The sequence below is a fragment of the Pseudomonas sp. 2835 genome, from assembly GCF_050435905.1.
Lineage (GTDB): Bacteria > Pseudomonadota > Gammaproteobacteria > Pseudomonadales > Pseudomonadaceae > Aquipseudomonas.
In genome coordinates, this window is record NZ_JBNDLE010000020.1 from 1 (window position 1) to 57,671 (window position 57,671).

The window sequence follows — 57,671 nt, forward strand, 5'->3', positions numbered from 1 at the left end:
CTGGTGTGCTGACTGGACTGGCCCTATCGCTGGCAAGGCCAGCTCCCACAATAAATCTGTGTACACCTGTCCTGCCGGCGATCGAGCCCGCAGGGCTCGTGTGCTACTTGGCCCAGCGGCGCAATTCCGAAGGGGTGTAATCGTCAGTCCTGGCAGTAAACCCCACCCGCATCGGCGCCTTCTCTTCGTTGCTCAAGCCACCGGCGTAATAACGCCCGGAGATCAGGTCGTACGAAGTCTCCAGCACGTTGTAGGTGAAGTCATGATCATAGTGCTGGATCGCATGCAGCTCGGAACTGCGCCACAACTCGCCGCGGCTGTCGTACTGATCCACCTGGGCGATCTGCCAGCTGTCTTCGTCCAGATAAAACCTGCGCTTGCTGTAGATATGCCGGGCACCGGGCTTGAGCGTGGCTTCGACCACCCATACCCGATGCTTCTCGTAACGGGTATAGGCCGGGTTGATGTGGTTGGGCTTGACCAGTTCATCGAGCTTCACGGCGCGGCTGCCCAGGCGATAGCTGTTGTAGGGAATGTACAACTCCTGCTTGCCGATCAGCTTCCAGTCAAAGCGGTCCGGCGCGCCGTTGAAGCCATCGATGTTGTCGGCGGTGATCAGGCCGTTGCTGTAGCGCGCGCTGTTGTCGTAGGCCAGCATCGGCGCCCGCCGCACCCGCCGTTGCGCCGGCAGGTATTGCCAGGCCGCACGCGGCTCGACGACCTGGTCGACCGGTTCGTGCACCAGCACGGTCTCGCCGGCCAGGCGCGCCGGTTCCAGCACCCGGCTCTTGAACATGAACAGCACGTTGGCGTTGGGCTCAAGGCCGGTCACCGCTTCGGCAAAACTTACCAGCGACTGCGCACGGATATAGCTGACCGCGCCGTTCTCACGCACCAGGGCAATGCTGCTGAAGCGCTCAAAGCTGCCGCCGCGCCAGCGGGTCATGTGGTTCCACATCACCTCCATGCCTTCAGTCGGCAGCAAGAATGGAATACCCCGCGTGTAGTCGTGCAGGCCATTGCCGCCGTCGGCGAGGGTGGTCTTGCTGGCGTTGCTGCGGCTGTCAGCAAGAATCGCGGCGGGCAAACGCGCACTGCGATGGGTCGGGTACACCGGCATCTGGTAGCTGTCCGGGTAGCGCTTGAACATCGCCAGCTGGCCGGGGCTGAGCGCACGTTGGTACTGCCGGAGGTTCTGCGCAGTGATGGTGAACAGCGGCTTTTCACCGGCGAAAGGATCGCTGTAGCCGCCGTTGCCATCAATGCTACCAGCGGCCTTGTCAAGGCCACCGGTCCAGGCCGGGATGCTGCCGTCGGCATTGCCGGCGCGCTCCGAGCCCATGGGCGTAAGGGTCTTGTCCAGGGGGCCGAGGTCTGTGCTCTTGGCCTGGGCCAGGGCGCTGACGCAGGTCAGGGCCAACAACAGGGGATGGATGCGCATTTTTATTGTTCTCCTTAGAAATCGGCCTTGAAGCTGACCGAGGCAAAATCGCGGTCATCAAGGGTGCTGTAGTCGTTGGAGCCGAAGAAGCTGTTGTAGGCCAGCTCCACGCTGTAGTCGTTGAGGTAGTTGGCGGTAAGACTCAGGCCCAGGGCCTGCTGGCCTTCCTGGAACGGCCCGAGCGGGTCGTAGGAATAGCCTTCGACGTCATGGCGCCAGTTGACTGCCGGAATCAGGTTCACGCCGGGCAACACATCGCTGTACTCAAGGCTGGCGCGCAGGCGATAGCCCCAGGACCAGTCGGTGGCAAAGCCCTTGTCGGTGCAGTAGCGGTTGGTCACCCCAGAGGCGACGCTGTTGCAGGCGCTGCCATTGCGCGGTGCGCTGCGGCCAAAGGCGGCATTGCGGCCCAGGCGCTCGTCACCGAGGCTATCGATATGCACCACGCCGACTTCACCGAACAGGCTCAGGCGGGTGGCGCCGAGCACGTTGTCGATGGCCTGGGTCGCCGAGCTGGTCAGTTGCCACACGCCTTTTCGCTCCCAGCCATCCAGGCGATCCCCTGTGCGGTTGTTGAAGCCCTCGGGCAACTGCACCCACGAGTTGCCGGGTGCCCCGGAGACCACCGCCGTGGTGACATCCGGGGCGTTGAAACTCAGCGGCATGTTCGGCCGATAGCTGAGTTCGGCCGCCAGCGACACGCCGCTGTTGGGCTCGACGCCGTTGATGCTCAGCCCGTACAGGCGGATGTTCTCGGGGAAGGCCGCGGCATACGAAGGCCCCTGCCCGCCGCCGGGAAAATTCCCTGGCAGCGAGGTGTTGCGCGCATCGAGGGTCAGGTACGGCAGGCGCGAGTGGTAGTTGATGAAGTACAGCGCCGCCTCGGCATCGTTGAGCGCCGGCAGCATCTGGCGCAGGGCGAAGCCGAACTGGCCGTTGTCGGACGGCGACTCGTTGCCCCGCGCGCTGGCGTACAGACCGCTGGCCTGCATCTGTTGGTCAGTGAGCACCTGGCCCAGGTACAGCGGCCCGCAGCCCGGCTGGATCACATCGCTGCCGGCAAAGAAGGTGCCACAGCCATCGAGCACGCTGGGGCGCCAGTTGTACTGGTAGAAGCCCTCAAGGTTGAGGGTGTCGGATATGCCGAAGCTGAACGAGAGCATTTCCACCGGCAGTTGGCCTTCCTTGATCTCGACCCCGGGGCGGTTGAAGGCGGTGATGTCCAGCGGGTTGATGACGTTGATGCCGTTCTGGATCAACAACGCCTCACCCCACGACAGCACCTGCTTGCCAAGCTTGAAACTCAGCGGATGGCCGGCCAGCTCGAAGTCTTTCCACAGGTAGGCGTCGAGCACTTGCAGACCCTGGAACCTGGCCAGGTCATCCCAGCCGCTGTCGTCGAAATCCTTGAAGCGGCCATCACGGGTTTCATAGGCATGGTCGTACCAGTACTTCAGGCGCACAAAGGCGCCCTGGCCCTGGCCGTCGAGGCTGAAATCGGTCAGGCCCTTGAAGGTTTGCGAGATCGGATCGCCCTTCTTGAAATTCAAGCGATTGTCATCGGCACTCACCCCCGTGCCATCGGCATTCACGCCCTGGGCCTGCAGGGCGTTGGCGCGGGTCATCAAGTGGCGGTCGGGGCTCTGGGTCGACCAGCTGCTGCCCAGGCTCAAGGTGCTGCGGGTGGTGAAACTCCAGTCTTCGTTGATGTCGAAACTGGCGGCCTGGGCCGGTACTGCGCAGGCCGCCAACAGGGTCAGCAGCAAAGGTGATGGGGTTGAGCTTGTTGTTGTCATTATCGAGCTCCAATAGGGATCAAGCTCGATCAAGATGCCCAAGCGCCTGCCGCCACACGCAAGCGGCGCACGACAAAAAACGATCATCAAGGCGTTGCGAAAAATGCCCCTAGGCCGGCTGCAACCCGCTCAGGCGAAACTGCTTGGGCGTGACCCCGAACTGCTTGCGAAAGGCCCGAATGAAATTGCTCGGCTGGCGGTAGCCGAGGCGTTCGGCAATTCGCTCGATCGGCTGGTCGCCCGCCGCCAGCCAATGGCGGGCCAGGTGCAGGCTGTCTTCGCGCTCCTCGGCCAGGCCCGCGCCTTGCCATTGGCGCAGCATGCCCTGATGCAGAAAAGCGTTGGCGCCGGGCAAGGCCAGTTCGAGTGCGCCGGGCGCAAGCTGCAGACTCAACCATGGGCCACTGACCACCGCCACGCCCCAGCCCTGCAACCAGCTTCCTGCCGCCTGCTGCGCCAACACGCTGACCTGAGTGAAAACCTGCGCCGGTGTACGCCCGGCGCGCCGGGCGATGTTGCGCACCAGGCTCAGCACCGCGGCGTCGAGCATGTAGTGATGAGGTTGATGCTGATAGCAACGCAGGTGCAGGTTCGACGCCTCCAGGCTGACCAGCAGGCAGTTGGTTACCAGCGGCAGGTAGCGGATAAAACACTCAAGGCTGTCGCCCACAGTGGCGGCCGAGTCGAGCAGAATGTTCAGCCCCTGCAGCGAATGGGTGGCCATGCCCCGGACCAGCTCGCAACCGAACGCATGACCGGCGCCAGCGGCCTCACACTCGCGCAGCAACTGCTCGACCTGCTCCGCCGCAATCTGGCCTTGCCCATGCAGCTGCGCAGGCTCGATGCCGGCCCGTTGCAGCAGCAGGTTCACAGGCAGCCCGCAGCCCTGGGCGTGAGCGACCAGGGTGCGGGTCAAGGCGGCGCAGACGAAGGGCGAAGCAGGCATGGCAGGTCACGCAAAATGATCAGGCCCTGAGTTATGCCAGCCGCTAAACTATCGATCAAATGCATAAAAAGCATCCACTGCATGCAAGAGGCGCATGATGGACCTTCGACAACTTCGCCACTTCGTTGCCCTGGCCGATTACCGCGGGTTCGTCCGCGCCGCCGATGCCGTCAACCTCAGCCAGCCGGCCTTCAGCCGCAGCATCCAGACCCTGGAACGCGATCTGGATTGCGCCCTGGTCGAGCGTGGCAGCCGTGAATTTCGCCTGACCGGCCAGGGCCAACTGGTGCTGCAACACGCCAGGCGCCTGCTGGCCAGCAGCCAGAGCCTGCACAACGAGCTGCTGCAGTACAACGGCCTGGAAGGCGGCGAGCTGAGTTTCGGCAGCGGCCCCTACCCGGCCCAATTGCTGGTGCCCGAGGCACTGGCGCAGTTCATTCACGACCACCCGCTGGTGCGCGCGCGCTTTCATCAGGGCGACTGGGAGCAACTGGGCGGCTGGCTCAAGGAGCAGCAGATCGAGTTCCTGGTGGCCGACTCGCGCTACTTCAAGGACGACCCGCGCTACCAGGTGCAGGCGCTGCGGCCACGGCGCGGGCGGTTTTTCTGCCGGGCCGGACACCCGCTGGCCGCGCGCGGCGAACTCACCCTCAGCGCCCTGCTCGACTACCCGATCGCCGGCACGCGCATCCCGCCGATGATCCGCAAGATTCTCGCCCGCGCCCAGGGCACCCAGGATTTTGTCACCAGCGTCGAATGCGCGCAGTTCGATGCCATTCGCCGGGTGGTGATGCGCTCGGACGCCATCGGCCTGGCCACCGCCGAAGCCCTGCACGAACGGGTCGAGGCCGGTGAGATCCAGCTGCTGAGCTTCGTCGATGTCAACGCCAACGACCCGGACCTGCAGTTGCAGTACGGCATCGTCAGCCGCGCCGGCGACAGCCTGACGCCAGCGGCGCAGGCGATGATCGAGGCTATCCTCAGTGTCGATCAACAGTTGCTGGTGAGCCGCTCATGAAGCCCGTGCCACCCAATGCCTTTTACGCCCCGACCCTGCTGCCGGCCATTGAGGAACTGCAGCAGCGCGGGGTGAGCCTGGCGCTGATCGAGGCGGTGTTCCGCCGCAGCCTGTTCGAGTTGCGCACGCCGTTCCTGCGCGTGCCGCTGCTGCTGTCGCGGCGCTTCTGGACCCTGGCCCTGAGCGAAAGCCACGACCCGTTTATCGGCCTGGCCGCCGGCCGGCGCTTTGTTTCCACCGCCACCAACGGCCTGACCTACCTGTTCGATGTCGCCGCCTCGCTGGACAGCGCCTGTGCCTACTTCGTCGAGTACTTTCCGTTTTTCAACGGCCATTTCCGCGCCCGCATCGAGCGCGGCAATGGCCAGGTCTGCCTGCGCCTGCAGGACTGCGGCAGCCTCACAGCCACAGCGCCGATCACCGACTACATGCTCACCAGCCTGTGCAGCCTGCTGCGCCGCAAACTGCTGGCCAGCGGCCTGGAGCAGGACCCGATCATCGCCATCGAACTGGCGCACCCGGCGCCGGCCGACACCAGCGTGCATCCGCACGCCTGGCGCACGGCGGTAAGCTGGGGCCATGCCGAACATGGCATCCGCCTTGACCCAGGGGTGTTCGAACAGGCGCTGACACCGGGCAACCAGGCACTGGAACAGCTGCTGGTGGCGCTGCTGCAGCAGACCCAGCGCAACAGCCAGCCGACCCTGCTGGAGCTGGCCAGCGACCACCTGGCCGTGAGCCTTGCCGACAGCAACCGCTGGCCGGCCTTCTGCAGCCGCCAGCACCTGCTCGAACGTACCGCAGCCCGGCGCCTGAAAACGCTGGGCTGGAGTTATACCGAGCTACTGGACGAATACCGCCGCTACCGCGCCGAAGACCTGCTGCAGGGCAGTGAGCTTGAGCTGGTGCAGATTGCCGACCAGCTCGGCTACAGCGACGTGCAGAGTTTTCACCGCGCCTGCCTGCGCTGGTTCGCCTGCGCGCCCGGGGCCTATCGCGGGCGCTGAGGGTTTCAGAGCACTTCGAACAAACCGGCGGCGCCCATGCCGCCGCCCACGCACATGCTTACCACCACATACTTGACGCCACGGCGCCGGCCTTCGAGCAAGGCATGGCCGACCATGCGTGCGCCACTCATGCCGTAGGGGTGGCCGATGGCGATAGCGCCACCATTGACGTTGAGCCGCGCCGGGTCGATGCCCAGGGTCTGCGCGCAATACAGCACCTGGCAGGCGAAGGCTTCGTTAATTTCCCACAGGCCGATATCGTCCACGCGCAAACCGTGCTGACGCAGCAACTTGGGAATCGCCAGCACCGGGCCGATGCCCATTTCCTCGGGGGCAAGGCCAGCCACGGCGATGCCGCGATACAGGCCCAGCGGCCTGACGCCGCTACGCGCCGCCAGCGTCCCGCTCATCAGCACACTGGCACTGGCGCCGTCAGACAACTGGCTGGCGTTGCCGGCGGTGATGCAGCCGCCTTCGCGCACCGGCGCCAGGTTTTGCAGGTCAGCCAACGTCGTGTGCGGACGATTGCCTTCATCCTGGGTCAACTGCACGTCCTGGTAGCTGACCGCCCCGCTGAGCTTGTCGATGACTTTCTTGCGTGCGCTGACCGGCACGACCTCATCGGCAAACAGCCCCGCTGCCTGGGCCGCGGCAGTGCGCTGCTGGGATTGCAGGCTGTAGGCGTCCTGGGCTTCGCGGCTGATGCCGTAGCGCTTGGCGACGATTTCGGCGGTGAGCAGCATGGGCATGTAGGCATGTTCGGCCATGCGCACCACGTTGGCATCCTGCTCGGCCGCTGCGGCCTGCATATGGGCGTTCTGCACCAGGCTGATCTGCTCCTGGCCGGCACCGATAGCCACTTGCATGCCGTCGATCATGATCTGTTTGGCGGCAATCGAAATCGCCATCAGCCCCGAGGCGCACTGGCGGTCGATGGTCTGCCCGCTGACCGACAGCGGCAAGCCCGCCGCCAGCGCCGACAGGCGCGCCAGGTTGGTCGAGGCAGTACCGCTCTGCATGGCGGTGCCCAGCACCAGGTCGTCGATTTCGCCGGGTTCGATGGCGGCGCGCTCGACCGCCGCGCGAATGGCCACGGCGCTCATCGACGGCGCCTTGAAGTCATTGAAGGCGCCGCGAAAGGCCTTGGCAATCGGCGTGCGGGCGGTTGAGACAATTACGGCGTCTTGCATGGCGATGTACTCCAGTCAGTCACAACGCAAACGGCTCAATGCCGCCCGCAGGGGTTCGGGGATAGTTACCGGGCGGTTGCGGGCGCGCTCGACGAACACGTGAACAAAACGCCCCGCCGCGCAGGCCTGTTGCTGGCCAGCCTTGAAGATGCCGAGGCGGTAGTGCACCGAGCTGTTGCCCAGCTTGCTCACCGCCAGGCCCACCTCGATGCGCTCGGGAAAGGCGATCGAGGCGAAATAGTCGCAGCTGGAATTGACCACAAAGGCGATCACTTCACCCTGGTGAATATCCAGCCCGCCCTGCTCGATCAGGTAGCTGTTCACCGCGCTGTCGAAAAAGCTGTAGTAGACGACGTTGTTGACGTGGCCATAGATGTCGTTGTCGTGCCAGCGCGTGGTGACCGGCTGGAAGTGAGGAAAGGCCTCGCGCCCGGGCTGCTCCATCAGAACGCCTCCCGGTAGATCGCCAGGGCATCGGCTTCGCTGAGCTCGCGCGGGTTGTTGACCAGCAGGCGTTGCTGTTGCATGGCATCGCGGGCCAGCTGTTCGAGGCTGTTTTCGGGCACGCCGGCATCGCGCAAACGCGTCGGCAGGCCGCAGCGCGGGCTCAGTTCAGCCAGCTCCTCGATCAACTGCGCCGTGAGGCTGTGCACATCGCCGGCGCGCAAGCGCTCACCCAGCAGCAGCGGCGCCAGTTCGGCATACAAGGGCGCCGCCGCTTCAGCGTTGAAGCGCAGCACGTGGGGCAGCACCAGGGCATTGGACAGCCCGTGAGGGATATGAAAATGCCCGCCCAGCGGATAGGCCAGCGCATGCACCGCCGCCACCGGCGCGTTGGCAAACGCCTGGCCGGCCAGGCACGCGCCGAGCAGCATGGCCTGGCGCGCCTCGCGGTTGCTTGCGTTGTGCACCGCCTGGTCAAGATTGCCCGCCAGCAACTTCAACGCTTCGCGGGCCAGCAGGTTGGACAGCGGATTGCGCTTGAGCTTGCTGGTGTAGGCCTCGATGGCGTGGACCATGGCATCGATGCCGGTCGCAGCGGTAACGGCTGGCGGCAGGCCGAGGGTCAGGTCGGCGTCGAGCAGCGCAAGGTCGGGCAGCAACAGGTTGGAGACCACGCCCATCTTGCTGTGCTCGCCGGTGGTGACGATGGCAATCGGAGTGACTTCCGAGCCAGTGCCGGCGGTGGTCGGCACCTGGATCAACGGCAAGCGCCGGCCACGGGCCTGGTCGACGCCATAGATATCGCTGAGCAGTTGCTGACAGTCCGGGTGCGCCAGCAGCGCCACCAGTTTGGCGACGTCCATGGAACTGCCACCGCCAAAGCCGACGATCAAGTCGGCGTGCATCGCCCGCGCCTGCAGCACCACCTCCAGCACACAGGCTTGCGGCGGATCGGCCAGCACCTGGTCGAACACTTCCACCGCCAGGCCTTGCTGGGCAAAAGCGGGCAGCAGCGGCTCAAGCAAACCCAGGCGGGCAATGCCCGGGTCGGTGACGATCAACACCGCCCGCGCCCCGCGTTCGCGGCACAGGCTGGCCAGGCGCAAGGCAGCGCCGGCTTCGCAGAGGATCTGCGCGGTGGTAGCAAAACTGAATGACTGCATGCGGCGTTCCTCGTTGTTGTTGTGATGTCCGCAGGTAAATCAGAAGGCGAAATCGGTCTCGGGCAGGCTCATCAGGCAGCCTGCGCCAGCCAGCAAGGCCTCGCGATGGGCGCCGGCACGGGGCAAAACTCTGCGCAGGTAAAAGTCCGCCGCCTGCAGCTTGGCCTGGTAGAACGCCGCCTCGCTGCTGCCGGCCGCCAGGGCCGCGCTGGCGCGCTCTGCAGCTTGCAGCCACAAGGCCGCCAACAACACATAGGCCGAGTAGGCGAGAAAATCCACTGACACTGCGCCAATCTCTTCCGGGTCGTGGCGGCAGGCTTGCAGCACCGACTCGCCCAGCGCCCGCCACTGCTGCAGGCACTGCCCTACCCGCTCGGCCATCTGCGGCTGCTGCGAAGCCTGGGCCACCTGCGTTGCCAACTCATCGATCAGCGCATTGAGCTCGCTGCCGCCATCGCCGAGCAGCTTGCGGCGAATCAGGTCCAGGGCCTGGATGCCATTGGTGCCCTCGTACAGCTGAGTGATGCGGCTGTCGCGCATCAGCTGCTCCATGCCCCACTCGCGGATAAAGCCATGGCCGCCGTAGAGCTGCACGCCAAGGCTGGCGACTTCCTGGCCGCAGTCGGTGAAGAAGGCTTTGACGATCGGGATCAGCAAGGCGGCGCGGCGTTTTGCAGCGCTGCAATGGTGTTCAAGATCGAGCTGGCGCGCGGTGTAGGCGGCGAGCATGCGGCAGCCTTCACTCAAGGTCTTCTGGGTCAGCAGCATGCGCCGCACATCGGGGTGGACGATGATCGGGTCGGCGGCTTTGTTCGGCGCCTTGGCGCCGCTGATGGCCCGCGACTGCAAGCGCTCGCGGGCATACACCAGCCCCCCCTGGAACGCCGCCTCGGCAATGCCCAGGCCCTGCAGGCCGACCTGAAAACGCGCGTCGTTCATCATGGTGAACATGCAGGCCAGGCCCTGGTTGGCCTCGCCCACCAGCCAGCCGCTGGCGCCGTCGAAGTTCATCACACAGGTGGAAGCGCCCTTGATGCCCATCTTGTGTTCCAGCGCGCCGCAACTCAAAGCGTTGCGCGCGCCGAGGGTGCCGTCGGCGTTCACCAGCACCTTGGGCACCAGGAACAGGCTGATGCCCTTGACCCCGGGCGGTGCGTCGGGCAAACGCGCCAGCACCAGGTGGATGATGTTGGCGCTCAGGTCCTGCTCGCCGCCGCTGATGAAAATCTTGCTGCCACTGAGCTGGTAGCTGCCGTCGGCCTGGGCCATGGCGCGGGTGCGCAGCAAGGCCAGGTCGGTGCCGGCCTGGGGTTCGGTGAGGCACATGGTGCCGGTCCATTGGCCACTGACCAGGTGCGCCAGGCAGCGCTGCTTGAGCTCGGCGCTGCCATGGCGATCCAGCGCCAGTACCGTGCCCTCGGTGAGCCCGGAGTAAATGCGAAACGACAGCGACGCGGCCATCAGCATCTCGTGAAAACTGGCCGAAACCATCTGCGGGAAACCCTGGCCGCCGAAATCCAGCGGCCCGGTCATGCTGGCCCAGCCCTGATCGACGTAGCGTTTATAGGCCAGGCGAAAGCCATCCGGCGTGGTCACCTGGCCGTCCTGTAATCGGCAGCCCTGCTCGTCGCTGTTGCGGTTCAGCGGTGCGATCACTTCGGCGGCAAAACGCGCCGCCTCTTCGAGTACGCCATCGATGGTTTCACGGTCCAGGCCGTTACCCAGTTGCTGGCAATGGCCACTGACATCGAACAGTTCGTGCAGCACAAAACGCATATCGCGCAGCGGTGCCTGGTAGCTCATGCTCGGCCCTCCTGTACAACGGCAAAATCTTTGCCGGCGGCTGCCAGTCGGGCAATCAGCGGCGCTGGCCGCCAATGCTCACCGAGCATGCGCTGCAAGCGTTCCAGGCGTTCCTGGATCGAGGCCAGGCCCTGGCTGTCGGCCCAGTGCATCGGCCCGCCAACCGCGGCCGGGAAGCCGTAGCCATTGAGGTAGACCCGATCGATGTCGTGGCTGTTGGCGGCGATGTTCTCTTCAAGGATCTTCGCCCCTTCGTTGACCAGCGCCAGCAGGCTGCGCTCGACGATTTCCGGGTCGCTGATCAGCCGGCGGCGAAAGCCCAGGCCGGTAGCGATACGCTCGATCAGGGCATCGACCTCAGGGTCGTGCTCGGCCTCGCGGCTGCCCTCGGCGTACTGGTAGTAACCACGGCCGGCCTTCTGGCCGAAGCGGCCGAGCTCGCACAGGGCGTTGTCGACCTGCACCAGCGGGCTGTCCATGCCCTGCCCGGCCAATTGGCGGGCGCGCCATTCAAGGTCGACGCCGACCACGTCGTACATGCGAAACGGGCCCATGGCAAAACCGAACGCCTGCAACGCGCCATCGACCTGGTGGGGTAGCGCGCCTTCGAGGAGCATCTTGCGCGCCTCGTCGGCGTAGGTTTTAAGCATGCGGTTGCCGATGAAGCCGCGGCAGTTGCCGGCCACCACGGCGATCTTGCCCAGACGCTGGCCCAGGGCTTTGGCCTGTTCGAGCACGGCCGCCGAGGTGTGCTGGCCGCGAACGATTTCCAGCAGCTTCATGATGTGCGCGGGGCTGAAGAAGTGCAGGCCCAGTACCTGCTGCGGGCGCTGGGTGACGGCAGCAATGGCGTCGATATCCAGCGCCGAAGTGTTGCTGGCGAGGATCGCACCGGGCTTGAGGGTGCGGTCCAGGGTGCGGAAGATTTCCTGCTTGAGCTCGAGGTTTTCGTACACCGCCTCGATCACCAGGTCGACATCGGCCAGCGCCGCGTAGTCGTCCACCGCCCGAATGCGCGCCAGGTTCTGTTCGGCCTGCGCCTCGCTGATACGGCCCTTGACCACCTGATGGGCCCAGGTGTCGGCGGCCATCTTCAGGCCGGCAGTGACCATCTGCGGGCTGGCATCGAGCCACAACACCGGTATGCCGGCACTGGCCAGGCTGATGACAATCCCCCGGCCCATGGTACCCGCCCCAACCACCGCAGCTTGCTGCACATCGAACGCGTTGCTCACACCGGCACCCCTGAGTCGAAAAGAAGGATTGCCGACACCCTAAGCAGCTGCCTACTATTTGAGAAATTTCATTTTCATATGTGTGATATTTGCAATATGAATATAAGTACCTTCGACCTCAACCTGCTGCGCATCCTCGACGTGCTGCTGCGCGAGCAGAACGTCTCGCGCGCCGCCGAGCGCCTGGCTCTCAGCCAGCCGACAGTAAGCAACGCCCTGGTGCGCCTGCGCGAACTGCTCGACGACCCGCTGCTGGTGCGCATCGGCCGGCGCATGCAACCGACGCCCAAGGCCCTGGCCCTGGAAGGCCCGATCCGCTCGGCGCTGCAACAGATCGAGCAGACGCTCAATGTCGGTGAAAGCTTCGACCCGCATCTGAGCCGACAGACTTTTCGCATTGCCATGACCGACTTCGTCGAGCAGTTGTGCATGCCCGGCCTGCTGCGCCGCCTGCAGGAGCGCGCGCCGAACCTGCGCCTGGACATCGCCCCGCTGGCGCCGAGCCTGCCGGTGGATGCCCTCGACCGTGGCCAGCTGGACCTGGTGCTGGGGCGCTTCGATGAGATTCCGGCGCGCTTTGCCCGCCATCACTGGCGCAACGAGACCTTGCAGATTGCCCTGCGCAAGGAGCATCCGCTGGTGAACGGCGCACTGGACCTCGACACGTTTTTGCGCCTGCGTCACCTCTGGGTGCATGGCGGGCAGACCCGTGGCATGGTCGATCAATGGCTGGGGGAACAAGGCCTGGCGCGGCAGATTGTCTACACCACGCCCAACTACCTGCAGGCGGCGCACCTGGTGGCGGCGTCGGACTTGTGCGTGGTGCTGCCGACGCAACTGGCACGCCACTTCGCCACGCTGCTGCCGTTGCAGCTGCATGACTTACCGCTTGCGTTGGAGGCGTTCGAGCTTGAGCTGGTGCACCTGGCCCAGCGCGGTCAGGACCGGGCGCTGGGCTGGCTGGTGGGGGAGATTTTGCGGGTGGTTTGAGGGCCTCATCGCTGGCAAGCCAGCTCCCACAGGTCCTGCGTACAACATAAATCCTGTGGGAGGCATTGCCGGCGATCAGATGTTTCAGGACAGCGCTTTTTTCGCCGCCCGCACGTGCAATACCGCGCCCATCAGGGCCACGACAATCGCCGCCGCACCGGTGGAGAACACCAGCACCTGGTAGTCCGGCACAAACGCCATGGTCACCAGGCAGCCGATGATGAACACGATCACCAGGTAGGTCAGCCACGGGAACAGCCACATTTTCAGGCGGATCGGCTTGCCTTCGGCTTCCAGCTTGCGGCGCATCTTCAGTTGCGAGAAGGCGATCACCAGGTACACCAGCAAGGCAATCATGCCGGTGGTGTTCATCAGCACGTCGAGCACGTCTTTCGGGCGCAGGGTTTCGCTGAAGTTGATCAGGGCCACGAACACCGCCACCGAGCACGAGCCGATGATCGAGAACACCGGCACGCCGGTACCGGCACGGGTGATCTTGAAGAACGACGGCGCATCACCACGGGTCGACAGCGAGAACAGCATGCGCGAGGCGGTGTAGTGCGCCGAGATCAGGCAGCTGCTCACCGAGGTCAGCACCACGAAGTTCATCACAAACTCCGCACCGGGGATGCCCAGCAGCTCCAGGGTACGACGGTACGAGCCGTAACCCGAAGTGCCCATCAGCGGGTCGTTCCACGGCACCAGGGCGACGATCAGGAAGATCGAACCGACGTAGAACAGGCACACCCGCCAGACCACCGAGTTGGTCGCCTTGACGATCTGCTCCGACGGGTTCTTCGACTCGGCGGCGGCGATGGTAACGATTTCGGCGCCGAGGAAGGCGAACATCACCCCGAGCATGGCCACCACCACCGCCTCCATGCCATTGGGCATGAAGCCTTGCGCGGTGAGGTTGCTCAGGCCGTGGACTTCACCGGTGGGCCACAGGTTGACCACCGCCAACCCGCAGACCACCAGGAAACAGATGATCGCCACCACCTTTATCAAGGCGAACCAGAACTCGAACTCGCCGTAATGCTTGACGTTGAAGAAGTTGACGCTGATCAGCACCAGGGTGGTGGCCAGAACGAACACGTTGACGCTGATCGACGGGAACCAGCCGTGCAGAATCTTGCCGGCGACGTAGGCTTCCCAGGCCATCAAAATCACCCAGAACCACCAGTACAACCAGCCGATGGTAAAGCCCGCCCAGCGGCCGATGGCGCGCTCGGCATAGGTGGAGAACGAGCCGGTGTCGGGCGAAGAAGTCGCCATTTCACCGAGCATGCGCATGATCAGCACCACCAGGATGCCGCCGGCCAGGTAGGCCAGGATGGCCGCGGGGCCTGCGCTGTGAATCACACTGCCAGAGCCGACGAACAATGCGCCGCCGATAACCCCGGCGATCGACATCATGGTCAGGTGGCGAGACTTGAGCGAAGCGCTGAGCTTGCTCTCGTGCTCCACCTTCGCTGTGGAAGTGGATGTGGATGTTGCGTCCATCAGTAGCTACCTCGTGTTCTTTTTATGCAAGGAAACTCGAGAGACCGCCTGCTACAGCGGTCTCACCCATTCGAATCGGTAAAGGTGCGGGCAGCCGTAATCGCCCGGCCCAGGTCATGGGTCGGCGACGCTGCTCACAGGGCCAGCGGATTACCTCTGGTCGGATTGAACGGTGCAATGGCGCGATGGCGGGTCAGTGCCATCTGTGCGCAAGGAGCGGTTGGGCGGTGCCCAAGGGTGAAAGCATCAGTGTCATTGTGATTATTCATACTGCTTCAACGTGCTTTAGCTAGCGATAACAGACCCCTAATGTAAAAATGTCCGACACATAGAGCCATGCACAGCGCGATGAAAAATCCACTGCACTGTACAGGCCGCCGATGCAGTACACCGCGATTTCCTGCAGGCGCCCGGCGTTACGCACACCTGAAGGCACAGCTTCCCCATGCTTGAATTACGACCCGACGCATCGCCCCCGCTGGTCAACCAGATCATCAACGGGCTGCGGGAGTTGATCGAGAACCAGACCCTCAAACCCGGTGCCAAGGTGCCCTCGATCCGGGCCTTCGCCGCCACCTACTCGGTCAGCACCTTTACCGTGGTCGAAGCCTACGACCGCCTGGTCGCCCAGGGTTTGCTGGTCAGCCGCGGCAATGCCGGGTTCTTCGTCAACCGCTCGGCCGTCGAGCTGATCGAAAGCCAGGCCAGCGAGCCGGCGCCGGGCAAGCCGGAATTCAACTCCGAGTGGTACCTGCAGCAAATCTTCGAAAGCCGCCAGCTTGCGTTCAAGCCCGGCTGCGGCTGGCTGCCCAACGACTGGATGTTCGAAGACGGCCTGCGCCGGGGCATGCGCCAGGTTGCCAGCAGCGTGCTGGAACTGAGCGGCTACGGCGACCCCATGGGCCTGCTGGAACTGCGCACCCTCACCGCGCAGAACCTGCAACAGGACCTGCGCATCGTCGCCAACCCCAACCAGCTGATGCTCACCCACGGCGCCAGCCAGGCCCTGGACCTGGCCGTGCGCACCCTGGTACGCCCCGGCGACGTGGTGCTGGTCGACGACCCCGGCTACCCCAACCTGATGAGCATTTTGCGCTTTCAGGGCGCGACCTTGCTCGGTGTGCCGCGCACGCCCAACGGCTACGACCTCGACCACCTCGAACGGCTGCTCGAACACCACCGGCCGACGGTGTTCTTCACCCAGCCGCACCTGCACAGCCCGACCGCCTCACGCACGCCGCTGGCGCAACTGCACCGCCTGCTGCAACTGGCCACGCGCCACGGCTTTCGCCTGGTGGAAAACAACCTCTACGCCGACATGATCAACGAGCCGCTGCCGTGCCTGACCAGCCTCGATCACCTGCAGCAGGTGGTGTACGTCGGCAGCTACTCGAAAAGCATCTCGCCGAATGTGCGGGTCGGTTTCATGCTGGCCAACCCCGAACTGATGCAGCAACTGCTGCAACTGAAAATGCGCTCGGGCCTGACCACCTCGCAGGTGATGGAACGGGTGGTGTACGCGGCCATCACCGACGGCCGCTGGCGCAAGCACCTCAAACGCCTGCGCCAGCGCCTGGCCGAGGCGCAGCAGCAGGTCAGTGAACAGCTCACGCGGCTGGGTTTCGAGCGTTTTATCGAAGGCGACGAAGGCATGTACCTGTGGACCCGCCACCCGGCCATCGCCGACAGCGCGGCGCTGGTCGACGACGCCCTGGAGCAAGGCATCATGCTCGGCCCCGGGCAGTTGTTCATGGTCGATTCACAAGCGACCGGCTGGATGCGCTTCAACGTGGCGTTCAGTACCGAGCCTGCGTTGTGGGAGAAGCTTGAGAGGTTGCTGGTCAAGCATGGGCGGCGCGGACAGTAATGCCTGGCGCTGCAGCATGTGTGGGAGTTGGCTTTGCCGACGATGGGCTGCGTAGCGGCCCCAAAGACGCCCGGTACAACAGAAGATCACCGATAAAAATCGGCAACCTGCAACGTCCGCTAAAGGACCGTCTGTTTTTATAAACAGCCAAAATTCACCGAAATAAGCAGAATAGAGCCTTGTAAGCAAAAATATAGGCACAAACTCGACCCACCCCTGAAACACCTTGTGAAAATTTAATTGACACACATCTGTCACTCTTCTTATTTTCCCTCCCTGCCTCACCTTCATAAAAATAATTTCAAACCCTACGGGCAAGCGCCATCCATGCCAGTCTCTTCGCGTGCAGCACACCAGCAGAACACAGGAACGGTTCTCGACTCCGCAGCGGACGCACACTTCAAAAAGACCCTGAAACTCTGGCAGGTGGTCATCATCGGCCTGGCCTACATCGCACCCATGACCGTGTTCGATACCTTCGGCATCGTCTCCGGCATCACCAATGGGCATGTGCCTAGCGCCTATGTGCTGGCGCTGCTGGGCATCCTCTTCACAGCGGTCAGTTATGGCGTGCTGGTTCGGCGCTTTCCCGAGTCAGGTTCGGCCTATACCTACACGCGCCGGGCAATCAACCCGCACGTGGGCTTTCTGGTCGGCTGGTCGTCGCTGCTCGATTACCTGCTGCTGCCGATGGTCAACGCCCTGCTGGCCAAGCTCTACCTGTCGGTGATGTTCCCCGAGGTGCCGGCCTGGGTCTGGGTGGTCGGCTTCGTCACGGTGATGAGCCTGATCAACATGCGCAGCATCAACCTGGTGGCCAACTTCAACACCCTGTTCGTCGCCATCCAGGCGCTGATCATCGGCGTGTTCATCTACCTCACCGTGCGCGGCCTGCACAGCGGCGAAGGCCTCGGCACTTCGTGGAGCCTGCTGCCGTTTGCCGATCAAGCCACCCACTTCAACGCCCTGGTCGCCGGCGCCACCATCCTCTGCTTCTCCTTCCTGGGTTTCGATGCGGTGACCACCCTGTCGGAAGAAACCGAGAACGCGCAGAAAGTCATCCCACGGGCGATCTTCCTGATTGCCTTGATCGGCGGCCTGGTGTTCATCGTCGTGTCCTACTACATCCAGGCGTTTTTCCCGACCATGGACCGGTTCCAGGACCACGAAGCGGCCCTGCCGGAAATCGCCCTGTATGTCGGCGGCAAGCTGTTCCAGTCGATCTTCATCTGCTGCACCTTCATCAACACCCTGGCCTCGGGCCTGGCTTCGCAAGCCAGCGTGTCGCGCCTCTTGTACGTCATGGGCCGCGACAACGTCATCCCGCGGCGCTACTTCGGCCGCCTGCACGGTAAATGGAAAACCCCGGTGATCAACATCGCCATCGTCGGGCTGATCTCGCTGTCGGCGATTTTCTTCGACCTGGTGACCGCCACCTCGGTGATCAACTTCGGCGCGCTGGTGGCCTTCAGCTTCGTCAACCTCTCGGTGATCGTGCACTGCTACCTGCGCGAAGGCTGCAACAAGACCTGGCTGGACAAGTTCAATTACCTGGTGGTGCCGACCATTGGCTTTTGTATCATCGCCATCCTCTGGCTCGACCTGGACAGCCATTCGCTGGTGTTTGGCGGGGTGTGGGCGACGCTTGGGGTGCTGTACCTGGCGTACCTGACCAAAGCCTTCAGGGTCGCACCGCCCAGCTTCATTGCCGAGTAACTGCCCGTAGGAAACAGCCCGTCGATACTGACGGGCTTTGTGCATTCAATAACCCGATAGAACAAGGACGCCACCATGCTGCTGCGCCGCCTGCTGATTCAATGGAAGATCACTTTGCTCGCCGGCCTGTGCCTGCTGGCCATCGTGGTGGTGCTGATGGCGGCCACGCTGATGCAGTCGAGCCGCAGCGCCGCCCTGGTCAACACTGCCAACACGCAGATGCTCGACCACAACGCACGGCTGCGCCTGCACACCGCGGCACAGCTGCAGGCGGCGAACATCCAGCGCTACTTTCGCGACGCGTATCTGTATGGCGATGGCGTCGCGCAACTGGTGATGTTCTTGAAAGCCCAAGGCACCGACAATCTGCGCCACGACCTGACCGAACAGACCCGCAAGGCCCTGGGCAAAAACCCCGACCTGCTCGGCCTGTACCTGGTGTTCCTGCCCAACGCCCTGGACGGCAAGGACGCAGTCTTTACTGATCAGGCCGCCGTCGGCAGCAACGAAAACGGGCGCTTCTCGCTGTACTGGTCACAGCCCAAGCCCGGCGAGCTGGAGTCCGAAGCCATGCCCGAGTCGATGCTCGCCGACACCAGCCTGTCGGCCAACGGCTCGGCCTACAACCGCTGGCTTACTTGCCCGCTGGAAACCGGCGAGGCCTGCGTAGTCGATCCGTACTTCGACAGCGTCGGCGACCGTACGCCATTGATGACCAGCATCGCCTTCCCGCTCAAGCACGACGGCAAGATCGTCGGCGTCATGGGCCTGGACATCAGCCTCGACAACCTGCAGCAACTGAGCCTGGACGGGCGCAAGGAACTGTTCGACGGCAACGGCCAGGTCAGCATCGTCAGCCCCGCCGGTTTGCTCGCCGGGCATAGCCGCGACGCCGCGCAACTGAGCAAGCAGTTCGAGCAGGTGTTCGGCCAGCAGGCCAGCGCCGTAGCCGCGCAGATGCGTGCCGGCAAGGCCTCGGAGTTCACTGACAACGGCGTGTTGCAGGTCAGCCAGTCGTTCGCCCCGGTGCCCGGCGCGCAGCCGTGGAGCGTGTTGCTGGAAGTGCCTGAACAGGTACTGCAAGCGCCGGCGATTGAACTCAACGCGCGCCTGGACGCGCACAACAGCAGTGCCAACCTCAGCAGCCTGCTGATGGCCCTGGCCGCGGCCGTGCTGGGCCTGGCGGTGATCTGGCTGACCGCCCGTGGCGTGACCCGGCCGATTTTGGGGGTGGCGGCGATGCTCAAGGACATCGCCAGCGGCGAAGGCGACCTGACCCGGCGCCTGGACTACGCCAACAAGGACGAACTCGGCGAATTGACCCACTGGTTCAACCGCTTTCTCGACAAGCTGCAACCGGTGATTGCCGACGTCAAAGCCTCGGTGCAGGACGCGCGCAGCACCGCCGACCAATCGGCGGCGATTGCCAGCCAGACCAGCGCCGGCATGCAGCAGCAATACCGCGAAGTCGACCAGGTGGCCACCGCCTCCCAGGAAATGAGCGCCACCGCCCAGGACGTCGCCCGCAACGCCGCGCAAGCCGCCGAAGCTGCGCGCGGCGCCGACCTGGCCAGCCGCGAAGGCTTGAGCATGATCCGCAACACCACCAAGGCGATCGAACGCCTGGCCAATGAAATGACCGCCGGCATGCAAGAAGTCCAGCAACTGGCCAGCCGCAGCGAGCAGATTGGCTCGGTACTGGAAGTGATCCGTGCCATCGCCGAGCAGACCAACCTGCTGGCCCTCAACGCCGCCATCGAAGCCGCCCGCGCTGGCGAGGCCGGGCGCGGCTTTGCGGTAGTGGCCGACGAAGTACGCAACCTGGCCAAACGCACCCAGGACTCGGTGGACGAAATTCGCCAGGTGATCGAAGGCCTGCAACAAGGCACCCGCGAAGTGGTCGACACCATGCACAGCAGCCACCGCCAGGCGCAGGACAGCGTCGCCCAGGCCGAACAGGCGCTACCGGCGTTGCAGCGTATCGGCGAAGCGGTGACGGTGATCACCGACATGAACCTGCAGATCGCCTCGGCGGCCGAGGAGCAAAGCGCGGTGGCCGAAGAAGTGAACCGCAACGTGGCGGGGATTCGCGATGTGACCGAGTCGCTGTCGGGGCAAGCGCAAGAGTCGGCGCAGATCAGCCAGGCGCTGAACCGGCTGGCCAATCATCAGCAGGGGTTGATGCAGATGTTCAGGGTGTAGCGCTCTCCTGTGGAAGCCGGCGTTGCCTGGATTGCGACCGCTGCGCGCTCGATCGCTGGCAAGTCCAGCTCCCACAGGGCCGGCATACACAGATTCACTGTGGGAGCGGGCTTGACCCGCGATGAGACCAGCAGCCAATGCACCCTCTCACCGCCGCCGATAACTCTTCTTGCCACTGGGCGTCAGGCAGTACACCCCACCCCGCGGCCCAGTGCAGAAGCTCCCGGTCCCACAACCACAGCCCTCACTCGCCCCACGCAACGGCTGCACAGCAGGCCGCGCAGCACTGCCGCCCCTATACGCCGTGCAACTGCGTTTCGAGGCACTGATCGACCCGTCATTACACAAAAACAGATCGCCATCACAGCCGGCAACCCCACCCTTGCGCCCGGAGCAAGGCGTGTTGCCCGCCAACGCCGTAGACGCGGCCAACACCAGTACCAGGGCCAACCCTAGCCGCCCGTAAAAAAAACGCGCCACAGCATTCCCTCCGTAGAATATGGCCGAATGCTATCAGCCTTGCCTTAGCACAGCAAAACCCGTCCATCCGTGCTCCCAGGGCAAAACTGATTGTCCCCGGACCGGCTTTTTCCCGCGCCCCGCGTTGCACAGAATCGGCCCCCTTATTTGCACAGGACCGACTCATGAAACACTTCAAACCCCTGCTCCTCGCCACCGCCCTGGCCATCACCAGCCAAACCACCCTGGCCGCCGACTGGCCCCCCTCGCCCTACGGCGCCAGCGACGAAATCGGCGCCGCCAACCTGCTCACCCCTGAAGTGGTAAAGCACGCCATCGGCCTGGTCACCACCGGCAAGACCTACGCCCTCGGCGTGCCGGTGAGCAAAGACCTTCCGGCCTTCCGCCACCGAAGCTTCCACCTCTACAACATCCAGCCGGGCGAACAGGCCGGGCAAACCCTGGGCAAAAACAAATTCACCTTCAACGACGAGCTGGTCAACGGCTGGACCGGCGTCGGCACCCAGCTCAACGGCATCGGCCATATCGGCATCGACAACGTCTACTACAACGGCAACAAGGCCGCCGACTTCGTCACCGTCGAAGGCGTAACCAAACTTGGCATCGAAAAAGTCCCGCCCATGGTCGCCCGCGGCGTGGTGCTGGACATGACCGCCCACTTCGGCAAAGCCATCGTCCCCGGCGGTACGGTGTTTAGCGTCGAAGACGTCAAAGCGGTGCTGAAAAAACAGGGCATCACTCTGCGCAAGGGCGATGTGGTGCTGTTCAATACCGGCTGGTTGGAGCTGATCGGCAAGGACCACGCGCAATTTCTCGCTACCGAACCCGGCATCGACATGCCGGCGGCGCAGTGGCTGGCCGACCAGGGCATCGTCGCCTTTGGCGGAGATACCTGGGCCTCGGAGGTGTACCCGAACCCGTCGGGCGAAGAGTTCCCGGTCAACCAGTTCATGCTGGCCAAGCGCGGCATCTACAACCTCGAGCTGATCGACACCCGCGCGCTGGTGCGCGACAAGGCCTTCGAGTTTCTGTTTGTGCTGGGCCAGCCACTGTACAAAGGCTCGACCCAGGTAAATATCAACCCGGTGGCGATCCGTTAAAGGCGTAATGAGTAACGTTCACAGCAAAGTCCAGCAAAAGATATCACTTTATTCGCTAACTGATTGATCCATATCAATATTTAACTAGTTAACCAATAAACAGATGCCCGCAACTGCCCGCTTAATGCCGAGAATGTCTGCACCATTCACGGTGGAGAGTAGAGTTGAAGCGCATCAAGATAGTGTTGTGGACGTTGTTCATCGGCTTGACCCTGCTATGGGCACTGGCAGATACCTTTGTGCCCACCCCACTGACTTATTTCTCGCTACGTTCAGTGCTTGTGCAATACACCGGCGTCATCGCCATTGCCGCCATGAGCGTGGCGATGATGCTGGCCGTGCGCCCGCGCCGCCCGGAACCGCTTTTGGGCGGGCTCGACAAAATGTATCGGCTGCACAAATGGCTCGGCATCAGCGCCCTGGTGTTCGGCAGCGTGCATTGGATCTGGGCCAAGGGCACCAAGTGGGCGGTCGGTTGGGGCTGGCTGGTCAAGCCGGCCAAGGGCGGTGGCGCGGCGCCGGAACTCGGCGCAATCGAGCAGGCGCTGCGCAGCCAGCGCGGCCTGGCTGAAACCCTGGGGGAATGGGCGTTCTACGCCATCGGCGTGCTGATCATCCTGGCCCTGGTCAAGCGCTTCCCGTACCACTGGTTTGCCAAGACCCACACAGTACTGGCGGCGCTCTATCTGGTGCTGGTGTTCCACACCGTGGTGCTGCTCAAGTTCGACTACTGGCTGCAACCCATCGGCATCGTCACCGCCCTGCTGCTGGTCGGCGGCACGCTGGCGGCGCTCCAGGCACTGTTCAAGCGCATCGGCAAGCAGCGCAAAGTCCGGGGACAGATCCAGACCCTGATCCACTACCCCGAGGCGAACCTGCTGGAAACCCATATCGCCCTGCAAGCGGGCTGGCCCGGGCACCAGGCCGGCCAGTTTGCTTTTGTGACCTCATCCGAGTCGGAGGGGCCGCACCCGTACACCATCGCCTCGGCCTGGGACCCGCAAGCGGCGCAACTGCGCTTTATCACCAAAGGCCTGGGCGACCACACCCGCCGGCTGCCAACGCGCCTGAAAGAAGGCGACCCGGTGACGGTAGAAGGCCCGTACGGCTGCTTCACCTTCGAAGACCAAAAGCCCCGGCAGGTCTGGATCGGGGCCGGCATTGGCATCACCCCCTTCGTGGCCCGGCTCAAGCAACTGGCGCTGGAGCCGGACCGGCAACACAGTATCGACCTGTTTCATCCATGCGGGGTGTATGCAGCCGACGCCATCGACAACCTGCGCGCCGACGCGGCCGCTGCGGGCGTGCGTTTGCACCTGTGTGTGTCTGGCCAGGATGGCCGGCTGAATGGCGAACGCCTGCGCCAGGAAGTTGCCGACTGGCAGCAGGCGAGCTTCTGGTACTGCGGCCCTGCGGACTTTGGCCAGGCCCTGCGTGACGACCTGGTGGCCCATGGTCTGAAGCCGAAAGACTTCCATCAGGAACTGTTCCAGATGCGTTGACGATCAGAGCACGTGGCGCGCCAGCAGCCCGGGCACGGCCGCCACCAGCATCGCCCCCCCGGACAAGGTCAACAGGCCCAGCACCACCCGGCGGAAGGTTACCTCGCTGATGCCGATGTACACCCGCGTACCGATCAGCGTCGGCAGCAGCATCGCCGGCGCCACCACCGCGAACATCGGCAGCATCGACGGGGTCACCAGGCCGGTGCCCAGGTACGTGAGCATGGTCACCATCAGCATCGACAGATTGAAGTTCTGGATTACCGCTCGCTGCGCGTCGCGATCAAAGCCGCGCAGCGTGCACCACAGCGTCGGCACCGTACCGGTAAAACCGCCGATGCCACCCAACGCCCCGCCCGCCATTCCCACCACCCCATCGGCCAGGCGCCCGCCGCGCAACCGCGGCAAGCGCGGTGCGGCCAACATCAACGGGCACCAGAGCACCAGCAAGGTGCCGAACACCGCCTTGAACCAGAGCATATCCAGGTAAGGCAACACCCACACCCCCATGGGAATGCCCGCCAGCCCGCCCAACACAAACGGCCACAACAGCCCCCAGCGAAAGCCCCGGCGCATGCTCAACGCCGCAATCAACTGCCCGGTCAGCCCGCCGAACACCGTCAACACCGCCGCCACCTGCGGCTCCAGGCTCCAGGCCCAGAACGACATCGCGACCATGCCGAAGGCAAAGCCCGACAGACCCTGGACAAAGCCGGCGACCATGGCGCCGAGGGCGATCAGGTAAAGAGGGTCCATGAGGCGGTGGCGTCCTTTTCGTGGTGACGGAGAATCAGAACTGGCACACATGCTATTACAGTGGGAGCGGGCTTGCCCCGCGATAAGGCCGCCAGATCACTTACCAGCCTTACGCAACCGCAACCGCCGCACCACCGCAAAACGCTTACAAAACTGCCGATGGTGGTGACTGTTCAACAAAACCAGCGCCACCGAAGGCAGTGCAATCGAAGTCGCGGAAAAAAACAGATGGATACCGCCTCCCAAACTGGCGATGGCCATTAGCAGGCTCGTCACCGCAACCGCGACGAGGCACCATACCCCCCAGGCAAAACCGTTAGCGATCAGACCAGCGCCTACGCCACACACCGCCGCCCCGAGCAAAATCACAATCACCACATACCCCATGTTCTCGAGGTGCTCGGAAAAGTTGGCGTATTCCAGCTGCACCGTTGCCAGCGCAATAGAGGCCATGGTCAAGAAAAACGCGGCGCAACAGCGGCCCATGTAACGCCCCAAGAACGCCGCCATCCCCGGATACCGCAGCACATCCACAGGCTCACCAGGCAAGCGCTTGGCTCGCGGAGCCCTGCTGATCTCGACGAACCTTGCATATAGCCGCCGATAGCCCTGGCTGTTGAACACCAGCAGGCCAGCCAGGGGACAGAAAAGCGCCAGGTAATAAACCAGCCCAGGTGGACGCTGGGCATACATCCCCAAAGCGACCAGCAAGCAGCACACCAGCAGTGCCACCAACCACCAGATCAACCGCGTGCTCCCCCACACCAGCAAGAGGTGCAGCAGGGTCGGAATAACCACGCCGTTCTTCACGCCGCGCAGGATGTCGGCTGAACTCATGGCGCTCAGTGAGTGTGTGCCGTTAATCATCAGCATCAGGCTCATGAGGGAAGCAACGGACAGCAACCAGCTTAAAGTCAGCAGCGGGAAATTGCGGCGCAGGCAGGCGTTGATTTGTTCTTGGTGATTCATCCGTGAACCTTTGAGGGTGAGGGTTCGATTTTATCGTTTGCCAGACACAGGCTTGAAGTGATTGCGCCGGATATCCGACAGGGTTTTGCTCATCTCTCGATAACGGCGGCTGTTATACGCCAACAGCGCCACCTGCAAAACACGCCTCTCCCAGGCGGATGATCGCATCGGTGAAGGAAATGAAAGTCAGGAAAAATCCGCTCTATAGCAAGGAGTGAGCATTGACGTATGTAAGCCGGTAATTGCGACGGATCTAGCACTGGCTCGTTCTCCTTGCCGAACTCGCTAAGTGAACCCGTCCCGTCCTCGGTTCTCCCTCTCCCGCAACCTCATCAGCCGCCGTCGCATCTCGCGGTGTCGCTCGCTGTTGAACAAAAGCAGAGCCAGCAACGGTGCCAACAGCGCCAGGGTAAAAAGTGGCATGGGCGTGCGGGGGCCATAGGTGGAAAGGGTTAGTAGCATGAACGCGCCAAGCACCATGACGACAAGCCATATGCCGGAGCGCCGCCCTCGAAGCTGAAGCATGTTGCCCACGCTCAGCAGCAAAGAGCAGACCACGAGTGAAGAAATGATGTACTCGGGTAGGTCGGGATGGGTCTTGAAATGAAGCAGGCTCGCGAGTGCTATCGCCAGTGAGAAGGAAAAACAGCTCAACATCAATGCTGCGGCATAGACGGGGAAGTAGCGCTGTGAAAACCGCGAAGCCATGCTCATCTCAGCGGACTCTCCACTTTTTACGCTGCTTACGTATCACCACCAGGCGTTTGCACATCATCCGGTAGCGGCGGCTGTTGATCGTGAGCAGGGCAGATAATGCGGTGATCAACGACACTGCGAAAAACACACGGTTAGTCGATGCCCCGTATGTAGCAAAAGTTGCTAAAAGGCTAGTCAAAACAAGCGCAACGGTGATCCAGACAGCGTGGACAAAGCCTCTCAGTAACAAGATGTGAGCTAGGAACAATACAAACGAAGCCCCAAGTACCGACAGCATTACCTGCTCAACGTCATGCAGATAAACACCTAGAACATGTACCGACGCAAAAACCATGGAAAACAGCACAAGAAAAAAGCCGTTTGCAAAGTACGAAAAATATCGCATCATTCGTTCGACGACCGCAGGAACGAGCATCATTCGTCTAATTCCTCATAAAGCCCCAAGACAATTGTCTGGACGTTAGTATTGCTACCAATCCCCAATGCCACACCCAATGCGTCCTTGATCAAAGTGGTGGTGGAATGCTTGATCTCTGTTGGTGTATATCGCTTAGGTAGATTGCCTAAACGCTGCTGCAACCTGATCTGCTTAGCTGTTAACGAAGGGGGTTTGATCGATAGCAATTCTGCCGTCAAACTCTTGCGCTGTTGACGACTCAGCCCTCTCAACAGATCGAACCAACCTCTACCTGTAGCGTTCTTACGAACCTGTAAAAGCCGAAAAATGCTCATAGAAGAAGCTGCCAACCCCGCAGACGAAATGGCTTCAAGCGACGACTCAATTAAACGCACAGCAACCATGTCATCTAGGAAATCATTCAGTTCAGGCTTGGCAACTTCAATAGTGGTTCTCATGCCCCCGATAACACACAGTCCAATTCCTGCCACAACGGCCGCTGTGCTCACAACCGAAATCGCGACGCCAACCGGGCCGCCAAAAGCCACTGCAATGGAACCGCTGTATAGCACCCGCCAACTGATGTAGGTACTCACGCAGGTTGCAGCAGTACCCAATAGCCTCTCGAAAACTCTAGGCTCTCGTGGATCGCTGCTGAGCTGCTCCAGATACTGTGCAGGAGCCAAATACCTTTTTACCTCCCGTAACACCACCCGCTTAGTCAACACACTACAAATCGGCCGAAACTCCCGCAACGTCACCACGTTGTAGTCCGCATCGATGTACACCACCCCTGCCCCGACGATCCCGGGGTCGGCATCAATCGCTGCAAACAGTCTCGGCACATTAACCATGCTCTCAATCCGCTGGCGCGCAAAGTACTGCGACGGGCCCGCGCCAAGCCCGCTCATCCTTGAGTCGTTCATGGGGTCTCCTGAAACGTGAAAGCGCCTGCAAACCCGAAGGTTGCAGGCGCTTGAGCGGCCTAGTTTTAGCAGCTAAAGATCAACGTTTCAGAAGTGTACTTTTGCTGTGTGTGTCGTCCTACACGTTCAAAAGAGGAAGTAAACGAAGGGGGCGTAGGACGCATCTTTTTATGCTTGAATGATCGTGTCCCATCAGATTGCTAGTTGCCGATATCCTGGACCGGTGTACACGAGTGATACGACAAACGTCTGCTATGCACACGGTTTAAGTCGTGCCAATAGTCATGCCAGACACTCGATACAAATCTTAAGCGCGCAGCAGAGTGCCGTCTTGAATCGTCATACCGGTATAGCGGTATGGATCCTGACCTACCCCATACTGATCCAGAATTAGCCCTTGGCTTGTTGTCGATAGGCTTCGAGGATCGCTTCACGGGCAGGTAGCTTGCGTTCAGCATCATCCGGTGTGACATCGATGCCTGCGAGACGCAGGCTGGCCGAATAATTGGACTGACGTGTCTTGGCGCAATGGGCTTTCTTGGCGTGCAAGCTTGGCGCTTTCAAAGGACTGACCTCATGTGCTGGGCAATGACGCCGAGTAACAACTCCAGGAACGGCCATCCCCTCTCCCTCTAACCTCTGTCGGCCAGAGTGGGAGCGGGCTTGCCCCGCGATGAAGCCTGTACTGCTTACCTTGCCACTCATGCTTTATCACCGCTTGCTAGCCATCGATTCCGCATCCTGCGTATGACCACCACACGTTTGCACATTTGGCGGTAACGTCGGCTGTTGATGGCTAGCAAGCCGAGCAAGGATGCAGCCAATGAGGCCACAAACAGAAGCATATGAGATGACCGTCCGTAGGTTGAGAGCGTGGCAAGGAAGCAAACAAACAGCAGCACAACAATTATCCATACCGCCCAAGTGCGACCACGAATCAGGATTAAGGTCCCTAACGTGATCGCCAGCGTACCGACCGCCAGCATGCCCATCGCAAGCTCTGACTCGTAGGCGTGCTTCAAAAAATAGGTATTGATTACGCTTAATGTAGCCATTGCCGTAGCGAAAAGTGCCAATAGGTATGTACCGATCAAACACGGGTAGAATCGACGAATAAATACCCACATCTGGGCCTGACTGATCACGATTCACTTCCCTCGACTAGGCTAAGCGCTACTGACTGTACAGCACTGCTTCCCCCAACTCCCGATCGACTCGCGAATCTTATGCCAGTTATGTCGTCCTACGCACTCAAAACAAGAATAAAAACAATGCCCTGTAGGAAGAACCATCAGGGCGCTCGTAGACCTTTTACCCTGCCATAGTTTCCACCGGGTCAATCACCCGCAACGCTACGTTTGAGCTCAGTTCGACCAGGCAGAGCAGGTGCGAAGTTCCATCGCCACCGAAGAACTTGTCTGCCCGATCACCGGTCAGTTTTTCCTGGAACTTGAACGGTGTCGTGATAATTCGCTTGATATCTTCCTTGAAGCTCTGCGTATTGGCGTTGATCCATTCGGCTGCCTTGCGTCGCTCGGCAATCGGCGCTTTGGGCGTGTCTGTGCTCCTGAGCAAGACGGCAGGATCGATATCAAGGTCTTCGGTGTTGTAGCGCATGAACACATGGCACAGCTCATTACCCTGGTGGTCAGCAACCGCCACACGCAAGTTGTACCCGCCCCTCCTCGCCTTGCACGCCTGCTCGGTTGCATCAACGCCAACCTCCCACTGCACCTGGCCTCTGATTTCGCCCTTTTCCATATCGATCTGGTTTTCGATGAACGAGTACACCGTTCTGTTCACCCTGACCCAGCCGAGCTTGCCGGCACCGGATATACACAAATAGCGGTGCTGAGGCTTGAGCTCGTGGGGGGCCTTGCCGATGGACCAGCTCAACAGCTCTTCGCCTTTCAACGAATGTTGAAGCTTGGCGTTTTTTTCATCGTAGCGAGAAACGATGGTGCACTTTCTGGGATGGGACTGCGGCCGCTTGGCCAGTTCCGAGCGAACCTCGGCATCGATTGCCCGCTCGCCGCGTTGGGCACTTGCGCGCGATTTCTCGGCAGCAATCAAGTCGCAATCCAGTTCTTCGGCCTGCTTGCGCAACGCATCGTATTTGCCAGCCAGCGCCTGCGCAGCATTGTTAACCGACTCCAAAAAGCCCGGCGTCAACAAAGTGGCCTTGCGCTCCATCTTCGCCACTAATGCCTCAACGCCCTTGCTGACCCCGCGAACGCGAACGTTGGTCTCAAAATTCGCACTCGCACCCCGCTCGGTAAAATTCTGGCTGCCCAAGGTCACAAAGCGGTCCTTGGCAACGACCATCTTCGCGTGAAGATTGGGCAGGTAGTAAACCGGGATTCTTTTCTTCAGAAGGGCTTTGATGGCACTGTAACTGGAGGCACCCGACGCAAGCACCTGCACATTGACCAACGTATAAACCTTGGCGCTTTTACCCAGTTGGGCAATTTCCAGCGCGACCGAACCGGTCAGGTACGGCGAGAAAATCTTCAGATCAACCTTGTCGTTTTGCAGCTGTTCTTTTATCAGCGGCACGATATTGCTAGTGAACTTCAATCGTCGGCATCCTTGTTCGAACCTCTGCCGATAATACTACATTGCCACTACTGAACGATTAGCCCAAAATCCCGCCCCCAGCACGCCCAAGCCGCCCTACAAGGAAACCGCCATGGCCCAGCCCCTGCTCGATGCCTTCATTGCATGGATGAGCGCCAACCTGGACAACGCCACCTTCGCCCATCGGTACCAGAACCGCATGAGTGGCGAGCACTGGCACTGCAGCAGCCTGTTCAACGCCTATGCAACGTACGACTGGCCGCACCCGGCGATTACGCACCTGGACATCGACAAGGGCAGCGACATCACCAGCAACACCCGCGCACTGACGGCGCTTGAGCAGCAACTGCAACGCGCCTTGGCGCCCGCGCCTGAAGACATCGCCGCCAGCCGCGCGGCCATTGATGTGATGATCTGGGGTGGCGTACAAAACGGTAACGTCAGTTGGCTGACCAACAATGCCGAGGGCTTGGCCCAACTGTTGATCGACACCCGCGATGCGATCGACAGCGGTGCTCTGAATCATCAACTGCTGCTGGACCCCGAGCTGCGCTTCAACGCCGGCATGACCAAGGTCTACTCGCTGATCTGCAAGCAGTTGGGGATTTACGACAGCCGCGTTGCTGCCGCGCTGGGCTGGGCGGTGGTGAAGTTCTGCAAGCAGGTCGAGCCTGAACTTACCCAGGTACCGCCCGAGCTGGCCTTCCCCTGGGCGTCGGCAAGGCCGAACAAGGGCATATCCAAACAACGCGATCCGTCCCAGGGCAACTTGCAGTTCCCGTCGCTGCAGGCCGGTACGCTGCACGCGCAGTGGAACATCCGCGCCAGCCAGATACTCGCGGCGGTACTCGCCCATGACAATGCAAAGCACAGCGGCTTCAACCAGGACGACGGTACAGGCAGCAGCCCGTTGCGACGCCTGGAAGCGGCCTTGTTCATGATCGGCTACGACCTGGGCGGCGGTACGGTAACGAATTCGCAGCCAAAGGCTACCAGCCAGAGCGAGGTAATTGTGCCAACGGTGGGCTGGACTGAAGGCTGGACGCCCACACAGCGCAAGGCTTTTCTCTATCGCCTGACCGACCAGGGCTTCGAAACCCAGGGCAAGAGCATCACCCGCTACCCGCTGCAGGTGGTCAACGATACTCTCAACTACCTGTGGCGGCAGTTCGGTCGCGGACAGTTCCCCTTGGCCAACAGCGCCGACGGCGTGCCGGCCGGCACCAGCGAAGAAGGCATCGGCACCGCTTACTACCATGCAATCAACCGGCAACAGCGGGTGCCGGAGTCGAGCCGCCTGGCTGCGATCCTTGAGGACCTCGGGGTGATTCAGCTAGTGAGCCGAGGGAAAAAACACTGGGTGTTGAACCTCGAGTTGCTGGACGCTAACCATAAAGGCGCTTTGGATATCGAGCCGCTGGTGCTGCGTTTGCTTGAAGACGAAGCGCAGGACTGAGCTAACGATATACGGGGGTGACCGAGCACTGAGTGCTCGGACACCCGCCCCTACATCACGAATACGCGCTCGTCAGTCCTCCCAACACTCACGCCGGCTCAGCTCGAGCCTTATCCAGTACCTCGCGAGCCTTTCGCACCATCAGATCGAAACGGTCCACCAGTTGGGTCATCGCCTCCAGGGTGTCCATCTCCTCATCACTGTCATGCTTCTCCAGCAACTTGCCGATGCACTCCACCACGGCTGGCGACCAACGCTCGTCTTCTTCACCCACTTCAATCAGTGAATGCAAAGTATTGAGCCCGCGCTGCCCACCCGCAGTAATCGCCTCGGCCTCTTCGGCGAGCGCAAACGCTGGCTGTGCTTCGGCCAAAAACTCTGGCGCGAAGGCTTCATCCTCTACCCTGGCCGTTACCTCTGTAGAGGCCACGTCGGAACCTGGTTCCCCCTCAATCTCAACCGCCCGCACCAACTCGCCGATAAAGCTTTTAGCCTCACCGCTGAGGTACTGCACCGTGGCCAAATGGGTGTTGCGCTTGGGTGACTGCGGCAGAAAGAAGCGCACCTGCTCGCCCTCCCCCAACACCGCATCGCTCCAGTCGCGCAAGGTGGCGCCGTAGGCCAGTCGCGGGTAATTGACGCGCGGATACAAACGCTCGACCACCTCATCGCTCAACGACTCTGGATCAACCAGCACGCCATACTTGTAAAGCAGATCGAAGGTCACCTTCGAGCGCTGGTCCAACAGCTGCGGATCGACTCCCTTGTGATACGGCCCTGCCTGTACCCGCTGAGCGGCCAGCAACGTACGGCTGTCCAGCACCCTCAACAACTCATCCAGCGCCTGCTCGGCGCTTATGCCCTCTGACGGAACCCATTGAGCAAGAATCGACTGGGCGTTGGCCACCGCGTCGGCGATGGTCTGGTTGGCACTAGGCATGAGAGGTCCTTTCACAATGGCTTGGAAATCAAGGCGTTCCCGCGATAATGGCGAATTGCTAGCCATCTATGCAAGCACACCTTGATTGCCACCAATCAGCGCATCATTGCGGCCGGTCCAGCATGGCGTGAGCCACATCCTCCACCAGGGCTTTGGCCATGCCGCTAAGGTAATGCGCCGCCCAGGTCAGCTTGGGATCGTGCTCGATGCCAGCTTGCAGGGTCAGCCGGTTTACGCAGCCCATCAGCACTGCCGACTGCTCCAGAGCGAACGCCGCACTGTGACCGGGCTCGACGCGGAACAGCCTTTGTGTGGAATGCCCACTTTCGCCTTCACCGAAGGCCGCGACGCCAGCGGTCTTAACGATGCTGGCTGCTTTCAAATCCTCATCCATTGACAGGTCCTCCTGCTGAAATCGCTAGCCCGCGTTGCTAAGGGATTTCGTCAGCAACGCGGGCGTCTGCTTATAGGCAACTCAGTGGCGTGACTGCACCTTGCTCAAGGCCACTTCGACCAGAGCCCAGGCGTGTTCGATTTCATGCAGGGTCGCCAAGGTGAGGACCTGGTCGGGAGCTTTGGGATGGAGCAGGACGGATTGTCGGGCGATGGTCTGGGCGCGGACCAGGTATTCGGAGGTCTGGACCAGGAGGTCTTCGAGGGATTGGTTGGGGTGGTGAGGTGGGTCGGGGACGATTTTTAACATCAGGTATTGCTCCGTTTAGATGGAGCCGCCACACCCAAGCTGTCAAACAAAGAGGTGGCAGCTGTACGCGGGTTGACAGACCGGTAAACGAAGAAACCCGGCGCACACGAAGGTGCCCCACGCACAGCCGCCATTACGCAGGTGCACAGATGGTTTCATTTGTTGCGGTCTGTCAAAACCGGTCGTTGAATTGGCAACGACTGGCGGAGACTAGAGCGCTCAAGGAACCACTGCAATGGCTTGAAGGCGGTGGGAGTATGATTGGGAAATGGACTACATGGAATCAGGAAATTCTGAAGAATTTGATGGGGCGGATGTTCATCAGCAAGGTCATCGAAAAGAACGGCAAAAGCCTGCCAGAGTGCGCAGGCTGTTCGCCATTCACTAGCGTTTTGCCATAAAATGGCCGGTTGCCGAAAGAACCGTCATGGCCATAGCCATGAAGGGCTTTCATTCTTTCCAAATAACTGTGGTGAAGATGAACAAGCCTTTCATTTCGCTGTGCCCGGAAATTACTCGGGCACATGCACTGACGCTCATGGATTGGTTGGAAGATGAGCGCGTTACCTGCTACTTGAGCGATTCGCGTCATGTCTCCCGCTCCATCGAGCAAGTTATCGATCGAACCCAATTGCCGATCCTGACCCATCTATTCAACCGGGGCGGCCGATTCTTCATGGCCTACGACCGGCATGATGCCCCGGTGGGCTTTGTCCGTCTCATCAAGACCGGCCCGAATTGCGAGATCGTCCTGGTCATCGGAGACAGCGACAAATGGGGCCGAAACCTTGGCGCCCGCACGATCCGCGAAGGCATGAAACTGGCCTTCCTCGACATGCGCGCCGAGAAGCTCATCGCCAAGATCCACCCCGACAACACCCGCTCGCTGAAAGCCTTTGTGCGCAGCGGTTTTCTGCTTGAAAGCGAAACACCGACATTGAAGTCATTTTCCATGACGGCGGCGCGCTATCTTCAGTACCTGCGCGAAGGTGCCGTGGCCGACTCCACTGAGATCTACATCACCGAAATCGACAAGGCCAGGCTCGAGAGCCTGATCGCGCTTGAGCAAGGCCCGGCGGTTGTTGAACTCGAACATGAGCTTGAGCGCGCCATTGTCGTCACGCCGCAGCAGGTGGCGCGCAATGTCGTCACGATGAACTCCAGGGCCTTGCTACAGCTGGACGACGAAGAGATCGAAGTAGCCCTGGTCTACCCTGAAGACGCGGACAGCAGCGCCGGAAAGTACTCCGTGTGTTCCGACATCGGCGCCGCCATCCTCGGCTATCAGGAGGGGGACGCCATCGACTGGCGAGTTTCTGACCGGACCCGCCGCATCGGGATCAGAAAAGTGCTGTACCAGCCGGAGGCTGCGGGCGATTTCCACTTGTAATTGCGCCTTTAGCTAAGTGCTCCATCAGGCACGAAGATCCCCAACGATTTCCGTGCCTGATGCAGACAGGGTGGACAAGGTCAGGACTTGGCCAGAGGACCTCCTTCCTGCGCTCGATTTGGTAACAACAAGTAGGACTATTCCTTCATTTTCGTAGGATCTCGCGGTATGGTTGCTGGCGATATGCCAGACCTGTAAGGACGCGAGATGCAATTTTTCTGGGTGAACCTAGGTACAACGCACAAAGAGGCCAGGGCCGGCAATTTTCTCTGGGCCCCGCTGAGTTCGCGTACACAAGCCGGCAAGGTGCAAACCCGTCGCCACTGGGACAACGTCGGTAAAGTTAAAGCCGGAGACTTGATCTTCTGTTACCACGACAACTACCTACGCGCGATTGCCAAAGCCGAGCGCGATGCCTACCAAGCCGAACGCCCTCCAACTCGCTCGTTCAACGAGTGGAGCAACCAAGGGCACCGAGTCGATATCACCCTCACCGACCTCAAGCACCTTTTACGCAGCGACGACATTGCACCCACCTACCAGGCGCAATTCGACGCCCGCACAGAGCCATCGTTGTTCAACAACAAAGGCAGTGTGAATCAGATCTACATGGCGCAGTTGCCTGCCGATGCTGCGCTGTATTTGTTGGAACAAGCCGAGGTTGTTGCTGACTACGAAGACCAGCTCGTAGATGCCGGATCGCCAGGAAAAAGCCCTTCCGTTACGACTCGAGAAGCGCTCGTAAAGGCTCGTGTTGGCCAAGGCGCGTTTCGAACAGGGCTGCTCAAACGCTGGGACAAAAAGTGTGCGTTGACCGGGCTAAAAAATCCCAACCTGCTAGTCGCCTCGCACATTCAAGCTTGGGCCTTAGCCGACAACAAAGCCCGACTGGATACAGACAACGGATTGCTGCTGGCCACCCACATTGATCGACTCTTCGACTGTGGGTTGATTTCTTTTGGTGAGGATGGGCAACTGCTGATCAGCGACGAGTTGGCAGCGGAGGAACACAAAATTCTAGGGCTGGACCAGTACACATCGATTCCCACCTTGAGTGAGGGCAATCGCCGCTACCTTGAGAAGCACCGCAAGCGATTTAGTTTTGCGTAGGGGGCGTTTTCCAGATCGAGTAAACTCCGCGCTATAGACTTTCTGATCTACACAGTCCTTTTTGCCCGAAATCAAAATCAATTGACAAGGCAAAAGATCTGCAACCATAGAACCTCAGGCTTCAAGGGGACAATGGTTGGTTTGCTTAGTATCTCGGACTCAATGTGCTCGACCAGCCCCTGAGGAAACCAATATTGAACAAGGGTGAGACGGGGGTTCAAATCCCCCCGGCTCCACCAAATGATCAAAAAAAGACGTCCATGGACGTCTTTTTTTGTGCCTGAAGCCCAGTAAATACAAGGCCTCCAGCGCTTTTACGGTCTTTTGAGAGTTTTTGAGTTCCAGCCATTCGGGTATTCCAGACGGTATTCCAGTCCGTCCGGTGCTAATCTTTGGAATACCGAATCAGTGCCTGAGGACAATCTCATGCCTGCTCAAAACCTCCGCCTCTCCGATCGACAGCTCAAGGGAGTCAAACCCGCGTCCAAGGATTACGTCCTCACGGACGGTGACGGTTTGCAGCTCCGCGTACGCAGCAACGGCTCGTTGCTGTGGAATTTCAATTACCGTGAACCGGTGACCAAGAAGCGCATCAACATCGGATTCGGGACCTACCCCGAACTGTCACTGGCGAACGCACGAAAGAAGGCAGTCGAAGCGCGCGAGTTGCTCGCCCAAGGCATCGATCCGAAGGTGCAGCGCAATACGTTGAATGAAGCCAAACGGGCAGAAACGGAACATACCTTCGAGAATGTGGCCACCGCCTGGTTCGAGCTCAAAAAAGACTCGGTGACCCCGGCCTACGCCGAGGACATTTGGCGGTCGCTCACGCTGCATGTATTCCCTGACTTGAAGACGACACCACTCGCAAAAATCACCGCGCCGATGGTGATCGCATTGCTTCGTCCAATCGAAGCGAAAGGCAGCCTGGAGACGGTCAAACGTCTTAGCCAGCGGCTAAACGAGATCATGACCTACGGCGTGAACTCAGGCCTGATCTTCGCCAACCCTCTTAGCGGCATCAGGGCTGTATTCAAGAAGCCCAAGAAAGAAAACATGGCTGCGCTTCCGCCCGAAGAGCTCCCCGAGCTCATGCTGGAGATCGCGAACGCCAGCATCAAACGCACCACCCGCTGCCTGATCGAATGGCAGTTGCACACGATGACTCGCCCCGCCGAGGCGGCGACGACTCGCTGGGCAGACATCAACTTTGAAAGGCGTGTCTGGACAATCCCAGCAGAGCGGATGAAAAAGCGCCGCCCACACAGCATCCCGTTGAGTGATCACGCTGTCGCACTGTTGGAGTCACTGAAGACTCACAGCGGCCATCGCGAATACGTCTTCCCGGCAGACAGAAATCCACGCACTCATGCCAATAGCCAAACCCCCAACATGGCGTTGAAACGCATGGGGTTCCAGGATCGGTTGGTCAGCCACGGCATGCGCTCGATGGCCAGCACCATTCTGAATGAACATGGGTGGGACCCGGAACTCATTGAGGTCGCACTGGCGCACGTCGACAAGGATGAGGTGCGCAGCGCCTACAACCGAGCCGACTACATCGAGCGCCGGCGTCCGATGATGGCCTGGTGGAGTGAGCACATCCAGAAAGCCGCCACCGGTAGCCTGCTCGCCTCAGCATACGGTCAAGTCAGAGACAAGAACGTGGTGCCGATCCGCTAGCGCTGTACAGGCGCAAGAACGGCAGCAACAACTGAACGTTCAAGATTCGGGGCAAGCAGCCTCGCTTATCCGCTTCTAAGCGCGGGTCCATCCAAACAGGGCTGCAAAGCCGCCCTGTTTGGATGGACCTTACTTTGAAGAGCTAAAAGCGACCACGTTGTCCAGGACTTACCACGGAATTCCACCGGTGGATAACCGCTGTTCAAGTCCAAATTGGCGCTGAATTTCGAACCTTGACCAGGTTTATCCACAGGCGTAGAACTGGCCGTGCAAGCGCTGTCGATGACAGCAACTCAGGTGACCCGAACCTTGAAGGTCACGCCGCTCCCGCGGTGGTTCCCCCCAAAAGGCGATTCGCGTCCGGCAGCTCGCCCGGTCACCTCCCCGGTGATGGATGCCTACTTCAGATCATAGCCCTCGTGCGCCAGACGACACTTCCTACTTCGCTGCCCTGCAGCAATCTATCCGCTTGGCCGAATCTTGCGCCAACCTGCGCCCGTCTCTTTCTCCTGGAAAGAGACGGGCGCTTCTGACACTGCTGCAGCCCTGATCGCACATGGCTTTGCGGCAATTCCCCTCGTGACATTTGGCGTGACAAACGCCGATGTCACCAGTAACAGCGCTGCAGATGATGGTGCCGCAGACCAGGGAATGGACTGCACCTGACTGACAGTCAGGCATGCCCCGGTCATCACATCGCTGCGTTCACCCGGCTCAGGATCTTCAGGCGCTGGTCTCGTCAGTCAGTGCTGCCTCCACCCGCCCACCGGTAACGGTGCTCAGGAGGCCAGATCATGAGATGCCCTTGCTCCCGGTCGTAAGGAGCCGCCAGTCCCGCGTAGAGGACATTCCCCACAGGTCGCAGGGGCCTTGATCCCTGATAACACTCAGCATTCTTGGCGGGATGACGTGGGGCGAGGATCGGAGATCGGAAGATGAGGTGATTGACATGGCATTGGTGGGTAGACGAGATGGCCGCAATTTCGGCTACGGCAGGCAATTGAGCTACGCAGGACCGCAGGCGCTGAAAGACATGTTCGGCGGTGGCCACTACGGCACGGTCAAAGCGCACTGTGATCGGTGGCAGGCATTCGTGAAGTGGTGCCGCTCCGAACAGGGTCCCGGTATCAATGATGCACGGCAGGTTGATCGGAAAGTGTTGGCCGACTACGCGGCTTATCTACGCGAGGTAGTTAGGCGCGGTGACCTCGCCATCAGCACCGCGGAAAATCGGCTATCCAGCGTTAACAGGACCATGGCGGCGCTTCGCGGTGATCAGTACGTGAAATTGCCCAGCCCGAGCAAGGCGCTGGGAATGCAGCGCACAGGAGTTCGACAGTTGGTGCCACAAGGCCAAGACCGCGAACAGGTTAAGCAGATCGTCGATGCGCTGTGCAGCCATCATCACCTACGCGCTGCCGCGATCATTCTGTTGGCGCGAGCCACCGGCATGCGCTTGCGTGAGGCCATCCTAGCTGACCTGCCACGGTTGAGCTGTGAGGCTAACGACCTAGACAGGATAAACATTCAGGACGGCACCAAAGGTGGCCGCGCCGGTGCCTCAGCGCCACGGTGGATTGCGGTGGACGACCATGTTCGAGATGCCCTTGGGTTTGCACGGCATGTGTCGCCTGCGGGTAGCCGCAATCTGATTGCGCCAAACGAAAGCTACCTGAATCTTCTGCAAGAAAGCATCCGCCCTGCGCGGGACATCCTGCAAGCACACAACCTCAAGGGCTTCCATGAGCTACGAGCGGCGTATGCATGTGAGCGCTACGAGCAGATCACCCAACACCCCGCGCCAATCAATGGTGGCAAATCTTGCCAGGTAGATAAGAACCTTGATCGCGAGGCCCGGAGGCAAATCAGCTATGAGCTGGGGCACGGTCGGATTGCTGTGAGCGCTGCTTACATTGGTGGCAGGCATGATTAAGCCATTCGACATGGATCTGTTCCTGGCTGGAGTGTTAACCGGCTCACACGCAACCCGGCGACGCCATATACGACAGGCGAAAATCATCCAGGTTGAAATTGCGAAGCGCTGGCAACGAGAAACGCCTTGGGCTTGGCAGAAAAAGCATGTGGCCTGGTTTCTCAAGCACAGCCTGAGCCACCGCAGTGAGGCGACAAGGTACTACTACCTGCTAACGGCCCGGCTGCTCGCTCGACGTCTAGGTACGTCTTGGCTTTTCTATCTTTAATTGAGAGCTGATGCTATTGGTTACCGCCATCAGCAATTGGCAAGAAGCGGAGCGAGATCTCTAGAGTTCCTGTATCGCTATAATGCGTCAGGAGCCTAGTACGGCTGAAGGGTATTAAGCACCTGCCCAACGCCCGCATGAACAGCTCGATTCTCATGCTGATAACTGACACATCAACCGACGATGCATTGCCTGAGAAGGAGTATTAAAGATAAGCCACCACGCATACACGGTTCAATTCAACCAAGGTAAAAAGGCCTCAGAATTTAGAGGCCTATGCGCTTTAGCTCTTATCAATGGAAACGAGCTTACGGGGATGTGAAAATTTTGATATCCACATCAAGCTCGTCTGCAGTGCTCAGCCAGTCCTCAATTAGTTGATACGCCTGAATACTTGTGGGCGAACATGCAAGCGGGCTCTGCATACTTCTCGTGAAATGACTAGCTGAGAAAGAGTTACCGGCAACAATCCAAATCTCCTTCTTACATTTCATCGATACTCTCCGCTCACAGATAACATCCCAGACCCTCTCAGAAAGTGAGTCATCAAGTGGTGCAGGATGATTAATAGAGCCTTCCACCAACCTATAACGAGTATCTAGCGGAAACTCAGCACCAGCAGCGGGCCAGGATTGCTTCCATGTTGAGAAATTTCCAGGCTTCACCCTTTTAAGCCCTGAAACCAACATGTGGATGTTTTTTATTGCCTGGCTACCAACTTCCGCAATAGCACCAGCTGGAGATTGAGGATTTAATGAATCACCACATTTAACATGAACGAAGCACAATTTTTCCGGCGAAGACAAAATGAAATCAGCAGGCTCAACGCCCATATCACAACAAAGAACTACATCACAGCCAGGGATATATGTTGCGAACGGACCAAGAGTTCCAATTGGAGTTGTTTGGTCCCCATACCCCTTCAGCAAGTCGATTAAATAAAATATCGAATCCGTATCAAAATCAGTTCTAGTAGTCCGATGATATTTATGGTTGAGAGTGTGCCCCTTCTCTTTGAGAGCTGGAGCTCTAAGTGCGTCAAGCGGAAAAAGGGCATTGCCTGCAAAGCTTTCTTCAGCAGGAATTCCGCGTTCGTAGGGTAAGGCTAGCTTGTAAAAAGCTCCTGCCAGATAAGTTACGCCGTCTTCGTACAGCACTTTCAATCTATGCCCGGAATTCAAGTACTCCACTACCCATTCGATATCGGCTCTTCCTTCTGATGCTCCACTTAGAGCAACCTCAAAAAACCCATCATCATCCGAGTAACTTAACGAAAGTTCTATAGGATCACCTTGAGCGTCGAAAGTAATCCCCTGCTGATAGTCAACATAAATAAAATCAGGATAAATCACACCGTGATTCGTCGCTTTAGGGCCTTCAAGATCTGTAAAATCTAGCAGAACTGACAAAATTTCTGACGTGGGTTTTTCGCTGACAGGCTGAGCATAGGACTTGATCAGTCGCCCAGCATTCCCTCCAGCATTGATACATTGGCTTATCGCATCGACCCATTCAGAAATGTCTTGAAGAGTGAAATTGGATTCTTTTTGATCGACGACCCGCCCCGACCTAGCGCCAATGTAAAAACTACTGTCTCTTTTGCCGTCCAGGCCAATATTATCGACCTTTACCATAGTTAATGCGTACCGGGAGTTACTTTGACTGCCGCGCCCGCCATCAAGATTCTGCCCTTTCAATGCTACGGACTCTGGACGGCGCAAAGCCCGGCCAATAGCACGAGCGTGAGTTTCCTTAATCTGATTAATTGCTGTTTTAGCAGCCAAAGCAGTCAGCTTGTCAATATGAATTGCATTACCAAGCCTATACTGCTCCTGATTGTAATAACGGCCACCGCCGCTATCGAAGATAGCGACACCCGAATCAATTTCTTTTACCACAACTACATGCAGCCTAGGCTCAAAGAAAAGCTTATTTGTAAAAAACTTTGAACTTTTGAACTCGACATAAATCATGACCTGCAAATCAAGAACTTCTTCATAAGTTTTGACTAGCGATCCAGAACCATGCAACTCCCAATACAATCGATCCATCAGTAGCGGCAGAGAAAAATCAGCCTCTTTTTGTACAAAGCAGACTGACGCATGAGGGATCTTGAGATCGTCTTCTGGATCAACACTATTGAGGTCAACTCTTTCTTTGAACTTACTATCAAAATAACTATATCTTGGAAAGCTCTCCAGGAAAGATTCAATCAAATAACTTGTGCTTAATGAGCTGACAAATTCGCCTGCACCACCATTGGCGAGATAGCTATCAAATTTTTGATATCCATCCCACATGCCCTCATTCGCCCCGCGGCTCAGGTCGATCACCAGCGGTTGGGTTGCTCCATACCGGCGTACAATCCGACCTACTGCCTGAACTAGCTCACGACCACTACCCAGCTCATAGGTAAGTATCAGTAACTTAGCCTCAGGGATGTCAACTCCTTCATCAAGCTTGTGCTGGTGAATTATCACCCGCACCCCCTCAACTTTAAGAGCTGGACCAACTCGTTTAAATTTATTTTGCGCCTCGTCGATTTCTAGTCGCTCGTGCACGCTTGCCGTGATGAATGATTGAGAAAGGAGCTCATGGTACTTTAATATCTCTTCGAGACTCTTGCATTTCACAATACACTTCACATCTTCATTTTCACCTAGATAGCCTAGGATGCCTGCAAGCAAATCGTCCTCCCTATCGACTTGCTCGTACTGTGGCTCCATAATAACCCCATCATCAATGGCCTCTTTAAATGTAAAAACATAAAAATGATCGGTACTTACATTCAGCTCAAACAAGTCATTACGATAAGGAGTTGCCGTAACCACTACTTTCATCGCTTCAGATTGACGTATTATCTCACGCCAAACTGGAGAGGGCTCAGAGTGCCCTTCATCTACAATAATTAGATCAAAATCGCTTTGGACATTCTTTAATTCTTCGTCACTCAGAATCGTCAGCTTCTGAAAGCTTGTGATATAAACTCCGTCGCCCTGATCGAAATTAGAGTCCCTATAGGTTTTCTTTAACTCAAACTCTTGATCGCCAATTGTATTACGGAAGAATTTTTTCGAAATCTCTCTAAATAATTGATCTTTCACGGCCTTTCTGTGACATATCACAAGAACCTTCAAGGCATCTGATAGATGTGATATAAGCGAGATAACTCCTGTTTTACCCGCACCTGTTGGCAGGTTGATCAAAAACCCTCTCTCAGTATCGTTTTCTTCGGCATACCTAACGAAGCTACGCACTGCTTCTAACTGACACTTCCTTAGCTTTTCTTCAGTAGAACCCAAATATTCCAAGATAGTCACAGCAGTCTTCCATGTAATTAAAGATGGTCTTTTCGGCTCTTCAGGCCACGACGCGCAGACATAACATCAAAACGCCATTATCCCATATACCTTGACGCCAATGGTAGCTACTTGATCAGCCCACATTGGAAACGATCGAGCCTTCTTTCACCGGACGACGCAAGCCCATCCTTCGTCCGCTCTTGGCTAAGAGTGTCCCTCTACCAACTGCACCCTTGAGTCATCCACAGTAACCATTATTCGAACGAGTGGCTGCCATGCCTCAAGGAGGCAACTCTTGACTAAATCTCCTGGCATGAGTGAAAGGTTGGGCGGCCTTTAGAAGGATATTTTTAGAGATAGATCGAAGAATAATTTTAAAATATATCTACGAAACATATGGTTAGAGTGCGTTTCGACTCCCGGTGCCGCAGATCGTCGATGCGCTTTGCAGCCAACATCAGCTATGGGCCGCCGCGATTGTTCTGTTGGCGCGAGCCACTTGCATGCGCTTGCGTGAGGACATCTTGGCTGACCTGCCACGGCTGATCGACCCAGCACTTGATCAGCAAGCGCGCCGACAAATTAGCCTAGAACTAGGGCACAGCCGAATCAATGCGGCTTCGGCATACATTGGTGGCAGCGCATGAACAAGCCGTTTGATATGACACTTTTTTTGAGCGGCGCACTCACAGGCTCACAGTCCACGCGACAACGACATCTAAGGCAGGCCAAAATTATGCAGACAGCTATTCAAAAGCGCTGGCAACGTGGCAACCCTTGGAACTGGCAGCTGAAGCATCTACGCTGGTTTCTTACGCAATATCTAAACGACCATTCTGATGCAAGCCGGTACTATTATCGTCTCACGGCATCATTGATCTGGACGCGAATGGGCACCGACGACATAAGCCGAACATCCAGGTACATATTGACCAGTGCGAGGCAATAACTTCTGCTCGCTCAGCGACGACGGGTATCCTTCCATGAAAACTTTTATCGACTATTATTCATACACTTGACACGCTAAAATACCAAACTAAAGACAACCAAAGACGACAGCCGACCCAATCTAATCACCGCTCACAATTCACCCCGAAGACTTCATTGCACTGTTGCTAAACATTCTAGACTTCAACATTACCCAGAAATTTTTTCATCTCCTCCTGCAACATACTTAACTCAAGCTGCAGCTTACATTGAACCTTCATTAGCGAGGCCACTGATTCCGTTTCCACCTTGGCAGCAAGGGCAACGTACTTTGAAACGGTCAAATCCCAATCATTTTCGGCCAAAGCTTCTAGAGACACGCAACATGCGAGCCCCTCAACAGACTTTCGCTCAGAATACAAGCTCAAAATACTGTTAATGGAACTACTTTCTAGCCGATTTAAGCGCTGACTTCTTGAAAAAAAGCTCGCCCCATCAATGAAAAGCACATCTTTAGTCTTCGACACCAGCTTCATCAGCAAGATATTGGCTGGTATAGCAGTACCATAAAAAGACATTGGCGGAATTGAAATAACGGCATCCACATTGCTCTCTACAAGCATTCTCCTTCTAATTTCCTTCTCACTCCCCCCCCTAAACAAAACACCCATAGGTACGATTATTGCCGCACGACCATTTTCATTCAAACTGAAAAGAAGATTTTGTATAAACGCGAAATCCGCATTCGACTGAGGAGGTGATCCATAATATAAAAAGTTAGCCGAATTCCCGGTTTCCCAATTTCGAAGTGAAAAAGGCGGATTTGCAATGGCCAAATCAAACTGGCGAGCAACTTTTTCCCGATAGTCCCCACTCATTAATGCATCTTTTACTTCAATACAATCCGCACCAAGGTCGTGAACCAATGCATTTGCAAATGCTACAAACGCTGTCCTAGGTGATTTTTCTAGCCCCAACACCCTCAGCCATCCTACATCTGATGATTGCTGCACATGATTTATCGCCCCTACTAAGAACTCACCAGAGCCACATACTGGATCATATAGCCTTTCCCCTGACTTGGGATCAAGAAGCCGAATCATCAGCTTTACTATTCCATCCGGAGTAAAAAAATAGCCTGAACCATTCGAACTCCTTTCCGCAAGGACCAACAAGAACCATTCAAACAGCCCTCCTAACCCTCCTTCTTCCTTGCATTCGCCAAACTGGAAAGATACAAATACTTCCCACATTCGCGCTAATTCACGACCCTCCGGTGAATTTGAGAGCATGGCCGTCTTAACTTTATGCCAAATCGACAGCAAAAAACCCTTAAAAAATGTTTCAGGGCCACGCAAACCAACCTGATCAGTAATCGCCGACAAAAGTTCCACTCCGTTCAGCTCTTCAAGATCGCCGATTCTTAGCAGCCTCCTGTCTTCTTTTAGGGACTCCCACTCTTCCCTTACTAAGCCGTTTTCATGCTTTATAAGATCATACTCGCCCTTTAGAAGATCATATTCTTTCTTGCAAACCATGAGAAATAATAAACTTTCTTCCGCATCAATTTCAGCATCCTTGGACTGCATTAGGGAGAAGCTTTCCAGTACAAAATCTTTCAATCCTGCAAACGACAGTACTTTCATCCCTAGCCTCCACCTAACATTTTTTGAGCAACACTTGCCATCAACCTCTCTCCATTAGCCATCAGGCCATTAAGAACCTTCTTTTGCGCGCACCAATTTCTATAAATTGCAACAACTTTTTCTTGTTCTTCCAAACTTGGTACGGGCAGTGATATTGCTAGCAAATTTTTAATGCTTATATTTGGTATACTTGCCGTTGTGCGTATAGAGTCAAGCGTAGCACCACCCATAGCTGAATTGAAAAACCAGTGAAGATACTCCAACTTTATCCTTTCCTCCTGCCTTGGACGAATTATGGCAACTTGATTTGTTGTAGTTACATCACCACACTCCCCCTTAAAAATCATGGCTTCAGTTCGCGCACCTCTTAGCGGCAATAACAAATCGCCCTTCACAAGTTTTACTTTCAACTTTGACGGCTCGATATCAGCATACGGCAGGCTAGTTAAATCATTTACTCCGCCCTCTCGGATATCTTTTATCTGAATCAATTTTACGCCACTTTCAGGACTGTCTGTCTCTGCCCGCTCCCGAAAGGTTTGGCCAAGTGAGACATAAGCAATGTGAGAGAGCACTTCTGTCGCCACCATTGATTTAACTCCCATTTTTAAGATTTTTTACGTCCACCTGTACGTTTCTAATTTCACTCCCATCGGAATTTATCTGCCAGGAGCGGTTGAAGCCGACTTCGATATTAGGGCTAAGCGCAAGGTAGACAGCAAGAGAGAGATACGTTGGGGGTGCGAACTTCAACCGTTTTCGTTTCATTTGAGCTCCTTGCGTGCCTGCCAATGGTGGATTTCGCCAAGCCGACTGCAGAATGAATGCATACTGCAGTCGGCTTGAGCGAAATACTAGAGCAGAACCAGTAAGTCGTCAATGCAGTATTGACGCATTCTGCACACATAAACCTAAAAGGGAAGGTTGTGCTTGGAGAGCTGTACCTGACCACCTGCTCCTCCAACCCTTAGCCGCCACAAGCGTCAGCCATGGTAGGGATAGGCCGTATCGACGTTACGCACATCACATGGCTTGACTTAGGCAAGGGTCGGACGATATGGCAAAAGCGGTTCTCTGAAACTGCTGCCCTTTGGCGTTGGATTAATACCTAAACACTTGGCCTGGCAAAGTCCACAAGTTCAACCCCCGCATCCTTTTTCAGCAGCTCGTACACCACCGTCAGGAACACATCTCGCGTCGATTCATCGCTAAGGAGCTTGGTCGCCATGCTAGTGTGACTGCTCATGGCGGCGGCAATAGCAGAGATGGCTTTTGAAGGCAGGTCGGCTTTCATGGCCTGTTCCATGGTGTTGTTCTGCACCTGGGCCATCACCACGTTGTCAGCGCGCAGCTTCTCGGAAACGTGCACCGCGAAGGCCACCTGATCGGTGTCGGTGATGTCCTTGCCGAAGGCATTGTTGAGTTTCTCGATCAGTTCGGCGAGGTATTTCTTCTCACGGTCACGCGCGTCGCGCAGGCCGTTATCGGTCATACCGTAGAGGCCAGGTGTTTCAGCCTGCACGGTGACGCCACTGAGGTTGCTGCCCTTCTTGATCTTGTAGTGGCTGAGTTTAAGGTCACCCAGATCAACCTGTTCAGCGGAGATGCCCTTGAGCCGTTTACGCAGCAGGCGTGCATAGCTGGCAAAGGCCTCCAGGCTGGGGTCACCGAAGTCAATCAACTGGGCGATGTACTCATAGCTGCGCACGAACTTGGTCAGGCTCTCGCTGAAGATCATCAGCTCGTCGCGCGCCTTGCAATACTCCGAACGCTGCACATCGGCGTATTCCATGTCCTTGTCGCCGCCCTCGTCATGGGCCTTCTCCCACGCTTTTTCCCACTGGTCGATAGCATCGTTAAGCGTCTTCAACTTTCCGTTGAAGCGGTCGGTGGCTGACTGTGTGAGCGAGAACAGCTTCTGGTGCGTCACCCTAGGATCGACGATGGCATCACCAAAAGCCTCCACCTCAGTCTGTTCATAGATGAACATGCCATCCAGGCGCTGCTTGATGTCGTAGACGATGTTCGGATCCTGGATGTCCGCCACCTGGGCATCACGATAGAAGGTCTTGAACGACGCCAGTATCTCGTCTGCCTTGTTAGCGAAGTCGATGACGAAGGTTTTGTCCTTGCCAGGGAAGGTGCGGTTCAGGCGCGAGAGGGTTTGCACGGCCTCCACACCGGATATTTTCTTGTCCAGGTACATGGCCACCAGCTTGGGTTGGTCGAAGCCAGTCTGATACTTGTTTGCGACTATCATCACCCGATAGTCCGGCGTGTCGAAAACCTTGCGCATATCGCGCCCATGGAGGCCGGGGTTCAGGTTGGTTTCACTGAACTGGTGATCCAGGGGCAGGCTGGACTCTTCCACATCAGTATTAGGCACCTCACCTGAGAAGGCCACCATCGCCAGCACGTTGTGGTAGCCCTTGCGCTTGCAGTAGTCCTCCAGCGCCAAGTGGTACTTCACCGCTGCCGCACGCGAGCTGGTCACCACCATGGCCTTTGCCTGACCGCCGAGCAGGTGTGCTACGTTTTTGCGGAAGTGCTCGACGATCAGCTCGACCTTCTGCCCCACATTCACCGGGTTGAGCGACAGCCACTTGGCCAGCTTGCGCCCGGCGCTCTTCTCATCGACTCGCTTGTCATCGACCATCTCCCTTCCGATCTTGAACGCCACCTCGTAGCTGGCGTAGTTCTTCAGCACATCGAGGATGAACCCTTCGTCGATGGCCTGCTGCATGGTGTAGAGATGGAACGGCGCCGGCGGGTTATCGGTACTGACGGGCTGCGCCGGGTTGCGCGGGCGGCCGAACAGGCTCAGCGTCGAATGTTTGGGCGTGGCGGTGAAGGCGAAGTAGCTTGCATTGCCTGGGCGCGAGCGCGAGCTCTGCCACACGGACAACCGCTCCGCCTTGGAGAGTTTCTCCCACTCCGCCTCGCTCTGCCCGGTCAGTACATAACGTAGATCATCTGCGGTGCTGCCCCCAGTGGAACTGTGCGCCTCGTCGATGATGATGGCGAAACGGCGACTGCGCAGGCTCTGCTCGCCGAGGATGGCCTTCTGCGCATAGGGGAACGTCTGAAGGGTACAGACGATAATCGGCACCCCATCGAGCATGGCCTTGGCCAACTGGTGGCTCTTGGGCAGACTCGACTGTTGGCGGTCGATAGCGCATACCACGCCGGCCTGGTGCTCGATCTGCTGGATGGCATCCTGCAACTGCTGGTCGAGTACCTGGCGGTCGGTCACCACGATCACACTGTGGAAGTACGGCTCACCGTCCGGGCGGCGCACACGAATCAACGAATGCGCGGTCCAGGCGATAGTGTTGGTCTTGCCGGAGCCGGCGCTGTGCTGTATCAGATACGGTTGCCCTGCCCCTTCTACCCGCACCGCATCGATCATCCTGGTCACGCCCTCCCACTGATGGAAGCGCGGGAAGATCAGGCCTTCCTTGAAGTAGGTCTTGCCGTTGACGTCCTGGACTTCCTTACGCTCCTGCAGCACGAAGCGGTGGAAGATGTGCAGCCAGTTGTCCTTCTGCAGCACCCGCTCCCAGAAGTAGCTCACCGGGTAACTACCGTTTTCACCCGGCGGGTTGCCGGCGGCGCCATCGTTGCCCCGGTTGAACGGCAGGAAGAAGGTCGAATCCCCGGCCAGCTTGGTGGTCATGCGTATGTCGCTATCGCTCATGGCGAAATGCACCACCGCGCCACGCTTGAAGGTGAGCAGCGGCTCCAGGCCACCGCTCTTGCGCCCAGGGCGGCGGTCCATGCAGTACTGCTGCATGGCGGCCTGGACTGACTGGGTGAAGTCGGTCTTCAACTCCACCGTGGCAACCGGAATACCGTTGATGAAGAAGGCCAGATCGATCTCGTCGGCCTTATCCAACGAGTAGCGCAACTGTGGCACGACGCGCAGCCGATTGGCCGCATAACGTGCGATCACCGTGTCGTTGCGCGCGTCCTCGGGCAGAGCCTGGCTCATAGCCAGGGTGCCGCCACCGGCCACGGCAAAGCCGTAGCGCAGCACATTTACCGTGCCGCCCTCGACCTTGTTCTCCAACTGCTTGCCCAGTCGGTCCAGCACCACATCACGCGAGCCAACACCATTCATGGCGAGGATCTTAGCCATAGCCTGCGGCTGACTGTCCTCCAGCCAACCCAGCACATCCTCGGGGACTAGCGCCCGTCCTTGGTCATAGTCAGCAGACTTGCCCACCAGCCAGCCGGCAGCTTCAAGCTGCTCGACAATATGGCGTTCCAGTTCGCATTCGTGGTGGATGTGGCTCATATATTCAGTCTCGCTTCTCTACTGTTTGTCCAACTACAGCTCAATTCGGGGCGTAACTTGCTGGTTGTGTCGGCCTCAGCGCAACTACTCGGTCACGCTTAAACTTCCGTACATCATCGAAATCCCAAAAGCCGACGTTATTCTGATCAAGCTCAACGATGACCCTCGGCTGATCATCCAAACCAAAAATCCTGCAGTATCCGCCGAGCTCAAACTCGTCGGTCTCCTTCTGTCCCTGCGACCAAGAGGAACCATAAGCCAGATGCAGGATTAGCCAATGCTCTGCCTGAATGGAGGCGCTCGGAGTTGGCTTGAGTGTCCGCTGAATGCTTTCGCGCAGCTCTGCACTGGCATCCTGGTCTGCAGCGATTGACGGCATCAGTCTCAGGAACACCGCATTCGCCTGCAACCTACGGAGTTTTTCATCCGTACCCCACATTAGGCTGACCTTGGCCGTCAATTCATCACCCAGATCCCAAGCCAGCCAAACCAGCAAGGTAGTAAGCTGCATCGTCTCATCGGCATCGTCGTCGATCGACTTGTCGATCACTTCGAGGAGCCGCGACCCCGAACCGAGTAAATACCTGATGCTTTCATCGAGGAGATAACGACGATCTCGCTCTTCCACGAGATCCTGCCCAGTTGCTCGCCAGCGTTTCTGCTTGTCGAGATGGCGTAGCTCACGAATCAGAGCCAATACCGCAATCAGCTGGATCAACGCACTGACTTTCCTTGACTCGTCCTGGCTGGCCAGCTTCAGTTGCTCGACCATTTTTCTGCTCAATGCCCTTGCCTTCCTGGCAACGGCCAAAGCGATTTCAGCGTCCCAGAACTGGGGCTTGTCGACTGGATCGCTCGTTTCATCGCCGCCATCGTCCTCCTGGCCAACCTGTTCCTCTTCGCTCCGCCCAGCCTGATCGACCTCGACACTCTGCACCTCGAGACCGTCGCTCAGGCGTCGCATGAGCACATCGATCAGGTAGGCCAAGTCACCGGACTTCAACACACGTTGTTTGCGCCTCATCCGAGCCATGTCGCTCACACTGATCACCAACGATGGTGGTCCGTCCTCAACTGGAAGCGCATCTTTCTTATCCCGACACTCGCGGATTGCCATCTGGATCTCGTGATCGGACTGCTCCGCGAAGATCACCCTCTCAACGGTGGCGATGACCTTCGATATATCGGCCTCACTCGAGCCCAGCTCACTGAGTGCCGAGCGAATCTGGTACTGCTTAGAGGACCGGGAGCTCGCCTCAAGGATCGAGGGGTGCAGAATCATCGCCCGGGCGATCGACCTGCCGTTCTGCTCAAATAGACAGGAGCGAATGTTTGTCGCCTCAATATTGGTTCTGAACACGACCTCGTTGTCACGTATGTCCAGTGGGGCAAGCGTCTCCAGCTTCTCCTGGTTCGGGCCAAGCATTACAGCTGCAGTCACCGACATCAGTTCGCCCCGATAACTGATTCGTATCAGGCCACTCCCCCCATCCGAAAATCCCGAAAGCAGTGGCAACGACGCCTGCTGCTCGATCTCGATGGTCTTGTTGCGCTCTTGGATCGCAGCGAACTCCTCTGGTGCCAGCTCGGGCAACTCGAACAGGCTGAGCATTGAAGTGGCCTCAGCAGCACTTCGGGCGGCAGTGCCTGCCTGAAGCACTATGGCCTCGACATTGACATTCACACCACCCATCCAGGCGGGACGGCTGGGGTTCGCGCTACCACTGACAAACACATCGGTCGCAACGCCATGCGTTTCAAGATAGAGCACCTTGGCATGCAGATAGCCGGCCCGATTAGCAACCTTTCGCGCATCCACATACCGAACGATTTCGCCATCAAAGTTGCCTGGATGATGGACCGAGTCGGGATCGATACCCACCACGATATCTGTAGCGGGCCAACGGGCCTTCAACTCCTTGAGCAGAGCCAGCTCCCGATCGAAGAACGCCCCCAGCACCGCAATCCTCCTGATCGGAGCTGTAATCCGCTCAGCAACTTGATCGATCAGCGCCAGCCCTCTCGGACCTTGCGCCAACACCGCAGGCGAGCCCAGGTCTCCGGCCGTGGCAATCAAAGGGCTGATGAAACGGCCAATTGCCAGCGCCGATTCCAACAGAGGCTCTGGAGCCTTGCCGCGCTCCAACTCGATCCACTCACGGAGCATCAGCCAGACAGCCTTGAGAACGGCGATCCCCTCACCATCCTTGGCACCGCCAACTTCGATCCAGTTGGTGATTTCGCGGTTGAAGCCAAGCCCCGACAGCGTGAGATTGTGGCTGCCGACCAGAATCGATGCCTTCTTCGCCCCCAACAAAAGACAGACCTTCGGGTGAAACGCGCCGCTCACGCCAATCGGTAGCAGCGTGTAGGCATGACCAGCCAGCCGAGGCCGGGTCGCCTGGCTTTCCCATGAGGCTGCACATTGGCCCCGATCCATCAGCACCACGTTATGCCGGCATCCGGCTGTTACCAGCTTGCGCAGCAACACCTCCTCGTAGAAAGGCAGAGTCGCGTTGAAGGTGGTTATCAGCGAGGCCTCGTAACCTCCACGTTTGATCACGTCTAGAAGGGAGACGTCGTCAGACACTGGCAACCTCCATCTGCGTCCGACCAGATGCAGTCAGCCTGGTCATGTGGCTGTCATCACGCGCCAGCATTCCAAGGTCGCGAAGAATCTGCACCGCCTGCCGGAAACGAGGAGTGGTCTGGGATGGCGGCGGGACCTGGTCACCCACCACTTCCAGGCCTCGCTCGGACGGTCGCAAATGGAAGGTCGAGCGGTTGGACTGTCGGAGCTTGCGCAGTGCCACTCGAAGATGGGTATCCAGACACCAAACGACCAGATCGGTAACCACATGCTCGAGAGACATCGTCATCCAGTCGGCACCACGGCTGCGGAAGCTGATGAGGTTGATCGGATAGTCCCTGAGTGCCTCATAAGTAATTGCCAACCCTGAATACGGCTGCGCCCCTGGATCATCGCGAGCAACTAACATTGCCAGCAGGCTCAGGCTATTTGAAAGCAGCGGCGCAATATCCACGCCCGGCTGCCAGCCACCAATTAACTGCCAACCCAACTGAATCTCATGCGCGTCGTTTGTCCAGTCAGTAAGCGCCGGAGCGTTCGCCCTGCTGCTGGCAACCAGATCTGCAAAACTGCCCGCCCCCAGATTACTCAGTACTCCGGCAACCGTTGCCGAGCCGGCAAACCAGTCAGCGAACATCTCGACGCTATGAAATACCCGCCGCTGCGCCGCCGATTGCGGTTGCAGTTCCTGCAGGCAGATGGCGAGGATCGTCTGGAACGCCACCGACATGAGGTCATTACGCACATAGACAGCCCAGTGCGCCTGAGTGGATTGCAAGGCATCGGGAATTTCCCACGCAGCGCCATAGGGTAGAGTGGCGCTATAGACACAGGCTCGGAACACATCCTCGGTCAGATCCCATCCGTTCGGCAGGGCTTCCGCCAGTTGCTGAATCAGACCCAAGCTTCGGCGTCGCTGAGTGCCTTCCTCTGAATAGCGGTTGCCTGTATCGAAGAAAATATCAGTGAGCTGCTGATGCTCGCGTAGGCTGCCAGCAACGTTGCAGGCACAGAAACCGCTCAGCTCGTCGAGCTCTTCGAGCGTCACCAAGTCGTTTTCTACAACCTGCCAGAACCGCTCACCAGGTACCGACGCATCGACACTCTGCGCCAGTGGCGCACCATACTGGCCGCTATAAAAACTCCAGGAACGACCGGACGACTCCATAAGCTGCAGATCGGCCAGTGTGCCCGCGTAGTACTGCGAAAGACCACCTAGCCGATTCAAGAAGTAGCGCTGTGGCGTTTCCTCGGTCGTCGCGTAGAGCGATAGTCGCAGTGGTTCACCGGCTTTCAGACTGGCAAGTGAGGGAACCAGCTTGGTGCGACCGACCATAGCGACGCCGTGTCGCTCGTTATTGTGGTCGGTCACCTGTGCGTGCTGCTCGGCAATCAGGGTGAATAGGCAGTCTGCACGCCGAAACCGCTCGACAAAGTGGTTGTAGTCATTCTTCGCATAACGCTGGTCATAGGACCATACCAACCAAGGATAGAACGAGTAGTAGCGCGCCCGATCGGTGACATTGGTAATGCCAGGCAGTAACTGGCCATAGATCATTACGCAGGGCGCCTGAGTGCCGAGGTGATCAATACCGCCACTCGCATAGGGTGGTTTCAACCAGCTGGTGGTGAGTTTCATCGACGCCTAATCCCTTACCGCGACAAATCCAAAGACCGAAATGTAAATTACCTGGCGTATCCGCTGATGTTCTCGTAGCGCACCAGGATCAACCGCTGCGGCTGCTCGATCTTATTCACTTAGCAACTCATTTTCTGGCTTCACACCGATACCACTCAGTTGACTGTCCTGCCAGGCGGCATAAGTTTCGCCACTACCCTCGACCAACCAAGAGATTCGACCACTGGCTGCACGACCATACACAACCGCTGCTGCGGCACTCGGGCTACTGAAGGCATAGTCGTCCTTGAACATTAGGTACTCACTTCCGTCACTGATCATGACACCGTCACTCACCAACTGCTGGTACAGGTTCCGGTAGTTGTGATCCGCAGTTCCTACCCACTGAGCTCGAGCTCGGGACCCTTTCAGTACAAAAAACTCACCATCAACCTCTTGCGCTTGCGCGCGCTCCTTGCTCTTTGGAAGCTGTAATGCAAAACGCGGCGACTGGCTAACCGGTTGCTCGACTGGTGCCGTAACGAGCTTGGAGGGTTTGATCAGCTCGCGCAGGAAGTCGAAGCCCAGCACTGGTAGCACAATGCGGATCTGCTCGAGGAAAAACGCCATGTCCGCACGGTCCGACTCAGGCAAGTTGGTGTAGCTATGCGCTGTGCCATTGCCTACTACACAGCGACCGGTTTGACTGGCGATCTGGATTAGTTGGCTCTCCAAATACTTGGCATGGGCCTTGGTCAGGTTCTGGTCCTTGCTGGTGATCAGACACACACGTTCCCAGAAGTCCTTGCCACCCTGCTCTTGCGGACGGTTATGTTGCTTCAGACGCTGGGCCACATCATCAGACTCGCCGATATACACCCGGGTACGCAGGCTGTCGTCCGGGTCGGGGCCGACAAGAAAGTACACGCCGGTACGCGTGCATTCGGGGCGTTGCACCAGCTCGGCCAATTTGGAGCGTGGGCCGGTCAGCACATGGCCGGTCCAGTTCATGATCTCAGCGGTGAGCAGGCCATTGGGTGTGCCATCCACCAGAAATAAGCGCAGGCTGCGACCTGGGTTCATACAACCTCTCGAAGGTCGATCTGGCCGGTGACGGCTGCGGTGATTAGAGCCGAGCGCCGCTCTTTCAAAAGAGCCACACTGAGCGTCGCCTTCTGTTCAATCTTGATTAGACGTTCACTCTGAGTCGCCAGAGATGACAAGAGCTGTTCTTGCTCAGTAGTTGAGGGAGGAAGCGCCAAAGGGAGACTGCCAAGAATGCCTTCATTGAGGTTCGCCATCGTTGCCCCCACAGACGCCAGATTCAGCCACTCACGGGCATATCGCGACTGTAGGACAGTGTGGAGATATCCGGTTAGGACCTGACTAGAATTAGGACGCACTCGTAGTGATCCCGTACCACAGATCCAGCCATCCTGCTCATTAAAGATAATCGCAGCACGACCAAGCTCACCACGACGCGCAGTAACCAAATCACCTGCGCGCATTGCCCAGAAACTCAGCCGTTCTGCAGTGTCTGCCGACACTGTGATATCCGGATCGGGACTGCATTGCTCATCAACAATGTGCGAAGGATTGATCACGGGAATTCCCCCCGTGACGTAGTCCTCATTACCCAGTGCCGTACCAAACGGCCCTGTGGAAATGCTGATGCTGATGTCACGGAAGCGTTTAATCACCCAATGCTCCGGCACCTCCCCTAGCCATTCCACGCCGGAGTCTTTCAACTTCGCTTTGGGGTCTAGGCCTTTGGTGATGGCATGGGTGATCAGTGCCTGGCGCTTTTCGCGCAGGAGTTCGATGAAGCGGGTGTTCTTTCCAATCAACGCATCAATGCGGGCAGTTTCACGGTCGAGGTGAGTAATTATTGCCGCTTGCTCCGATAGCTCCTGAGGGCAGGGAAGTAACAGGTTGCGGATTTTATCGCCGCTTATGTTTGGCTGGCCTGCACCAGTAGCCAGACCTACTAGCTCAGTCCGAAATCCCTCGAACCAATGACGCAGGAAGGGAATCATTACCCTCTCACTAGGGTGAATGGCGAAGCACGCCTGATTCAAAGTGGCCTCAATCCCGAGTACCCCAAGCCGTCCAACCGTCGCGCCATACATGGCGATCACCAGAGAGCCTGCCGGATGGAGCTTCAGCGCCGAGTTATTTTTGAGCGCATCATGAGTGACGCACTTATCGGTAGAAAACACGGTGTTTTCCCTGAGCTCTCCCGTTGTAACCCAAGGGATTCCGTCTGTGGAGTACTCATCCTCACTTGAGGGCGTAGTACCACTGCCATAGCCTGAAATCCAATAAAGAAGCTTCTTCGTGACCCAATGCTCCGGCACCCGCCCTAACCACTCCACCCCGGAGTCCTTATAGGCCGGATAGGGTTTGTAATGGCTCATGCCGTTACCTCCCCCAGCAGCGCAGCAATCTCAGCTTCCACGGCCTTGAGGTTGGCATCGATCTCAGCAAGAGAGCGTGGCGGCTGGTAGACGTAGAAGTAACGGTTGAAGTTGATCTCATAGCCGACGATGCCGACCTGGCCGTCCTTCGCATCCGTCTTGCCGGTATCGATCCAGGCATCCGGCGCATGGGGCAGCACTTCGCGGGCGAAGTAGTCGGCGATGCTCTGGCTAAGCGGTACATTTTCGAACTCGCGCAGGTCGGAGTCGGCCTGCAGGTTGCCCTTGTCGTCCAACACCGGCTGAGCATTGGCGTCGCGCTCACCGAAGCAGGCCAGTGCAGCTTTCAACGCGCCCCTGCCGAGCTTCTTGATACCGGCGGCCTGGAGAAAGGTCGCCAAACTGTCGAACTCGCCCTGCACGCCGGCAAAGGCCTCAATCTGATCGGCGCCCTTGGTGTTCTGATAGGCGGCGAGCTTGTCCGGAGTGGCCGAGAAGCGCAGGCGCAGCGGGCGCTCGACGGTGATACGGCGGTAGCCAAAATCTGTGTTGCCGAAGATCTTTGAGTTCGGCCCTTCCTCTACGGCCTCGTGCAGTTTGGCGATCTCGGCAATCTGCTCATCCGAGAGGTATTTGCGCTTGCTGCCCAAGCTCTTGCGCATCGGCGCATGCATGGCGCTGGCGTCGATCAGTTGCACCCTGCCCTTGCGCAGCGCTTCTTTGTGGTTAGACAGCACCCAAATATAGGTGCCAATGCCTGTGTTGTAGAACAGGTCGTTTGGCAGGGCAATGATTACCTCCAACCAGTCGTTTTCCAGAATCCAGCGGCGAATCTCCGACTCGCCCGAACCAGCGCCACCGTTGAACAGCGGCGAGCCGGACAGCACGATGCCGATGCGGCTGCCGCCCAACTCAAGCGGTTTGCGCTTGGACAGCAGGTGCATGAGGAACAGCAGCGAACCATCACCCACGCGCGGCAGGCCGGCGCCGAAGCGGCCGGCGAAGCCTTGCTGGCTGTGCTCGGCCTGCACCTGCTTCTGGACGTTCTCCCACTTCACGCCGAACGGCGGGTTGGCCAGGCAGTAGTCGAACTGCTCATGGCGCAGGTGATCGTCGGACAGGGTGTTGCCGAGCTTGATGTTACGGGTGTCGTAGCCCTGGATCAGCTTGTCCGCCACAGAGATGGCGTAGGTTTCCGGGTTCAGCTCCTGGGCGTAGGGCACCAGGCGGGCATTGGGGTTCCACTCGTAGACCTGCTCGATGGCCGAAGACAGAAAGCCGCCCGTGCCGGCGGCGCAGTCGTACACGGTGCGCACCACACCATCGCCGTTGAGTGCCTGATGATCCGGCGCAAATACCAGGGTGGTGGCCAGGCGCACCACATCGCGCGGGGTAAAGTACTGCCCAGCATCATCGTTGGATGACTCGGCAAACTTGCGGATCAGGTGCTCGAAGATAAGCCCCATTTCGTGGTTGCTGATCTTGTCCGGGTGCAAATCGACTGCTGCAAACTTCTGCGTAACCAGGTACAGCAGGTTGGCTTTCTCCAGCTTCTCCAACCACCGGTCAAAGGCGAAATGCTCGAACACCTGGCGGGCGTTGGCGGAGAACTTGGCGATGTAGTCTTCCAGGTTGGCGCGGGTGCT

General features: G+C 58.5%; 45 protein-coding genes and 2 pseudogenes (1 of these 47 running past the window's edge). 17 read left to right on the top strand and 30 right to left on the bottom strand.

Features of this window, described 5'->3' with window-relative positions; all coding sequences use genetic code 11:
• Nucleotides 1-103 precede the first annotated feature (103 nt).
• The 3 genes from ABIE20_RS22495 to ABIE20_RS22505 all read right to left on the bottom strand — a co-directional run bounded on the left by ABIE20_RS22495 (nt 104) and on the right by ABIE20_RS22505 (nt 4,183).
• Nucleotides 104-1,441, bottom strand: a complete 1,338-nt coding sequence (locus ABIE20_RS22495) for a DUF1329 domain-containing protein (protein WP_429507424.1) — start codon at nt 1,439-1,441, stop codon at nt 104-106.
• A gap of 14 nt (nt 1,442-1,455) precedes the next feature.
• Nucleotides 1,456-3,237 (bottom strand): DUF1302 domain-containing protein, encoded by a 1,782-nt coding sequence (locus ABIE20_RS22500; RefSeq protein ID WP_429507425.1) that lies wholly within the window; start codon nt 3,235-3,237, stop codon nt 1,456-1,458.
• Between the two features lie 109 nt (nt 3,238-3,346).
• On the bottom strand, nt 3,347-4,183 hold the full coding sequence (locus ABIE20_RS22505) for a helix-turn-helix domain-containing protein (RefSeq protein WP_429507427.1): 837 nt from the start codon (nt 4,181-4,183) through the stop codon (nt 3,347-3,349).
• Nucleotides 4,184-4,280: 97 nt separating this feature from the next.
• Between ABIE20_RS22505 and ABIE20_RS22510 the strand changes: the two genes are divergently transcribed.
• Nucleotides 4,281-5,201: a LysR family transcriptional regulator gene (locus ABIE20_RS22510; protein WP_429507428.1), complete on the top strand. Its 921-nt coding sequence runs from the start codon at nt 4,281-4,283 to the stop codon at nt 5,199-5,201.
• Nucleotides 5,198-6,208, top strand: a complete 1,011-nt coding sequence (locus tag ABIE20_RS22515; RefSeq protein WP_429507430.1) for an AraC family transcriptional regulator ligand-binding domain-containing protein — start codon at nt 5,198-5,200, stop codon at nt 6,206-6,208. Before ABIE20_RS22510 ends, ABIE20_RS22515 begins: the two co-directional genes overlap by 4 nt.
• A 5-nt stretch (nt 6,209-6,213) precedes the next feature.
• On the opposite strand, the gene ABIE20_RS22520 is transcribed toward ABIE20_RS22515, so the two are convergent.
• Genes ABIE20_RS22520 through ABIE20_RS22540 form a run of 5 tightly spaced genes read right to left on the bottom strand, consistent with a single transcriptional unit; the run spans nt 6,214 to nt 12,043 of the window.
• Entirely contained in the window at nt 6,214-7,398 is a 1,185-nt protein-coding gene (locus tag ABIE20_RS22520) for an acetyl-CoA C-acyltransferase (RefSeq protein WP_429507431.1), read from the bottom strand.
• 15 nt (nt 7,399-7,413) lie between these two features.
• Nucleotides 7,414-7,842 (bottom strand): acyl-CoA thioesterase, encoded by a 429-nt coding sequence (locus tag ABIE20_RS22525; RefSeq protein ID WP_429507433.1) that lies wholly within the window; start codon nt 7,840-7,842, stop codon nt 7,414-7,416.
• Nucleotides 7,842-9,005: an iron-containing alcohol dehydrogenase gene (locus ABIE20_RS22530; RefSeq protein WP_429507434.1), complete on the bottom strand. Its 1,164-nt coding sequence runs from the start codon at nt 9,003-9,005 to the stop codon at nt 7,842-7,844. Before ABIE20_RS22530 ends, ABIE20_RS22525 begins: the two co-directional genes overlap by 1 nt.
• A 39-nt stretch (nt 9,006-9,044) precedes the next feature.
• Complete coding sequence (locus ABIE20_RS22535; RefSeq protein WP_429507435.1) at nt 9,045-10,808, bottom strand: acyl-CoA dehydrogenase C-terminal domain-containing protein; 1,764 nt, start codon at nt 10,806-10,808, stop codon at nt 9,045-9,047.
• On the bottom strand, nt 10,805-12,043 hold the full coding sequence (locus tag ABIE20_RS22540) for a 3-hydroxyacyl-CoA dehydrogenase NAD-binding domain-containing protein (RefSeq protein WP_429507436.1): 1,239 nt from the start codon (nt 12,041-12,043) through the stop codon (nt 10,805-10,807). The genes ABIE20_RS22535 and ABIE20_RS22540 overlap by 4 nt, the downstream gene beginning before the upstream one ends.
• Before the next feature lie 96 nt (nt 12,044-12,139).
• Between ABIE20_RS22540 and ABIE20_RS22545 the strand changes: the two genes are divergently transcribed.
• A complete protein-coding gene (locus ABIE20_RS22545; RefSeq protein ID WP_429507438.1) occupies nt 12,140-13,033 on the top strand; it encodes a LysR family transcriptional regulator in 894 nt (297 codons plus the stop codon).
• An 84-nt stretch (nt 13,034-13,117) separates the two neighbouring features.
• On the opposite strand, the gene ABIE20_RS22550 is transcribed toward ABIE20_RS22545, so the two are convergent.
• Complete coding sequence (locus ABIE20_RS22550) at nt 13,118-14,536, bottom strand: amino acid permease (RefSeq protein WP_045194356.1); 1,419 nt, start codon at nt 14,534-14,536, stop codon at nt 13,118-13,120.
• A 445-nt stretch (nt 14,537-14,981) separates the two neighbouring features.
• Between ABIE20_RS22550 and ABIE20_RS22555 the strand changes: the two genes are divergently transcribed.
• The 4 genes and pseudogenes from ABIE20_RS22555 to ABIE20_RS22570 all read left to right on the top strand — a co-directional run bounded on the left by ABIE20_RS22555 (nt 14,982) and on the right by ABIE20_RS22570 (nt 20,321).
• Nucleotides 14,982-16,403, top strand: coding sequence for a PLP-dependent aminotransferase family protein (locus ABIE20_RS22555; protein WP_429507440.1), 1,422 nt, complete (start codon nt 14,982-14,984; stop codon nt 16,401-16,403).
• A gap of 327 nt (nt 16,404-16,730) precedes the next feature.
• Nucleotides 16,731-18,119 carry an APC family permease gene (locus ABIE20_RS22560; RefSeq protein WP_429507442.1) on the top strand — a complete coding sequence of 463 codons (1,389 nt, stop codon included), beginning with the start codon at nt 16,731-16,733 and terminating at the stop codon, nt 18,117-18,119.
• A gap of 336 nt (nt 18,120-18,455) precedes the next feature.
• Nucleotides 18,456-19,463: pseudogene (locus ABIE20_RS22565) on the top strand (HAMP domain-containing protein); the annotation flags it as partial.
• A 102-nt stretch (nt 19,464-19,565) separates the two neighbouring features.
• A complete protein-coding gene (locus ABIE20_RS22570) occupies nt 19,566-20,321 on the top strand; it encodes a methyl-accepting chemotaxis protein (RefSeq protein ID WP_429507527.1) in 756 nt (251 codons plus the stop codon).
• Nucleotides 20,322-20,468: 147 nt separating this feature from the next.
• Here the strand turns inward: ABIE20_RS22570 and ABIE20_RS22575 are convergent, their stop codons facing one another.
• A complete protein-coding gene (locus tag ABIE20_RS22575; protein ID WP_429507529.1) occupies nt 20,469-20,771 on the bottom strand; it encodes a hypothetical protein in 303 nt (100 codons plus the stop codon).
• Nucleotides 20,772-20,965: 194 nt separating this feature from the next.
• Between ABIE20_RS22575 and ABIE20_RS22580 the strand changes: the two genes are divergently transcribed.
• Entirely contained in the window at nt 20,966-21,901 is a 936-nt protein-coding gene (locus ABIE20_RS22580) for a cyclase family protein (RefSeq protein ID WP_429507443.1), read from the top strand.
• 164 nt (nt 21,902-22,065) lie between these two features.
• Nucleotides 22,066-23,403: a ferredoxin reductase family protein gene (locus ABIE20_RS22585; protein ID WP_429507445.1), complete on the top strand. Its 1,338-nt coding sequence runs from the start codon at nt 22,066-22,068 to the stop codon at nt 23,401-23,403.
• 3 nt (nt 23,404-23,406) lie between these two features.
• Here ABIE20_RS22585 and ABIE20_RS22590 read toward each other — a convergent pair whose 3' ends face one another.
• The 8 genes from ABIE20_RS22590 to ABIE20_RS22625 all read right to left on the bottom strand — a co-directional run bounded on the left by ABIE20_RS22590 (nt 23,407) and on the right by ABIE20_RS22625 (nt 29,745).
• Nucleotides 23,407-24,159 (bottom strand): sulfite exporter TauE/SafE family protein, encoded by a 753-nt coding sequence (locus ABIE20_RS22590; protein WP_429507447.1) that lies wholly within the window; start codon nt 24,157-24,159, stop codon nt 23,407-23,409.
• A gap of 96 nt (nt 24,160-24,255) precedes the next feature.
• A complete protein-coding gene (locus ABIE20_RS22595; protein WP_429507448.1) occupies nt 24,256-25,128 on the bottom strand; it encodes a hypothetical protein in 873 nt (290 codons plus the stop codon).
• A gap of 285 nt (nt 25,129-25,413) precedes the next feature.
• Nucleotides 25,414-25,842, bottom strand: coding sequence for a hypothetical protein (locus ABIE20_RS22600; RefSeq protein ID WP_429507450.1), 429 nt, complete (start codon nt 25,840-25,842; stop codon nt 25,414-25,416).
• Nucleotide 25,843: 1 nt separating this feature from the next.
• On the bottom strand, nt 25,844-26,263 hold the full coding sequence (locus tag ABIE20_RS22605; RefSeq protein WP_429507451.1) for a hypothetical protein: 420 nt from the start codon (nt 26,261-26,263) through the stop codon (nt 25,844-25,846).
• A complete protein-coding gene (locus ABIE20_RS22610) occupies nt 26,260-27,168 on the bottom strand; it encodes an NAD synthetase (RefSeq protein WP_429507452.1) in 909 nt (302 codons plus the stop codon). Before ABIE20_RS22610 ends, ABIE20_RS22605 begins: the two co-directional genes overlap by 4 nt.
• A gap of 390 nt (nt 27,169-27,558) precedes the next feature.
• Nucleotides 27,559-27,789: a YhfG family protein gene (locus tag ABIE20_RS22615; RefSeq protein WP_429507454.1), complete on the bottom strand. Its 231-nt coding sequence runs from the start codon at nt 27,787-27,789 to the stop codon at nt 27,559-27,561.
• A gap of 80 nt (nt 27,790-27,869) precedes the next feature.
• Complete coding sequence (locus tag ABIE20_RS22620; RefSeq protein ID WP_429507456.1) at nt 27,870-28,313, bottom strand: hypothetical protein; 444 nt, start codon at nt 28,311-28,313, stop codon at nt 27,870-27,872.
• Nucleotides 28,314-28,479: 166 nt separating this feature from the next.
• On the bottom strand, nt 28,480-29,745 hold the full coding sequence (locus ABIE20_RS22625) for a phospholipase D-like domain-containing protein (RefSeq protein WP_429507458.1): 1,266 nt from the start codon (nt 29,743-29,745) through the stop codon (nt 28,480-28,482).
• Nucleotides 29,746-29,857: 112 nt separating this feature from the next.
• Here ABIE20_RS22625 and ABIE20_RS22630 point away from each other — a divergent pair, with 112 nt between their 5' ends.
• Entirely contained in the window at nt 29,858-31,201 is a 1,344-nt protein-coding gene (locus tag ABIE20_RS22630) for a hypothetical protein (RefSeq protein ID WP_429507459.1), read from the top strand.
• An 88-nt stretch (nt 31,202-31,289) separates the two neighbouring features.
• Here the strand turns inward: ABIE20_RS22630 and ABIE20_RS22635 are convergent, their stop codons facing one another.
• From ABIE20_RS22635 to ABIE20_RS22645, 3 genes are all read right to left on the bottom strand, one after another.
• Nucleotides 31,290-32,141, bottom strand: coding sequence for a hypothetical protein (locus tag ABIE20_RS22635; RefSeq protein ID WP_429507461.1), 852 nt, complete (start codon nt 32,139-32,141; stop codon nt 31,290-31,292).
• Between the two features lie 103 nt (nt 32,142-32,244).
• The gene (locus ABIE20_RS22640) at nt 32,245-32,535 is read right to left on the bottom strand and encodes a DUF3077 domain-containing protein (RefSeq protein ID WP_429507463.1); all 291 of its coding nucleotides are present in this window, start codon (nt 32,533-32,535) and stop codon (nt 32,245-32,247) included.
• A gap of 81 nt (nt 32,536-32,616) precedes the next feature.
• Nucleotides 32,617-32,844 carry a hypothetical protein gene (locus ABIE20_RS22645; RefSeq protein WP_401287329.1) on the bottom strand — a complete coding sequence of 76 codons (228 nt, stop codon included), beginning with the start codon at nt 32,842-32,844 and terminating at the stop codon, nt 32,617-32,619.
• 427 nt (nt 32,845-33,271) lie between these two features.
• On the opposite strand from ABIE20_RS22645, the gene ABIE20_RS22650 reads away from it, so the two are divergent.
• The 5 genes from ABIE20_RS22650 (at nt 33,272) to ABIE20_RS22670 (ending at nt 39,228) form a co-directional block, all read left to right on the top strand.
• Nucleotides 33,272-34,234 carry a GNAT family N-acetyltransferase gene (locus ABIE20_RS22650; RefSeq protein ID WP_429507464.1) on the top strand — a complete coding sequence of 321 codons (963 nt, stop codon included), beginning with the start codon at nt 33,272-33,274 and terminating at the stop codon, nt 34,232-34,234.
• Between the two features lie 207 nt (nt 34,235-34,441).
• Nucleotides 34,442-35,344: an HNH endonuclease gene (locus ABIE20_RS22655; RefSeq protein WP_429507465.1), complete on the top strand. Its 903-nt coding sequence runs from the start codon at nt 34,442-34,444 to the stop codon at nt 35,342-35,344.
• A 426-nt stretch (nt 35,345-35,770) separates the two neighbouring features.
• Nucleotides 35,771-37,027 (top strand): integrase domain-containing protein, encoded by a 1,257-nt coding sequence (locus ABIE20_RS22660; protein ID WP_429507466.1) that lies wholly within the window; start codon nt 35,771-35,773, stop codon nt 37,025-37,027.
• Between the two features lie 949 nt (nt 37,028-37,976).
• Nucleotides 37,977-38,960 carry an integrase domain-containing protein gene (locus ABIE20_RS22665; RefSeq protein ID WP_429507468.1) on the top strand — a complete coding sequence of 328 codons (984 nt, stop codon included), beginning with the start codon at nt 37,977-37,979 and terminating at the stop codon, nt 38,958-38,960.
• Nucleotides 38,953-39,228: a hypothetical protein gene (locus ABIE20_RS22670; protein ID WP_429507469.1), complete on the top strand. Its 276-nt coding sequence runs from the start codon at nt 38,953-38,955 to the stop codon at nt 39,226-39,228. The genes ABIE20_RS22665 and ABIE20_RS22670 overlap by 8 nt, the downstream gene beginning before the upstream one ends.
• 308 nt (nt 39,229-39,536) lie before the next feature.
• Here the strand turns inward: ABIE20_RS22670 and ABIE20_RS22675 are convergent, their stop codons facing one another.
• Nucleotides 39,537-42,548, bottom strand: a complete 3,012-nt coding sequence (locus tag ABIE20_RS22675; protein WP_429507470.1) for a DEAD/DEAH box helicase — start codon at nt 42,546-42,548, stop codon at nt 39,537-39,539.
• A 404-nt stretch (nt 42,549-42,952) separates the two neighbouring features.
• Between ABIE20_RS22675 and ABIE20_RS22680 the strand changes: the two are divergent.
• Both ABIE20_RS22680 and ABIE20_RS22685 read left to right on the top strand, forming a co-directional pair.
• Nucleotides 42,953-43,075: pseudogene (locus ABIE20_RS22680) on the top strand (integrase domain-containing protein); the annotation flags it as partial.
• Between the two features lie 98 nt (nt 43,076-43,173).
• Nucleotides 43,174-43,479, top strand: a complete 306-nt coding sequence (locus ABIE20_RS22685; RefSeq protein ID WP_429507471.1) for a hypothetical protein — start codon at nt 43,174-43,176, stop codon at nt 43,477-43,479.
• A 175-nt stretch (nt 43,480-43,654) separates the two neighbouring features.
• Here ABIE20_RS22685 and ABIE20_RS22690 read toward each other — a convergent pair whose 3' ends face one another.
• The 8 genes from ABIE20_RS22690 to ABIE20_RS22725 form a co-directional block, all read right to left on the bottom strand.
• Nucleotides 43,655-45,103, bottom strand: a complete 1,449-nt coding sequence (locus ABIE20_RS22690) for an N-6 DNA methylase (protein WP_429507472.1) — start codon at nt 45,101-45,103, stop codon at nt 43,655-43,657.
• Nucleotides 45,104-45,105: 2 nt separating this feature from the next.
• Nucleotides 45,106-45,693 (bottom strand): hypothetical protein, encoded by a 588-nt coding sequence (locus ABIE20_RS22695; RefSeq protein ID WP_429507474.1) that lies wholly within the window; start codon nt 45,691-45,693, stop codon nt 45,106-45,108.
• A gap of 518 nt (nt 45,694-46,211) precedes the next feature.
• Nucleotides 46,212-49,400, bottom strand: coding sequence for a type I restriction endonuclease subunit R (locus ABIE20_RS22700; protein ID WP_429507475.1), 3,189 nt, complete (start codon nt 49,398-49,400; stop codon nt 46,212-46,214).
• Nucleotides 49,401-49,440: 40 nt separating this feature from the next.
• Nucleotides 49,441-51,990, bottom strand: coding sequence for a hypothetical protein (locus ABIE20_RS22705; protein WP_429507477.1), 2,550 nt, complete (start codon nt 51,988-51,990; stop codon nt 49,441-49,443).
• Nucleotides 51,983-53,629 (bottom strand): hypothetical protein, encoded by a 1,647-nt coding sequence (locus ABIE20_RS22710; RefSeq protein ID WP_429507478.1) that lies wholly within the window; start codon nt 53,627-53,629, stop codon nt 51,983-51,985. Before ABIE20_RS22710 ends, ABIE20_RS22705 begins: the two co-directional genes overlap by 8 nt.
• A gap of 111 nt (nt 53,630-53,740) precedes the next feature.
• The gene (locus tag ABIE20_RS22715) at nt 53,741-54,691 is read right to left on the bottom strand and encodes a GIY-YIG nuclease family protein (protein ID WP_429507480.1); all 951 of its coding nucleotides are present in this window, start codon (nt 54,689-54,691) and stop codon (nt 53,741-53,743) included.
• The gene (locus tag ABIE20_RS22720; protein ID WP_429507482.1) at nt 54,688-56,025 is read right to left on the bottom strand and encodes a restriction endonuclease subunit S; all 1,338 of its coding nucleotides are present in this window, start codon (nt 56,023-56,025) and stop codon (nt 54,688-54,690) included. The genes ABIE20_RS22715 and ABIE20_RS22720 overlap by 4 nt, the downstream gene beginning before the upstream one ends.
• Nucleotides 56,022-57,671 carry the 3' portion of a type I restriction-modification system subunit M gene (locus ABIE20_RS22725; protein WP_429507484.1) on the bottom strand. It continues 270 nt past the right edge of the window, so the window shows 1,650 of its 1,920 coding nt (coding positions 271-1,920); its start codon lies beyond the right edge, outside the window; the stop codon is at nt 56,022-56,024. The genes ABIE20_RS22720 and ABIE20_RS22725 overlap by 4 nt, the downstream gene beginning before the upstream one ends.

Bases quoted from the DNA above. Each gene is read 5' to 3' on its own strand.
- ABIE20_RS22495 (WP_429507424.1), bottom strand. From the start codon at position 1,441: ATGCGCATCCATCCCCTGTTGTTGGCCCTGACCTGCGTCAGCGCCCTG.
- ABIE20_RS22500 (WP_429507425.1), bottom strand. From the start codon at position 3,237: ATGACAACAACAAGCTCAACCCCATCACCTTTGCTGCTGACCCTGTTG.
- ABIE20_RS22505 (WP_429507427.1), bottom strand. From the start codon at position 4,183: ATGCCTGCTTCGCCCTTCGTCTGCGCCGCCTTGACCCGCACCCTGGTC.
- ABIE20_RS22510 (WP_429507428.1), top strand. From the start codon at position 4,281: ATGGACCTTCGACAACTTCGCCACTTCGTTGCCCTGGCCGATTACCGC.
- ABIE20_RS22515 (WP_429507430.1), top strand. From the start codon at position 5,198: ATGAAGCCCGTGCCACCCAATGCCTTTTACGCCCCGACCCTGCTGCCG.
- ABIE20_RS22520 (WP_429507431.1), bottom strand. From the start codon at position 7,398: ATGCAAGACGCCGTAATTGTCTCAACCGCCCGCACGCCGATTGCCAAG.
- ABIE20_RS22525 (WP_429507433.1), bottom strand. From the start codon at position 7,842: ATGGAGCAGCCCGGGCGCGAGGCCTTTCCTCACTTCCAGCCGGTCACC.
- ABIE20_RS22530 (WP_429507434.1), bottom strand. From the start codon at position 9,005: ATGCAGTCATTCAGTTTTGCTACCACCGCGCAGATCCTCTGCGAAGCC.
- ABIE20_RS22535 (WP_429507435.1), bottom strand. From the start codon at position 10,808: ATGAGCTACCAGGCACCGCTGCGCGATATGCGTTTTGTGCTGCACGAA.
- ABIE20_RS22545 (WP_429507438.1), top strand. From the start codon at position 12,140: ATGAATATAAGTACCTTCGACCTCAACCTGCTGCGCATCCTCGACGTG.
- ABIE20_RS22550 (WP_045194356.1), bottom strand. From the start codon at position 14,536: ATGGACGCAACATCCACATCCACTTCCACAGCGAAGGTGGAGCACGAG.
- ABIE20_RS22555 (WP_429507440.1), top strand. From the start codon at position 14,982: ATGCTTGAATTACGACCCGACGCATCGCCCCCGCTGGTCAACCAGATC.
- ABIE20_RS22560 (WP_429507442.1), top strand. From the start codon at position 16,731: ATGCCAGTCTCTTCGCGTGCAGCACACCAGCAGAACACAGGAACGGTT.
- ABIE20_RS22570 (WP_429507527.1), top strand. From the start codon at position 19,566: ATGCAGCAGCAATACCGCGAAGTCGACCAGGTGGCCACCGCCTCCCAG.
- ABIE20_RS22580 (WP_429507443.1), top strand. From the start codon at position 20,966: ATGAAACACTTCAAACCCCTGCTCCTCGCCACCGCCCTGGCCATCACC.
- ABIE20_RS22590 (WP_429507447.1), bottom strand. From the start codon at position 24,159: ATGGACCCTCTTTACCTGATCGCCCTCGGCGCCATGGTCGCCGGCTTT.
- ABIE20_RS22595 (WP_429507448.1), bottom strand. From the start codon at position 25,128: ATGAATCACCAAGAACAAATCAACGCCTGCCTGCGCCGCAATTTCCCG.
- ABIE20_RS22600 (WP_429507450.1), bottom strand. From the start codon at position 25,842: ATGAGCATGGCTTCGCGGTTTTCACAGCGCTACTTCCCCGTCTATGCC.
- ABIE20_RS22605 (WP_429507451.1), bottom strand. From the start codon at position 26,263: ATGATGCTCGTTCCTGCGGTCGTCGAACGAATGATGCGATATTTTTCG.
- ABIE20_RS22610 (WP_429507452.1), bottom strand. From the start codon at position 27,168: ATGAACGACTCAAGGATGAGCGGGCTTGGCGCGGGCCCGTCGCAGTAC.
- ABIE20_RS22615 (WP_429507454.1), bottom strand. From the start codon at position 27,789: ATGGCCGTTCCTGGAGTTGTTACTCGGCGTCATTGCCCAGCACATGAG.
- ABIE20_RS22630 (WP_429507459.1), top strand. From the start codon at position 29,858: ATGGCCCAGCCCCTGCTCGATGCCTTCATTGCATGGATGAGCGCCAAC.
- ABIE20_RS22635 (WP_429507461.1), bottom strand. From the start codon at position 32,141: ATGCCTAGTGCCAACCAGACCATCGCCGACGCGGTGGCCAACGCCCAG.
- ABIE20_RS22640 (WP_429507463.1), bottom strand. From the start codon at position 32,535: ATGGATGAGGATTTGAAAGCAGCCAGCATCGTTAAGACCGCTGGCGTC.
- ABIE20_RS22645 (WP_401287329.1), bottom strand. From the start codon at position 32,844: ATGTTAAAAATCGTCCCCGACCCACCTCACCACCCCAACCAATCCCTC.
- ABIE20_RS22650 (WP_429507464.1), top strand. From the start codon at position 33,272: ATGGCCATAGCCATGAAGGGCTTTCATTCTTTCCAAATAACTGTGGTG.
- ABIE20_RS22655 (WP_429507465.1), top strand. From the start codon at position 34,442: ATGCAATTTTTCTGGGTGAACCTAGGTACAACGCACAAAGAGGCCAGG.
- ABIE20_RS22660 (WP_429507466.1), top strand. From the start codon at position 35,771: ATGCCTGCTCAAAACCTCCGCCTCTCCGATCGACAGCTCAAGGGAGTC.
- ABIE20_RS22665 (WP_429507468.1), top strand. From the start codon at position 37,977: ATGGCATTGGTGGGTAGACGAGATGGCCGCAATTTCGGCTACGGCAGG.
- ABIE20_RS22670 (WP_429507469.1), top strand. From the start codon at position 38,953: ATGATTAAGCCATTCGACATGGATCTGTTCCTGGCTGGAGTGTTAACC.
- ABIE20_RS22685 (WP_429507471.1), top strand. From the start codon at position 43,174: ATGAACAAGCCGTTTGATATGACACTTTTTTTGAGCGGCGCACTCACA.
- ABIE20_RS22690 (WP_429507472.1), bottom strand. From the start codon at position 45,103: ATGAAAGTACTGTCGTTTGCAGGATTGAAAGATTTTGTACTGGAAAGC.
- ABIE20_RS22695 (WP_429507474.1), bottom strand. From the start codon at position 45,693: ATGGTGGCGACAGAAGTGCTCTCTCACATTGCTTATGTCTCACTTGGC.
- ABIE20_RS22700 (WP_429507475.1), bottom strand. From the start codon at position 49,400: ATGAGCCACATCCACCACGAATGCGAACTGGAACGCCATATTGTCGAG.
- ABIE20_RS22710 (WP_429507478.1), bottom strand. From the start codon at position 53,629: ATGAAACTCACCACCAGCTGGTTGAAACCACCCTATGCGAGTGGCGGT.
- ABIE20_RS22715 (WP_429507480.1), bottom strand. From the start codon at position 54,691: ATGAACCCAGGTCGCAGCCTGCGCTTATTTCTGGTGGATGGCACACCC.
- ABIE20_RS22720 (WP_429507482.1), bottom strand. From the start codon at position 56,025: ATGAGCCATTACAAACCCTATCCGGCCTATAAGGACTCCGGGGTGGAG.